Source organism: Streptomyces sp. PT12 (assembly GCF_003311645.1).
GTDB lineage: Bacteria > Actinomycetota > Actinomycetes > Streptomycetales > Streptomycetaceae > Streptomyces.
The window spans coordinates 1-55,935 of sequence record NZ_QEST01000129.1; the positions used below are offsets into that span (position 1 = coordinate 1).

Genomic DNA, 55,935 nt, shown 5'->3' on the forward strand with positions numbered 1-55,935 from the left:
ACTGCGCCATCTCTACCCAACCACACAGCAAAATTAAGCTGCAACAATCTACTAGTCGAAGACCACCGTGCGGTGGCCGTTGATGAGGACACGGTGTTCGCTGTGCCACTTGACCGCGCGGGCCAGCGCCTGGCACTCCACGTCCCTGCCGACCGCGATCAGCTGGCGCGGGGTGAGGCCGTGGCCGACGCGCTCCACCTCCTGCTCGATGATCGGACCCTCGTCCAACTCGGCCGTCACATAGTGCGCCGTCGCGCCGATCACCTTCACGCCCCGCGCGTGCGCCTGGTGGTAGGGGCGCGCGCCCTTGAAGCTCGGCAGGAAGGAGTGGTGGATGTTGATGATGCGGCCCGGCAGCCGCTTGCACAGGTCGTCGGAGATGACCTGCATGTAGCGCGCGAGGACGACGAGCTCGACGTTCTCGTCCTCCACGATCGCCAGCAGCCGCGCCTCCGCCTCTGGCTTGGTGTCGGCGGTCACCGGGATGTGGTGGAACGGGATCCCGTAGGACGCGGACAGCTCGGCGAAGTCGGTGTGGTTGGAGACGACGGCGGCGATGTCGACGGGCAGCGCGCCGGTGCGGGCCCGGAACAGCAGGTCGTTGAGGCAGTGGCCGAACTTGCTGACCATCAGCAGCACGCGCATCTTCTCGCCCGCCGGAGTGAGCTGCCAGTCCATCTGGAACGTGTCGCCGACGGCCGCGAAGCTGGCGCGCAGCTTCTCCGCGGTGACCGGCTCGACGGGCGAGAAGTGCACCCGCATGAAGAACAGCCCGGTGTCCCGGTCCCCGAACTGCTGGCTGTCCTCGATGTTGCAGCCGGTCATGAACAGGTAGCTGGACACGGCATGGACGATGCCGGGTCTGTCCGGGCAGGACAGTGTCAGTACATACTCGTCTCGTTGCTCGGCGGTCATGGTGCGTAGCCTGGCACAGCCCTCAGACGGAGTGCATCGCGGCGGCCAGTTCGTCGAGGGAAGTAGGGGTCGTGTCGGGGTCGTCGCCGTCCCCTGCGGCCAGTCGCACATGCGCCTCGCGCGCCGCGCGGACGGCCTCGGGCCAGCCGTGGTGCTGGAGGTAGGCGGCGACGGGGGCGTCGGCCCCGACCTGGTGCATGATCCGCAGCACGCGCAGCACGGCAACGTCGACCAGGGCGGCCTCCTGGCTGTCGCGGAAGACGGTGCCGACGTACTTCTCGGCTGACCAGTTGTCCAGCCACGTGTCCTCGACCAGCCGGTAGACGGCGTCGGTGACATCGCCGTAGCCGGGGACGCCCGGCAGCCAGTAGTTCTGGTGGAACGCGGGGTCGGAGAGCATATGCAGCGCCGAGCGCACATGGGCGCGCCAGCGCCACCAGGGCATGTCGTTGAGCGGCATGCCTGCCATGGTGGGGGAACGGCGGGCGTGTCGGGAAGACCTTTCGGAAGCTTGTGCGGTCACAGCTGGGTCGCCGCCCTCTCCGGCAGGCCGTGCTGGCCCGCCACCGGATTCCACAACGCGGCCGCCCGCTCCTTCGCCTCGGTCGCGCGCCCGCTCGCGGCGTCGCCCTGGCTCGCGCTCTCGGTGTGCGCCGCCGAGCCGCCCCGGCAGACGGTCCCGCGGTCGGTCCTCGCCTCGTCGGCCCAGGCCGCGTACCGCTCGTCGGCCTCGGCCGACGCCTGCCATGCCTCGGTCAGCGCCGTCGCGAGCGCCTCGCCCTCGGGCAGCGCGTCGACGGACAGCTCGTCGAGGCGGGTGACAAGGCCGTTGCGCTGCTCGGCGGCGGCGCGCAGGTCGTCCGCGGCCTGCTTGAGGCGGTCGCAGCTCCTGATGTCCTCGACGGCGCGGATGACCGCGTCGCGGCTGTCGTTGCTGTCGCCGAGCAGCGCGGAAAGGGCCTCGGCCTGGGCGGCGGCCTCCGCGTCGTCGGCCTGGGCCTCCGCGTCGGGGGCGTCCCCCGCCCCGGCGTTCTCCTCGCCCTCGCCCTCGGCCTCGGCCTCGTCGTCGGGCGCGGGGGCGCTGGCGCTGTTCTCGGGGGCCGGGTCGCCTCCGTCGTCCCCGCCTCCGCCGCCCAGCAGGGCTCCGGCGCCGAGGCCGACGACGGCGCAGCCCGCGACGACGGCGATGAGCAACGCGGGCGAACGCCGAGCTCCCCCACCCCCGGCCCTGCGGGAGGGGGCCCCCGGCGGGGGCGGCTCCTGGGGCGTCCTGGCGGCGGCGGACCTGAACAGCCCGGCGAAGTCCTGGTGAACGTTCTGCGGACCGCCCTGGGGAACGTTCTGCGGAACGGAGACCGCGGGCATCGCGCGGGTCTCCTGGATGTCGTCGGGGCCCCGGCCCCCGCGGTGCGCCGCGGGGGCGGCGTCGATCCGGCGCAGCTGGGTGGTGGACTCGGGGTCCCCTGCCACGACGGGCGGGATCAGCTGGGTCGCGCCCTCGCTGTCCACGGCGGGCACGGGCGGGATGAGCTGGGTGGCGCCCTCGCTGTCCACGGCGGGCACGGCCCGTATCCGGGTGGTGGTCTCGACGGGCGCGATCAGCTGGGTCGCGGCCTCGTCGAGCGGAGTGGGCGGAGCGGGCACGGTGGGCGGGGTGGCCGGTGGCTCGGGCGTGGGGGTCGCGGGCAGGGCGGCGCGGTGGCGTCCCGTGGTGGCGGCGCCGCGCCTGCGCCGCCCCGTGCCGGGCGGGACCACGGGCTCGGCACCGGGCTGGGGCGGGGGCGCGGCCAGCGGCGCCTCGGGGGGCGGGCCCGCGGGGAAGGGCGGCGGCGCGGTCGGGGGCGGCGGCACGGACGAGGACGCCGGTGCGGCCGGAGGGGGCGGGGACGCCGGTGCGGCCGGGGGCGGCGGGGCCGATGGGCCCCATGGCTGCCCCCAGGGCTGGCCCGAGGCGAGCGTCTGATCCTGGGTGGGCTCGGCCCGTGTGGTCGACGGCAGAATCACGCCCTCGCGGGGCTCGTCGTCCTGTCCGTTGTGGCTGGTCACGCGGGGCTCCTCGTCCGTCAACGCCTTCGCCGGGCCACGCTACCGGCTCGGAAGGAGCCTGCGGGCGCCGCCCGTCGGGCGTCAAGTCGGGCAGGTCAGCCGCGAGTCAGACCCCCGCGGCCACGGCGCTCCCCTCCCAGCGCGCGGCGAACTCCCGTACCACGGGCTCGGAACGGTGCGGCTCGAGGCGCGTGGTGAAGTCCTCGAAGTAGTGCGCGCCGCGCGCCGAGCGCAGCCCGTTGAGCAGCGTGCCCGCCTGCTCGGCCGCGTCACAGGCCGCCTCGACGTCGCCCTCCTGGAGATGGCCCGTGGCCATCAGCAGCAGCCCCACCGCGCGGCGCCGCGCCCTGCTCTCCGGGTGCCCCGCAAGCGCCTCGGCCGCGCGCTGCGACGCGGCCCTGCCCTGGCCGAGGTCGCGGTGGCAGTGGGCCAGCTCGTCGGCGAGGTAGGCGGCGTCGAAGTGCGCGATCCACGCCGGGTCCTCGCCCGACTCCGCGCCCGCGCTCTCCATGGCCGCGAGCGCGGCCGACGCGGCCCTGCGGCAGCCCTCCCGGTCGCCGAGCTGCGCATGGCCGCGGGCCTCCGCGGCGAGGAACAGCGCCTCCGCGCGCGGGGTCGCGCGCCCGCGCGAGCCCTCCTGGGCGGCGCGCGCGAGCTGGATCACCTCGCGTGGGTTGCCCAACTCGGCCGCGAGATGGCTCATTCCGGCCGCCAGGACATAGCCGCCGAAGCCGCGGTCGCCCGCCGCCTGGGCCAGCCTGAGCGCCTGGATGTAGTAACGCTGGGCGAACCCGGGCAGGCCGCTGTCCACCGCCATGTACCCGGCGAGCTCGGTCAGCCTGGCCGCGGCGCCGAACAGCTCGCGGCCCACCGTCTCCCGGTAGGAGCCGCCGAGCAGCCCGGCGACCACGCTGTTGAGGTAGTGGGCGACGACCGGGCGCACATGGCCCGCGCCCCAGCGCCGGTCGAGGTCGACAAGCGCGGCCGTGGTCGCCAGCACCGCCTCCACGTCGGCGCTGCCCACGCGCGGGCCCGTCGACCTGGCCACCTCGGCGTCGGCCGGGGTGATCAGCCAGTCGCGGCTGGGCTCGACGAGCGCGGCGGGGGCGACGTGCGAGCCGCCCGCGGCGTAGGGGCCGATGCCCTCGCCGCTCTCGCGGCGCGCCACGTCGGAGTGCCACAGCTCGGTGGCCTGCTCAACGCACTCGCTCAGCCCCGAGGCGAAGTGCAGCCCCACCGATGACGTGAGCTGGCGCGCGGTGCCCATGCCGATCTCGTCCACGGTCACCGGGCGGCCCAGCTTGCGGCCCAGCGCCTCGGCGATCACGTCGGGCGCGCGGCCCCGCGGCTGCTGGCCGCGGATCCAGCGGGCCACGGACGTCTTGTCGTACCGGAAGTCGAAGCCGCGCTCGGCGGCGCACAAGTTGACGCGGCGGGCCAGCCCGGCGTTGGAACAGCCCGCCTCCCGGATGAGGGACAGCAGGCGCTCGTTCGGCTGGCGGGCGATCAGTGGTCTCGCGGTCATCAAGCGGCTCCCTCGCTGACGGCTCCCTTGCTCACGGGCCGGGGAGTTCCCGGCCTGATCACTGCCCGCGGGCCGCCCGGTCCATCCCGTATGCCCCTAGGCGTGCACCGATGCGCCCCGCATGCGGGTGACGCGACCCACAGCCCGTCACGCCGGGGCCGTAACCCGTACGGAGCAGCGAAGTTGTCATCGGCGTGGAAGACACCATCGGAACCACCTCAGGGGCATTCCTTCCGGCGCGCGGCGGGCGGCACGGCGGCAACCTGCTCGAATACGCCGTCCACTACGTCAGGGACCGGCACTGGGAGGTGCTGCCGGGGGCGTGGATCGAACGCGAGGGGCGGGCGGCCTCGTGTTCGTGCCGGGCATGGGAGTGCGGTGCGCCCGGCGCACACCCCGTGCGCCGGGACTGGGAGGCGCACGCCACGGGGAGCGTGACGGTCGCCCGGCGCATGTGGTCCGAGCGGCCGCGGGCGTCGATCCTGCTGCCGACCGGGCGGACGTTCGACGTGATCGAGGTGCCCGAGGCGGCGGGCTGTCTCGCGCTGGCCCGGATGGAACGCCTCGGGGTCGCCCTCGGTCCGGTGGCCGGAACGCCGTACGGGCGCATGCAGTTCTATGTGCTGCCCGGCGGCGCCGCGAAGGTGGCGGGCCTGGTGCGGCGGCTCGGCTGGTCGCCCGCGGCGCTCGACCTGACCGCCCGGGGCGAGGGCGACATCGTGGCGGCGCCGCCGACGTCGCTGGGCCCGCGGGGGCGCGTGCTGTGGGTGCGCGCGGCGGGCGCGGGCAACGGGCCGCTGCCCGGCGTCGAGGATGTGCTGCCCTCGCTCGCGTACGCGTGTGGCCAGGAGGGCGGCCCCCTGGCCTGACCGGCGCGTGCGTCGCGCGTCTATCGTGGGGGGACATGGACGACATGGACACCGCGGGGGGCGCGTCAGCGGCGGTGCCCGCCACGCCGCCAGGGGCCGCCGCCGTCCGGGTGCGGGGGCTGTGGAAGCGGTTCGGCGAGCAGGTCGCCGTGCACGGCGTCGACCTGGACCTGCCCGCGGGGCGCTTCATCGGCCTGGTGGGGCCCAACGGCGCCGGAAAGACGACGACGTTGTCGATGATCACCGGGCTGCTGCGCCCCGACGAGGGCACGGTCGAGGTGGTCGGGCGCGACGTGTGGCGCGACCCGGCCGACGTGAAGTCGCGGATCGGCGTGCTGCCCGAGGGGCTGAGGCTCTTCGAGCGGCTGTCGGGGCGGGAGTTGCTGACGTTCATGGGCAGGCTGCGCGGGCTCCCGGTGGCCGAGGTGGAGCGCCGCGCCGACGAGCTGCTCGACGTGCTCGACCTGTCGGCCGCGCAGCACAGGCTGGTGATCGACTACTCGACCGGCATGCGGAAGAAGACCGGCCTGGCCACGGCGCTGCTGCACAACCCCGACGTGCTGTTCCTCGACGAGCCGTTCGAGGGCGTGGACCCGGTGTCGGCGCAGACCATCAGGGGCGTGCTCGAGCGGTACACCGCGTCGGGGGCGACCGTGGTGTTCTCGAGCCATGTGATGGAGGTGGTGGAGTCGCTGTGCGACTGGGTCGCGGTGATGGCGGCGGGGCGCGTCCGCGCGCACGGCCCGCTCGCGGAGGTGCGCGGCGGCGCGGAGTCGTTGCGGGAGGCGTTCCTGCGCCTGGTCGGCGCCCAGGGCAACCCCGCGGGTCCGCGCCTTGAGTGGCTCGGCGGCACGGCGTGATCGAAGAGCGCGCGCTGGTCGTCACGTTCGTCCGGCTGAAGCTGGCGCTCGTGCGCAACGGCGTGCGGCAGTCGACCGGGCGCTCGGCCGCGTTCGTGGGGACGATGGCCGTGGTCGCGCTGTTCGGGGTGCTCGGGCTGCTTGGCCTCGTGGCGCTGCGCTGCCTGAGATGGTGAGGGCCCTCAGCAAGTAGCCTGCGGCGCCTACCCGCGGCGCTCCGCGCCGAACACGCAGCCCGCGGCTGCGGGCCCTTGGCGCCCCACGCCGGTGCCGACAACCCGCGGCAGCGGGCGGCGCCCCGCGCCCAGGAACCAGCCCGCACCTGCGGGAGGACGGCGCTCCCGCGCCTGCCCGGGCAACCCTCGGCAGCGAAGCCGCCCGTCAAAACTGCCCCGCGGCCGCGGGGAGTTGGTGCTCCGCGCCGAAACCGGGCCCGGGGGGCGGACCCCCCAACACCCCCCGCGCACGCGGTGAGCAGGGCGCACCGGGCCGGTTCCGGCCACCTGCCGGGGGCACGGCGCTCCGCGCCGAGACCTGGGCCCGGCCCGGAGGCCGGGCCTCGGTGCGCCTCGCGTACGCGACCGACGAGGCGCACCGCGTCAGCGGCCACGCGCCAGGCCACACGCCGGCAAAGGGCCATCACCGGGCCCCCGGTGGCACCCCACCGGTCACCGCCGCCGAACCGGTGGCCGCGGCACCCACGCCACCACCGTGCGGGCAGCCCTCCGGCGCTGGGCCGCCCGCCCAGGGCCCCTTATGTCGTGATGTCGCCCGCGCGGAAGTCCTCGATGTTCAGGATGAGGTCGGCCGGGGGCTCGTCGAAGGAGACCGGGACGTTGTAGTCCGAGAGCTCGAGCTCTGTTGTGCCGCCGCCCTCGTTGGTCGTCATCAGCAGCGGGTACGGCTCGCCCTCGGTGGCGATCAGCATCGTCATCTCGGCGCCCGTGTCGTCCGTGTCGTGGACCTCGATCGCGGGCGTGCCGTTGTGCGTGGTCTCCTCGCCGACCGTCGCCGTGTCGGTGGCGCCCGAGCCCGACCCGGCGAACAGGTCGCCCAGCGCGCACGCGCTCGCCGTCGACGCCAGCTCGGGGTCGTCGGTGGTGCCGTAGAGCCAGTTCCCGTCGACCAGGCTGACCAGCGCCGGGTCCGAGGTGCCCATCGTGGTCCAGAACATCTCGTCCGGCTTCATCCAGACCTGGTCGGCGCGCATCAGGATCTCGACCGAGCCCTGGCCCTCCATGCTGACCCAGCCCTCGCAGCTGCCCTCCTTGTCGAGGTGCAGGTCCATGCCGACGCCGTCGGTGCCGGGGCCGCCCTCGGTGGACATGCGCAGCGACTCCGCCGCGAGCAGGGCCTCCTGGGCCCGCTCCATGATCTGGTCGGCGGGCAGGTCGGCGATCGAGCCGCCGTCGCCCTCTTCGCCCTCACCGCCGGTCTCGCCGCCTGTCTCGCCCGAGCCGCCGCTCTCCTCGCCGCCCTGCGCGCCGCTCTCGAACGGCGAATCCCCGTCGCCGCCACCACACGCGCTGAGCGCCAGCAGCCCGGCCATCGCCGCGCCGATCCATGCACCACGGCGTGCGTTGGTCATCCGTGTCATTGTGAACCCCCTTGAGCCCCCGTCGCTGTCGCTCACATCATCACATTCTTCTGATGTGCGCCCGTAAACGAGTGCGTCCCATGTCTGTCACACCGTGACCGTCTCCCGCAGGAACGTCCCGACGATCTCCCGCCACTCATCGGGGCGTTCGAGGTGGACGAGGTGGCCCGCGTCGGGGATGTCGGCGTAGCGGCCCCTGGGCAGGACGCGCACCATCTCCTGGGCCTCGGCGCGGCCCAACTCCCCTCCCAGGCCGCGGATCACCAGCGCCGGGCACTCGACGAGCGCCAGCTCGTCCCAGTGCGCGTCGCGGACCCAGCCCTCGCGGGCGGCGAGCATCTGGCGGCGCGAGAAGCCGGGGCGCCAGCCGTCGGCGTGCTCGGTCATCACCTCGGCGAAAAAGTCGCCGCGCGCCGGGCGCGGCCGGTCGAGCGTGGGGTCCTCCTCGCCGAACCAGCGGCGCGCGTCGGCCAGCGTCGCGAACGGCAGCGGCCACGAGTCGAACCACGCCTGCCACTCGCGTTGCGACCTGGTGCCGAGCGCCGTAGCCCGCATGTCGCAGATCACCACGGAGCTCACCAGGTCGGGGCGGCGCGCGGCCAGCTGCCACGCGGTCAGCGCGCCCATGGCATGGCCGATCAACGCGACGGGGCCGAGGCCGAGTTGGACGACGGCCGCCTCGGCGTCCGCGACAAAGGACTCCCGGTCGAACGGGCCGCCCACCGGCTTGTCGCTGCGCCCGTGCCCGCGCTGGTCGAGCGCGATCGCGCGGTGGTCGGCCGAGAGCCAGCGGGCCGTGTCGGCCCAGTGCGAGGCCCGGCCGAGCAGCCCGTGCAGCATCAGCACGGCGGGCCGCGCCGACCGCTCCCCCTTGGGCGGCTCGCCGAACTCCCAAGCCGCGAGCCGCACTCCGCCCTGCCCGACCACGTCGAGGCGCCGCACCATCCGTGCCTTCCCCCTTCCCTCGGCCTCGTCACCGACGTCCCGCACGATTCACCGAGGCCCACGATATCGAAAGTGCATTCGAACACCGAGCGCTGAGCCGCACCGATCCCCGCGTGGATGAGGATCGCCCCGCGCGCACCCGGGCTGCGGCGCGCGGGCACGACCGGCCACGGCCGCGGCGCCCCCGGGTCGCCGCCGCCTCCCCCTTCACGTCCCCCGCGCGCTCAGCCCTTCGCCACGAACACGTGCATCGCGACCGACTGCGCCAGCTCCGCCGCCTCCCCGCCGCTACCGACCTGCACGCCGCCCCCGGCCCCCGCGGTCACGCTCACCGAGGCGCCCGGCTGCACTCCCGCGCGCCGCAGCGTGTGCATGACCGCCGCGTCCATCTGGATCGGCTCGCCGATGCGGCGGACGATGACCGTCTTGCCGTCCTCGGCGTCCAGGTCGGAAAGCGCCACCATGCCCTCGCCGAGGAACGGGTCGGGGTCGGCGCCCTCCTCGCCGAGCTCCGCGAGGCCGGGGATGGGGTTGCCGTAGGGCGACTCGGTCGGGTGGTTCAGCAGCTGGAGCACGCGGCGCTCGACCGCGTCGCTCATCACGTGCTCCCAGCGGCACGCCTCCGCGTGCACCTGCTCCCACTCCAGGCCGATCACGTCGACCAGCAGGCACTCGGCGAGGCGGTGCTTGCGCATCACCCGCTGGGCCAGCCGCCGCCCCTCGTCGGTCAGCTCCAGATGCCGGTCCCCCGCGATGGTCAGCAGCCCGTCGCGCTCCATCCTCGCGACGGTCTGGCTCACCGTGGGCCCGCTCTGCTCCAGCCGCTCGGCGATGCGGGCGCGCATCGGGACCACACCCTCCTCCTCCAATTCGAGGATGGTGCGCAGATACATCTCGGTCGTGTCGATCAGTCCGGACATAGATGCCCCTCGATGTCTCGTGCGGTGGCCCCACACCAATTCTGGCGCATGGCAGTGACAACCGTCCCCGCCACGGGTAACCGAACGCATGCGTATTGACACAGCAGTGGTCCAGACCTTTACGGTGGGGCCTGCCCGAACGCCACCACACCGCCATCGTCACCGTCACCGTCACCGCCACCGTCACGGCCGCCGCTACGGCCCAGGCCACCAAGGGGACCCGCCACTCATGAGCGACAGCACGCTCGCCGACCAGTTCTTCGCCGCCGCAGCGGGGCTGCTGCGCCGCGCGGGGGAGACCCAGGCCCCGCACATCGCCAAGGCCGCTGGCCTCGTCGCCGACACCGTCACCGGGGGCGGCACCCTCTTCGCCTACGGCGCGGGCCACTCCGCGCTCCCGGCCCAGGACCTCGTCTACCGGGCGGGCGGCCTGGCGCTGGTCAACCTGCTGACCGTGCCGGGCACCACCGGCGTCGACGTCTTCCCCGCGACCCTCGGCAGCGCCCTCGAGCACGTCGGCGGCCTGGCCACCGCGGCCCTCGACTCCAGCCCGGCGCGCGCCGGGGACCTGCTGATCGTGATCTCCCTGTCGGGGCGCAACGTCCTGCCGGTGGAGATGGCCCAGCACGCGAGGGAGCGCGGCCTCACGGTCATCGGCGTGACCTCGGTCGCCTACACGACCGAGACCGTCTCCAGGCACCCATCGGGCACGTTCCTCAAGGACCACTGCGACCTCGTGCTCGACAGCGGCGTCCCGGTCGGCGACGCGACGCTGACCAGCGACGGCATCAGCGCGCCCTTCGCCCCCGCCTCGACGGTGGTGACCTGCGCGCTGCTCCAGGCCGTCGTCGCCGAGGCCGCGGGGCGCCTGGCGGGCACGGGCTCCGAGCCGCCGCTGCTGCGCTCCGCCAACGTGGACGGCGGGCGCGAGTGGAACGAGCGGGTACTCGCCGAGCACGCCGACAGGATCCTCTGGCGCCGCTGACCCGGTCCGCCCCTCAGCGGTCACCCGCCACCCCGCCGAGGTCGAGCGCGGCTGCCATCCGCAGCGCGACGTCCTCGCCGTAGGCGGCGTCCGCCCTGTCGAACGCCCGGCGCCCCGCGCCGCGCAGGAACGTGACCACGCCGAGGCTCCGGCCCCTGCTGCGCAGCACGACGCACAGCGCGTGCTCCGCCTCGTCGGGCCAGCGGTACTCGGTGGCCCAGCCCGAACGGGTGGCGCCGCCCGTGGCGCGCACGGTCACGCCGCGTTCGAGCGCCTGGAGCGCGGGGTGGCCCTGGGCGTAGCGCACGGTCACCCCGTGCGCGGGCGTGGAGACCTCGTGGAACGCGCCGGGGCTCTCGGCGAGCCGGATGAGCGCCGCCGCGTCGCCGACGACGTCGAGCAGCGCGTGCTCGGAGAACCCCGCGAGCGCGTAGTGGAGGTGGAGCTGGGCCGCCTCGATCGGGTCGTCGCACTCGGCGGCGGCCCGCGTGGCCCTGCTGAGCTGGCTGTCGCGGAACGCGCGCCGCGCGCTCTCCTGCGCCGCGCGTCTCGAGCGGGTGACGTCCTGGAAGACCCAGGCGACGCCGAGCGGCGCGGCGCCGTGCGCGGTGGGCGAGCCAAGCCTGAGGAAGCCGCTGAGCAGGCAGCGGCGCTGGGCGCCCGGCGGGGAGACGGAGGCGCCGAACCTGTCCTCGCCGAGCCCTTCGTCGAGCGGGGTCACCCACAGCTCGATGGGCTCCTCGGGCGGCTGGCCCGCGAGCGTGCGCTCCAGGGCGCACTCGAGCTCGTCGAGGCCGTCGCCGCAGAACTCCGCGAGCGGCTCGCCCAGCATGTCCACGGGCGTGAGGCCCATCGCGCGGGCGGCCCGCTCGTTCGCGGCGACGGTGCGCAGATCGGCGTCGGCGACCAGCACCGCCCACGTCGAGTCGCCGAGCAGGGCCTCGCTCAGCGCGATGCCGCGCTCGATGGCGAGCTGCGCGTGCACCTCGCCAAACGCGACATACACCCCCGATGGCCTGCCGTCCGCGGCGCGGATCGCGGTGGTCAGCGCGCGGACCAGCAGCCGGCCGCCGTCCCGGCGCAGCAGCGGGAACTCGTGCGCGGTGCGAGGCGTGACGCCCGGCGGCCCCGGCGGCGCGGTCAGCGCGGCGAGCAGCCTGGTCCCGACGTCGGCCGCGTCGGCGTCCCGCACGGCCCAGCCCCCCAGGCCCGTGCGGCCGACGGCCTGCTCACGGGTCCAGCCGAGGAGGCGCTCGGCGTTGCGGTTCCAGTGGGTCACCCTGCCCTCGGTGTCCATGGCGAACAGGGCGGCGTCCGAGCCGTCGAGCAGTGCGGTGAGCAGCCGCTCGTCGGAGACGCCGAGCGAGAGATCCGCGGCGGGGACGAGATGCGCGGGCTGAGCCTCGGAAGGAATGGTCACCTGATACCCCCTGCACAGGAGAGTGAGCGCCGGTCGCAGGCGCGCCAAACCATTCAACTGCATAGTGACCTCGGTCACATAGGGTTTCGTCGAATTCCGTTGCCGCACCGAAATCCTGTTGTGAGGCCCCGAGGGCTTCGCCTACCGTGCGAGGTACACGAGAAGGGAGGTGGTTCGGCAGATGCATGACAACCGGACGCGTGAGGTGACTGCGGCCTAGCGGTCGCTGTCCCACGACACGTGGCGCCGGCACCGCCGGCCAATCCCGAGCAGTCACCCGATCCGCGAGCCGTCGGCGACGTCCGGCCGGCTCCCCGCCCGGCGCACCGCGCCGCACGGGGACCAAGGCTCGCGGGTCGCTGCTTTCCCGGGGCTTGTCAGACCGGGGGCTTGTCAGACCGGGGGCTTGTCAGACCGGGGGCTTGTCGGCGGCTTCTTCAGGGGCAGAGCCGTTCAACGGTCCACGCGCCGCCCTCGCGCACATACCGCAGCCGGTCGTGCAGCCGGTTCTCCCGTCCCTGCCAGAACTCCACGGACTCGGGCGCCACCCGGTACCCGCCCCACTGCGGCGGCGCGGGCACATCCTCGCCCTCGGGGTAGCGCCGGGCCAACTCCTCGTAGACGCCGTCGAGTTCGGCCCGCGAGGCGATCTTCGACGACTGCTCGCTCGCCCACGCGCCCAGCTGCGAGCCATGCGGCCTCGTCCTGAAGTACGCCGCCGTCTCCGCGCGCCCCGTGCGCCGCGCGGTGCCCATGACGATCACCTGCCGCGCGATGGGGTGCCAAGGGAACAGCAGCGAGACCTGGGGGTTGCCCTCGATCTCGCGGCCCTTGCGGGAGCCGTGGTGGGTGAAGAAGACGAATCCCTCGCGGTCGAAGCCCTTCAGCAGCACCGTGCGCGCGCTCGGCCGCCCGCCGGGCCCGACCGTGCCGAGCACCATGGCGTTCGGCTCGTGCAGTCCGCTCTCCCTGGCCAGCGCGAACCAGTGCTCGAACTGCTCGAACGGGTCGGCCGCCAGGTCCTTCTCGTCGAGCCCGGCGTCGCGGTACGCGGCGCGCATCGCGGCGAGGTCGAACGACGACGTGGCGGGGGTCGGCTCCTGGCGGTCTGCGCGGCGGGCGCTCTCGGCGTGGGACACGGCCCATATCTTGCAACATACGGCCGACCGAGAAGCACCGAGCGGAGTTTTGCCCCTCGTTCCCCGGCTCCCGGACACCCAGCGTTAAGGTGACCGCCAGACTTACCACGCTGATCGCGCGCACCTCGGCGCATGTGTGAACACATGCCCCGGAGACGGAGGGAGCGGCCCATGTCGGATGTCGTACCGGGGCTCGAGGGAGTCGTCGCCTTCGAAACGGAGATCGCCGAGCCGGACCGCGAGGGCGGCGCGCTGCGCTATCGCGGCGTGGACATCGAGGAGCTCGTCGGGCACGTGTCGTTCGGGCAGGTGTGGGGGCTTCTGGTGGACGGGGCGTTCACGCCGGGGCTGCCGCCGGCCGAGCCGTTCCCGATCCCGGTGCACTCGGGCGATGTGCGCGTGGACGTCCAGTCGGCGCTCGCGCTGCTCTCCCCGGTGTGGGGCCTTCGCCCGCTCCTCGACATCGACGCCGCGCAGGCGCGCGACGACCTCGCGCGCGCCGCCGTGATGGCGCTGAGCTTTGTCGCGCAGTCCGCGCGCGGCCCCGGGCAGCCGATGGTGCCGCAGCGGGAGATCGACAAGGCGGACACCATCACCGAGCGGTTCATGCGCCGCTGGCGCGGCGAGCCCGACCCGCGGCATGTCGCGGCGCTCGACGCGTACTGGACGTCGGCGGCCGAACACGGCATGAACTCCTCGACGTTCACCGCGCGCGTGATCGCCTCCACGGGCGCCGATGTCGCCGCCGCGCTCTCGGGGGCGGTCGGCGCGATGTCGGGGCCGCTGCACGGGGGCGCGCCCTCGCGCGTGCTCGGCATGATCGAGGAGATCGAGCGGGAGGGCGACGCCGAGGGGTATGTGCGGCGCAAGCTGGACGCGGGCGAGCGGCTGATGGGCTTCGGGCACCGCGTCTACCGCGCCGAGGACCCGCGCGCGCGGGTGCTGCGGCGCACGGCGCGCGAGCTGGGCGCGCCGCGCTTCGAGGTGGCGCAGGCGCTGGAACGCGCGGCGCTCGCCGAGCTGGGCGCGCGCCGCCCCGACCGGGTGCTGGCGACCAACGTGGAGTTCTGGGCGGCGATCGTGCTGGACTTCGCCGAGGTTCCGGCGGACATGTTCACGGCGATGTTCACGTGTGCGAGGACGGCGGGCTGGTCGGCGCACATCCTGGAGCAGAAGCGGACGGGCCGCCTGATCCGCCCCTCGGCCCGCTATGTGGGCCCCGGCCCCCGCCCCCCGCACGCGATCGAGGGCCACGGCGCCTGAGGGCCGCGCCCGAGGTGCCTCGGGGCGGCCGACCCGTAGCCCCGGCGGGGGGCACGGGTCGGCCCGTGGGGGGACGGAGGGGGAACGAGGGGAGCGGGGCTCAGGCGGTGACGCGGTCGTCGGGATCGGGGTCGGGGTCAGGGGCGGTGCCGGGCTCGGGGTCGGCGTTCAACGAGTCGATCAGCGCGTCGCGTTCGCCCGTGTTCTCGGGCCGCACCAGGCCGATCCCGATGTAGAGGACGAGCGAGGTCAGCAGCGGCAGGCCCACGATGGCGGCCTGGGTGGCGTCCTCCACGATGTAGCGCACGACGTACCACACCGCCAGGCCGCCCGCCCATGACGTGATGGCGGCGGTTGGCCCGTTCCTGCGGAACCAGGGCAGCAGCCCCAGCATCAGCGGGATCGAGATCGGGCCCATCGTCGCCGCGACCAGCTCGACCACCGTTTCGAGGACGAAGCCCTCGCCCCCGGTGGCGATCGCGATCGTCATGCTGAGGCTGACGAACAGGACGGTCGTCACACGGGCGAACGTCAGCTGCGCGCGCTCGGTCAGCCGCCTGACCCTGGGGGCGAGCACCGGCGCGATGTCGCGCGTGATGACGGCGGTGATGACGTTGGAGTCGGAGGCCACCATCGCCATCGTGTGGGAGAAGAAGCCCGCGAGCATCAGGCCGATGAGCCCGGCGGGCAGCAGCTCCTTGGACAGCTCGATATAGGACTCCTCGCCGTTGGACAGCCCCGGCACGATGAGCGGCGCGGCGATCATGGGCAGGAAGAGGATCAGCGGCCACACCAGCCACAGCGCGCTGGAGAGCAGCGCCGAGCGGCGCGCGTCGGAGCCTGACGGCGCGGCCATGTAGCGCTGCGCCAGGTTCCACATGCCGCCGTTGTACTCGAAGGTCTTGACGAAGAGGAACGCGATGATCAGCCACGTGGTCACGGACCCGGCCACGGGGTCGCCGCGCCCGTCGGGCAGGTCGCCCCACATGGTGAAGGGGAAGTCCGCGCCCAGCTCGGCCATGACGGCGATGAGCATCGCGATCCCGGCCACCGCCTGGATGACGAACTGGCCCATGTCGGTGAGGACATCGGCCCACAGGCCGCCCACCGTCATATAGGCCATCGTGGCGATGCCGGTGAAGATGATGCCCCACTCCAGGGGGATGTCGGCGAAGCCCTGCAACAGGACCGATATCGCGACCCACTTGGCGGCGATGTCCACGACCTTGAGCGCGGCGCCGCTGTAGGCGAGGACCTGCTGGGTGGGCAGGTTGTAGCGGCGGGCCAGGTATTCGAGCGGGGACTTGACGTCGTGCTTGGCGCGCAGCCTGTTCCAGCGGGCGGCCCACAGGAACGCGCCCACGCCGACGCCGAGCCCGATGGTCAGCGGCCACCAGAAGTAGACGGTGATGCCGTCGTTGTAGGCCACCGCGGCGAAGGCGACGAACATCACCGCGCTGTAGCCGGACATGTGGTGCGAGATCCCCGAAAGCCACCAGGGGATCTTCCCGCGCGCGACAAAGAAGTCGGCGATGGTGTGCACTCGGTTCTTCGACCACCAGCCGATGGCTACCACCACGAGGAAGTAGCCAGCGACCACGGTCCAGTCCAACGCGGACATCGCGGCTCCTAAGGGGATGCGGGGGGTAACGGGGTCCGGACGGGGCTGTGCCGAACAGGGCTGTGCCGAACAGGGCTGTGCCGAACGGGGATCACCAGTGCGCGCGCTTGGGGACGAAGTCCGGCTCGAACCGCCTGATGTAGGCCGTGTCGTCCCGCCGGGTCAGGCCGCACGCCAGATAGCTCTCGTGCATCGCCGCCAGGGCGTCCCGGTCGAGCTCGATGCCGAGCCCCGGGCCTTCGGGCAGGGGGACGGCGCCTTCGGTGAAGCGGAGCGCGCCGGGGGCGATCACGTCCTGCCCGTCCTGCCAGGGGGTGTGGGTGTCGCACGCGTGGCGCAGCCCCGGGGTGGCCGCGGCGAGGTGGGTCATCGCGGCGAGGCTGATGCCCAGGTGGGAGTTGGAGTGCATGGACAGGGCGAGCCCGAACGTCTCGCACAGCGCCGCCACCTGGCTCGAGCGCACCAGGCCGCCCCAGTAGTGGTGGTCGATCAGCAGCACGCCGATCGCGCCATGGGCGATGGCGGGGGGCAGGTGGTCATGGGTGACGACGCACATGTTGGTGGCCAGCGGCATGGAGACCTGGGCGGCGACCTCGGCCATGCCCGCGATCTCGGGCGCGGGGTCCTCCAGATACTCAAGGACCCCTTCGAGTGCCTTGCCGATCCGCACCGAAGTGGCGGGCGTCCAGGCGGCGTTCGGGTCGATGCGCAGCGGCAGCCCGGGGAACGCGTCGCGCAGCGCGTGGACCGCGTCGGCCTCCTGGTCGGGCGGCAGGACGCCGCCCTTGAGCTTGATGGAGCCGAAGCCGTACTCCTCGATGAGCAGGCGGGCCTGGGCGACGACGCCATCGGGGTCGAGCGCGGCGCCGAAGCGGTCGGGCTCGCCCTCGGGGTGGGCGCCCCACTTGTAGAAGAGGTAGGCGCTGTAGGGGACGGCCTCGCGCACCGGGCCGCCGAGCAGGTCGGCGACGCGGACCCCGGCGGCCTTGCCCTGGATGTCGAGGCAGGCCACCTCGAACGCGGCGAACACGGCGTCCACCGTCTTCTGCTGGGAACCCGCGCCGGTGAGGCCGTGCTGATCGGTGACCACATGGCCGCCGACGGACGCGGCGACGCGGGCGTGGATCTCATGGAGCGCGTGCGGGCGCAGGCCGATCAACTCGGGGGCGGCGGCCCGCAGTCGGTCGAGGTGGGAGAGGTCCCCATAGGTCTCCCCCAGCCCGTAAAGGCCCTCGTCGGTGACGACCTCGACCACCGTGCGCAGCGCCCATGGCTCGTGCACCCCCATGGCGTTGAGCAGCGGCGGGTCGCGAAAGGCCACGGGGGTCACATGGATCTCACTGATGCGCATAGCCCACCATTCACGTATCTGAATTGGGGACAGCCTCATGAACAGACGTCGCAACGATAGGAGTGCCCCCCGGGCGCGTCAAGGGTCAGGACGCGCCCTCCGCGACGCCCCCGCGACGCCCTCGCGACCCCCTCGCGACGCGCCCGTCACGCAACGAATCGCCCCGCCACGGGCGTTCAGCGGCCCCCGCGCACCGCATCGGCCAGCACCTCGGCGAGGTGCCGCGCCCGGTGGCCGCCGAGCTGTTCGAGCTGGGTGCGGCACGAGTAGCCGTCGGCCAGCAGCACCGCGTCGGGGGCCGCGCCGCGCACGGCGGGCAGCAGCTGGTCCTCGGCGCAGGCCACGGAGATGTCGAAGTGGCCGCGCTCGAAGCCGAAGTTCCCGGCGAGGCCGCAGCAGCCCGCGGTCAACTCCCCGGTGAGTCCGGCGCGCCCGCGCAGTCGGCGGTCGGCGGCCGTGCCGAGGACCGCGCTCTGGTGGCAGTGGGTCTGCCCGGCCACGGTGCGGTTGATGGGCGGGGGCGCCCAGCCGGGGGCGCACTGTTCCAGGGTCTCGGCGAACGTCCGCACGCGCGCGGCCAGTCGGGCGGCGCGGGGGTCGCCGGGCAGCAGCTCGGGCAGGTCGGTGCGCAACGCCGCGGCGCAGGGCGGCTCGAGCACCGTCACGGGCGCGTCGCCCCCGGGCACCCGGTCGAGGGTGCGGCGCAGCACCGAACGCGCCTGGTCGAGCTGCCCTGTGGAGACATAGGTGAGCCCGCAGCACACCGCGCGCCCCGGCACCTCGGCCCGCAGCCCGGCCGCCGCCAGCACCTCGACCGCGGCGGAACCCGCCTCGGGCGCCAGGTGGTTGGTGAAGGTGTCGGGGAACAGCACCACATCGGCCCCGGCGTCCCCTCGCCCGAAGCGCCGCGCGCCCTCCGCCCGCCACCAGCGCGCGAACGAGCGGCGGGCCAGCGGCGGGATGGGGCGCTCGGGCGCGATGCCGCCCACCCGCTTGGCCAGCGCGGCCAGCGGGCCCACCCGCGCCGCGGCGTTGGCCGGGGAGGCGAGCCGCAGCGCGGCCGTCAGGGCGAGCCAGCGCGGCAGCCACCCCATCGAGTAGTGCGCCGCGGGCCGCGGCCTGCCCCGGTACGCCTGGTACAGCACCTCGGACTTGTAGGTGGCCATGTCCACATGGACCGGGCAGTCGCCGCGGCAGCCCTTGCACGACAGGCACAGGTCCAGGGCCTCGTGCACCTCGGGCGCGCGCCAGCCGCCCGTGATGACCTCGCCGGTCAGCATCTCGTGCAGCAGCCTGGCCCGCCCTCGCGTGGAGTGCTTCTCCTCCCCCGTCGCCCGGTAGGAAGGACACATCACCTGCCCCGGACCCGCGGACGTCTCCCGGCACTTGGCGACGCCGACGCAGCGGCGCACGGCCGCGGAGAAGTCGCCTCCGTCGTCCGCGTAGGCGAACGCCACGGGCCCCGGGCGCTCGGGGAGCCCGGCGAAGCGCAGCTGGGCGTCGAGCGGCGCCGGCCGCACCAGCACCCCGGGGTTGAGGCCGCCGTCCGGGTCCCACAGCTCCTTGAAGTGGCCGAAGAGGCCGACGAGTTGGTCCCCGTACATGCGCGGAAGCAGCTCCGACCTGGCCAGGCCGTCGCCGTGCTCGCCCGAGAGCGAACCGCCGTGCGCCACCACGAGATCGGCCAGCTCCCCTGAGAACTCCCTGAAGCGCGCCACCCCTTGGGGTGAGAGCAGGTCGAAGTCGACGCGGATGTGGATGCAGCCGTCCCCGAAGTGCCCATAGGGCATGCCGCGCAGCCCGTGGTCGCGCAGCAGCCCCCTGAACTCCCGCAAGTACGCGCCGAGTCGGGCCGGGGGCACCGCGCAGTCCTCCCAACCCGGCCATGCCTCGCCGCCGTCGGGCAGCCGAGTCGCGGTGCCCGAGGCGTCCTCCCGCACCCGCCACAGCGCGCGCTGGTCGAGCGGGTCGGCGACCACCAGGTGCGCCGTCGTCCCGCCGCCCGCCGCGGCCCGGCACAGCGCGGCGGCGTTGGCCTCGGCCTCGGCGGTGTGGGCGCCGCCCGTCTCCACGAAGAGCCAGGCCCGGCCGCGCGGCAGGGCGGCGAGCGCCGCCTCGCCCACCAGGTCGGCCGCCATGCCCTCCACGGTCAGCGGGCCAAGCGGCAGCAGCCCCGCCGCCGCCTCGGCCGCCGCGGACTCGTCGGGGTAGCCGAGCACGGCGAGCGCCCTGGCGGCCGGGGCCCGCACCAGCCGCACGGTCGCCTCGGTCAGCAGCCCGAGCGTTCCCTCGCTCCCGGTGAACGCCCGCGCCCAGCCCCGCCCCTTCTCCGGCAGCAGCTCGTCCAGGGCATAGCCCGAGATGCGGCGCGGCAGCTCGGGGAACCCGGTGCGCAGCGCCGCGAGATGGGACCCGACCAGCTCGTCCGCCCCCGCGCCCAGGCGCTCGGGGCCCGTGAACCCGCCCGCGCCCCTGCCGAGAAGCACGCGCTCGCCCCGGTAGGTGAGGACGTCGAGCGCGTGCACGTTGTCCGCCGTGGTGCCCCAGGCGACGGAGTGGGAGCCGCACGAGTTGTTGCCGATCATGCCGCCGACCGTGCAGCGGCTGTGCGTCGAGGGATCGGGCCCGAACGTCAGCCCGTGCGGCGCCGCGGCCTCGCGCAGCGCGTCGCACACGACGCCCGGCTGCACGGTGGCGGTGCCCGCGTCGGGGTCGAGCGCCAGGATCCCGCTCATGTGCCGTGTGAAGTCGAACACCACGCCCGTGCCCGTCGCCTGGCCCGCGATGCTCGTGCCGCCGCCGCGCGCCACCACGGGAACGCCGCGCTCCGCGCACACCGCGAGGGCCGCGGCCACGTCGTCGGCGTCGCGCGGGGCGACAACCCCGATCGGCACCCTGCGGTAGTTCGAGGCATCCATCGTGGTCAGCGCCCTGCTGGCCGCGTCGAACGCCACCTCGCCACGCACCGCGCCGCGCAGCGCGGCGGCCAGCTCGCTCCCGTTGACTGTGTCCATGGCGGACAGCCTGCCCCCTGCGCACCGGCCGAGACGTGGTGCCGCACCGGCCCGCTGACGACCGCCAATGTTCGCTTGTGAGCATGAGCAATCACCAACCCGGTCACATTCTTTAGCTGCGCAAGCCACAAGAGACCGCTAGTGTTTCCGAGTTGACAGGTGCCGCCCAACTCCCGACCGTCCCACTCCCGACCAGAGGTTCCCCGGCTCATGACGGAGCGTCCCCCACTGCGCCACGCCCTGCTCGCTTTGCTCATCTCGGTGGTCATCACCGGAGCCGGCTGGCTCGGGGCGGTGTACGCGGCCCCTGAGTCCTCCCGAAGAGCACTCGCCTGGGGCGCGGGCGCCGCCGCGCTCGCCCTGATCGCCGCCGTCGTCACCGCCGTCAGGGGCGTCGGCACGGCCCGCGTGCTGCGCACCAGGCTGGCCGAGCGCGAGGCCGAGCACGCCGGGGTCCTGGCGGGACGCGAGGCGGAGACCGCCGCGTTCGCCGATCAGACCCTACCCGCGGTCCTCGCCGAGCTGCGCGGCGGCCTCTCCGCCGACAGCGCGCTCGCCGCCGTGCCGCAGCCGCGCCACGACGCGCACCGCCGCGTGCTGCACGCGGTCGCCCACGAGATCGGCCGCGCCGAGGCGGGCAAGTCGGCCGCGATGGCCGCGGGCGCCAACGCCGCTGGCCGTGTCCAGGCCCTGGCCACCAGCATGCTGGCCGACCTGCGCGAGATGGAGCACCGGCACACCGACGAGACGGTGCTCGGCGACCTGCTGCACCTGGACCACCGCACCGCACAGGTCGGCCGACTCGCCGACAGCATCGCGGTGCTGACGGGCGCGCGCTCCGGGCGCCGCTGGGGCAAGCCGATCGTGATGGAGTCCATCCTGCGGGGCGCCATGGGCCGCATCGGCGCCTACCAGCGCGTCAGGCTGCACTCGGCCGTCGGCGTCTCGATCGCCGGGCACGCCGCCGAGGGCGTCATGCACGCCCTGGCCGAACTCCTTGACAACGCCGCCAACTTCTCGCCGCCCACCGCCGAAGTCCACGTCTACGCCGAGGAAGTGCCCGCCGGTGTCATCCTCACCGTCGAGGACAGCGGCCTCGTGATGAGCGAGGTCGCGCTGCGCCGCGCCGAACGCGCCGTCTCCGGCGAGCCGTTGGACCTCGCCACGCTCTCCGGCACCCGGCTCGGGCTCGCGGTCGTCGGCCAGCTCGCCCGCAAGCACGGCCTCACCGTGTCGTTCCGCCCCTCGGCGCGCGGCGGCACAGGGGCCCTGCTGATGATCCCCCAGGAGCTCATCAGCCGCCCCAGGGCCACGGCGACCCCGGCCCCGACCCCCGTGCGCGCCACGCCCGTTGGGGACGAGGCCGCCCTCGCCCCCGCCGAAGGGGCCACCCCGGCGCCCGAGCGCGACCCCGCGCCGCGCCCCACCGACGACCACGCGCCCGCGGCCACCGGCGAGGGCGACGTCGAGTACGGCACGAGCGGCCTGCCCAAGCGCCGCAGGGGACGCACCCTGGCGAACGCCCACCAGAACGGCACCACCACCAGCACGGCACGGCAGTCGCGGCCGACGACGTCCGCGGCTCACTCCCCGGCGGCGTCAGCCGCCCGCTTCGGCGCGTTCCGCCGCGCCACGCGGGGCGAGGGCGACACCACGCCCCCGGCGTCCGCCACTTCCCCATCTCCTGCGGAGGACGACACCCCATGACCGCGGCACCCACCGGAGGTTCGCTCAGCTGGCTGCTGGAGAGACTTCTGGCCCGAACTCCGGGAGCACGCCACGCCGTTGTGCTCTCCCGCGACGGGCTCAAGCTCTCCTGGACCCCCGAGCTCTCCGAGGACTCGGCCGACCAGCTCGCCGCGATCTCGTCCGGGATCCAGGCCCTCTCTCAGGGAGCCTCCATCGAGTTCGGCGACGGCAGCGGCGGCGTGCGCCAGTCCATGACCGAGTTCTACGGGGGCATCCTCTTCATCGTCGAGGCGGGTGAGGGCGCCCACCTGGCGACCGTCGCCGAGGACACGGCCGACGTCGGCCTCATCGGGCACAACATGATCGAGCTGGTCGAGCAGCTGGGCGACTACCTCAGCACTCCGCCGCGGAAGCCCGAGGAAGGAACCGAAGGCGGCGAACGCGGATGAGCCGCCCAGGCCGGGACGAGGACCCCGACCGGCTCTACATCGTCACCGGAGGCCGCAGCAGGGCCGACACGGACGCGTTCGACCTCGTCACGCTCGTGGTGGCCGAGTGCGAGCCCGCGCTCGGCATGCAGTCGGAGCACGTCAAGATCCTGCGCATGGCCGAACGCCCCACGGCCGTCGTCGAGATCGCCGCCGAGCTCCGCCTGCCGGTCTCCATCGTACGCATCCTGCTGGGCGACCTGCTCGCGCTCGGCCGGATCACCGCACGCCACCCGCGCACCGGCGCCGCCCGCGCGGGCGGCTCGTCCCTGCCCGCCACCGACATCCTTGAGCAGGTACTCGTTGGACTCCGCAACCTCTGACCGCCGCCCCGCCGAGCGGACGCCGCTGAGCAGATCGGCCGACAACGGCCTCAAGATCGTGATAGTCGGCGGCTTCGGCGTCGGCAAGACCACCATGGTCCGCTCGGTCAGCGACATACGCCCCCTGAACACCGAGGAGGTCATGACCCAGGCGGGAGAGGGCATCGACGACCCGTCCGCCGTGCGCGGCAAGACCTCCACGACCGTGGCGTTCGACTTCGGGCGCATCGGCCTCGACGAGCGAACGGTGCTCTACCTCTTCGGCGCCCCCGGGCAGGAACGCTTCTGGTTCCTGTGGGACCGGCTCTTCGCCGGGACGCTCGGCGCCGTCGTCCTCGTCGACACCCGGCGCCTGGCCGACTCCTGGTACGCCATCGACCGGCTCGAACACCATGGGACCCCGTTCATCGTGGCCCGCAACGACTTCGGCGGCCCCGCCCACACGGGCGAGCAGGTCCGCGACGCGCTCGACCTGCCCGCGCACATCCCGCTGATCGACTGCGACGCCAGGTCGCGGGAGTCGAGCAAGGCCGTCCTGATCACGCTCGTCGAACACCTCCACGCCCTCTCCTCCGCCCAGGAGACCCACCCGTGACCACCCCGCCGAGGCCCACCGCCGACCCCTCCGCCATCCCGCTGCCCGCGGCGGACGCGGTCCCGCTCAGCGGCCCCCGCTTCCACACCGACCCCGCCGACCTGTACCGGGAGATGCGGAAGCGGCACGGCTCCGTCGTGCCCGTCGTGCTGCCGGGCGACATCCCGGCCTGGCTCGTCATCGGCTACCGCGAGCTGCACCATGTCACGGGCGACACCAGCCTGTTCACGCGCGATATGGGCCTGTGGAACCAGTGGCCCAGGATCCCCGACGACTGGCCGCTGCTGCCCATGGTCAACCGCCGCCAGCCGTCGATCTACTACACGGTCGGCGAGGAGCACCAGCGCCATGTCGCCATGGTGGGACCGGCGTTGGAGGGCGTCGACGCGTTCGAGCTGCGCCGCCACGCCGAGGGGATCGCGGACGACCTGATCGACCGCTTCTGCGGCCATGGCGAGGCCGAACTCATCGACGACTACGCCAAGTTGCTGCCGATCCTGGTGCTTGGCCGCATCCTCGGCTTCCCCGACGACGAGGGCCCCGAGCTGGCCCGCGCGATCAACGCCCTCGCCGACGGCGGCGAGGACGCGATCACCAGCCACCAGTACCTCACCGCCGCGATGACGCGCCTGGTGGCCACCAAGCGCGAACGCCCAGGCGCCGACGTCACCTCCCGCATGCTGGCGCACCCGGTCGCGTTCACCGACGAGGAGTATGTCCTCGACCTCCAGGCCATCACCGCCGCCGGTCACCTCCCCACCTCGGACTGGATCGGCAACTCGCTGCGGCTGATGCTCACCGACGACCGGTTCGCCGCCTCGCTCTCCGGCGGCCGCAACAGCGTCGGCGAGGCCATGAACGAGGTCCTGTGGGAGGACACCCCCACCCAGATCCTCGCCGGGCGCTGGGCCGCCCGCGACACCCACATCGGCGGCCAGCACATCCAGGCGGGCGACATGCTGCTGCTCGGCCTCCAGGGCGCCCATGGCGACCCGCAGGTCAGCCAGAGCCCTCACGGCGGCCACACGGGCGGCCACACGGGCGGGTACGCGGGCGGGTACGCGGGAGGAAACAACGCGCACTTCTCGTTCAGCCACGGCGAGTTCAGGTGCCCGTTCCCCGCGCAGGAGATCGCCGAGGTCATCGCGAGGACCGGGATCGAGGTGCTGCTCGACCGGCTCCCCGACACGGATCTCGCCGTCCCCGCGGAGTCGCTGGTCCGCCGCCCCTCGCCGTTCCTGCGCGGCATGACCGAGCTGCCCGTCCGCTTCTCCCCCACGCCCACCGTGGGGAAGGCCGCGGGAAAGACCGCGGCACACACCACAGGAAGATCCCCCGCTGGAGGCCCGAGATGAGCAGATGCCCCGTCCTCGCCCTCGACCCGCTGGTACGCGACAGGATCGGCGAGACCCGCCGGCTGGTCGCGGGCCCCGCCCTGGCCCGCATCGAGCTGCCGGGCGCCGTCCCCGTCTGGACCGTCACCAAGCACGCCGAGGCCAGGCGCCTGCTGACCGACCCCCGCCTGGTCAAGGACATCAACCAGTGGGACCTGTGGCAGCGCGGGGTCGTCACCCGGCAGTGGCCGCTGATCGGGATGGTGGACGCCGGGCGTTCGATGTTCACCGTGGACGGCGCCGAGCACCGCAGGCTGCGCACCAAGACGGCGCAGGCGATCACCGCGCGGCGCGTGGAGTCGATGCGCCCGGTGATCGAGTCGATCACCCACCGGCTGCTCGACGCGCTCGCGGCCGAGGGCAAGGACGGCTCGCCCGTCGACCTCAAGGCCGTCTTCGCGCTGCCGCTGCCCATGGCCGTGGTGAGCGAGCTGATGGGCGTCGACCAGGCCGAACACCCCAGGCTGCACCAGCTGTACAAGGCGTTCTTCTCGATGCTCACCCCACAGGACGAGCGCCTTGCCGTCATCGCCGAGCTCGACGAGATCTTCGTGGCGATGGTCGCCGCCAAGAAGGCCGCCCCTGGCGACGACCTCACCAGCGCCCTCATCCTGGCCGACGAGGGCGGCGAGCCGCTGACCGACGAGGAGGTCGTCGGCAACCTCAAGGCCATGGTCGCCGCGGGGCACGAGACGACCATCAGCCTGATCTGCCACGCGGTGCGCGGCCTGCTCAACGCCCCCGACCAGCTCGCGCGCGTGCGGGCGGGCGAGATCGGGTGGGAGACGGTGATCGAGGAGACGCTGCGCTGGTCATCGCCGTCGACGCACCTGCTGCTGCGCTTCGCCACCGAGGACATCGACGTCGACGGCACGGTCATCGCCAAGGGCGAGGGCCTGGCCATCTCCTACTCGGCGATCGGCTGGGACCCCGCGCAGCACGGCGAGAACGCCGACCGCTTCGACGTGACGCGGCCGACCCCGATCCGGCACATCAGCTTCGGGCACGGCCCGCACATCTGCCCCGGCGCCTCGCTCTCGCGCCTTGAGGCCCGGATCGCGCTGCCCGCCCTCTTCGCGCGCTTCCCGCGCCTGAGGCTCGCCGTGGACGACTCCGAGCTGCGCAATCTGCCCATCGTCACCCAGAACGACCTGGCCGAACTCCCCGTCCGCCTGGCCTGACGCCGCACGCCGTCCGCGCCACGGGCCGGATGTGCGGTACCCCCGCCCGAGGGGCTACGCTCCGGCTCGTGGCCGATATCCAGATTCCCGCTGACATCAAGCCCGCCGACGGCCGGTTCGGCTCTGGCCCGTCCAAGGTCCGCACCGAGGCGCTCGACGCCCTGGTCGCGACCGGCAGCTCCCTGCTCGGCACGTCCCATCGCCAGGCCCCCGTGCGCGACCTGGTCGGCCGGGTCCGCGAGGGCGTCTCCGCGCTGCTTTCCCTCCCCGACGGATACGAGGTCGTCCTGGGGAACGGCGGTTCCACGGCGTTCTGGGACGTCGCGACGCACGGGCTGATCGAGGCCAAGTCGCAGCACCTGTCGTTCGGCGAGTTCTCGTCGAAGTTCACCAAGGCGGCCAGCAAGGCGCCCTGGCTCGACGAGCCCACGGTCGTCACCGCGAACCCCGGTTCCCACCCCGTCCCGCGCGCGGAGCGCGGCGCCGACACCTACGCCCTGACGCACAACGAGACCTCCACGGGCGTCGCCGCGCCGATCCACCGGGTCGCGGGCGCGGACGAGGGCGCGCTCGTCCTGGTGGACGCCACGTCGGGCGCGGGCGGCCTGCCGGTGGACATCGCCGAGACGGACGTCTACTACTTCGCCCCGCAGAAGTCGTTCGCGTCGGACGGCGGCCTGTGGGTGGCGGCCTTCTCCCCCGCCGCCGTCGAACGCGCCGAGCGGATCGCCGCGTCGGGGCGGCACATCCCCGAGTTCTTCTCGCTGCCGACCGCCATCGAGAACTCACGGAAGAACCAGACGTACAACACTCCCGCCGTCTCGACGCTGTTCCTGCTGGCCGAGCAGCTGGACTGGCTCAACGGCCAGGGCGGCCTGCCGTGGGCCGTCGAGCGCACCGCCGACTCGGCGGCGCGGCTGTACGGCTGGGCGGAGAAGGCGGAGTACGCGACGCCGTTCGTGACCGACCCCGCGCAGCGGTCGCAGGTCGTCGGCACGATCGACTTCACCGAGGGCGAGGGCGGCGTGGACGCGGCGGCCGTGGCGAAGGCCCTGCGCGCCAACGGCGTGGTGGACACCGAGCCCTACCGCAAGCTCGGCCGCAACCAGCTGCGCGTCGCGATGTACCCCGCGGTGGCCCCCGACGACGTCGAGGCGCTGACGCGCTGCGTGGACTACGTCATCGAACGCCTCTGATTCCCACCCGGAACGGACGAGGGCCCCGCGCACCCGTACTTGGGCTTGGGTTCAAGGGGCCCTCGCGCGTTCCTGGCACCTACCCCCGAACGCCGCCGTACAGCGGCCACCTCGCCCCGGCCGCGAAGGCCGCGGCGATCAGCGGCACGGTCACCGCGAGCAGCGCCACATCGCGCCCGCCGACGCGCAGGTGCGCCAGCCGGATCCGCCGCCCGTCCTGACCCCGACCCTGATACCCCGCGCCTCAACGGCACCCCCGCCCGGCTGACGCGGCCCCCGCGCGCGTTGAGCCCTCTCGTTCAACGGGCCCCGCGCCGGTGGTAGGGGGTCCAGCGGGCGGCCCCGAGTTCACTGGAGTGCCCTGAACCGTTCTTCCAGGTCCGTGACGCGCTCGGCTCGGCGGCCCATGAGGTACACCGTGGTGTGGGTGCGCCGCACTTGGTGCAGGAGAGCGAAGCCTTGGGTCTCGTTGTATCTCACCAGCCCGGGGAAGTGGCAGCCACGGCGCACCCATGCGCGCCCCTGTTGTGCCGCCCGGTCCAGCGCCCACAGCGCCATCGTGGTTCCCGGCTTCCTGGCGCGGTGGGCGGGGTGGGTCACGGTCGAGTAGAGGTAGTGGGCCGGTTCGTTCAGCTCGTCTTCGGTCCAGCCCCACGGGGGCGTGTGTTCCTGAACGGTGGTGCACCCGATGACGGGCCCGCCGTCCTCGGCGAGGAGCCATACGTCGCCCTCGGGGTTCTCCGCCTGCCGCGCGAGGTCGGCGGCGTTCCCCCGCCAGCTCGGGAGTCGGCGTTCCTCCAGCCAGGTGGAGCGGGCGAGGATCATGGCCTCGACGGCGGGGATGTCTTCGGCTGTGGCCGGGCGCATGGCGAACACGGCGTCTCCTGAGGGCGGTGGAAGGGGACTGTGGAAGGGGACTACAGAAAGGATCGAGCGGCGAGGTGGAGGTCCAGGACTTCGAGTAGCTGCGCGTCTCCGTCCTCGCGGTACGGCCCTTCGGCCAGCCTGCCGACGGCGCTCCGAAGGCCGTCGGGGTCCACCAGCTTGGCGTCGAAGAGAGGCGAGCCATCGTGGAGCATCTCAGCGAACAGCGGGCCCGCGATGGTGGTGAGCGTGTGCTCGACGACTTCGGCGAACGACTCCCGCACTCGCGATTCGGTGACGTCCGTGCTCAGCCCGAGGGCGGCAAGCCTGCGGCGTTGGAGCTGTTTGAGTTCACGCCAGTGCAGGGGCAGCCATGCGCCGAGTTGGACCATGCCGGGGTCGGCGAAAGGGTGCACGGGCCAGATGCCCGCGCGCATGAGCACGGGTGCCGTGGTCTCAAGCGACAACAGAGTCATCGAGTTGACGGCGGCGGGCGGAGCGATGCCGTCGTCGGCGAACTCCAGCGCGGCACGGGCCCGGTCCCCGATCCAGGGCAGGCCGTCGCCGATCTCGCCCATGGACCTGTGTGGATACTCGGCCTGCGACAGGGCCACCATCTCGTCTCCGCCGAGCCCGGTCACCACCACGCGGGCACCATGGCGCGCCAAGTCCTCGGTCAGCTTGGTGAACGGCCGATGAAGAGGTTCCTCGTACGGACTGATCCTCTCGCCCCTGACCCGGGCGCACTCGTGCAACAACGGCGCGTGCTCCAGGGCGTCGATCAGGTGATCCGGCCCCGCGAACGGCAGCGTGCCCAGGATCTCCGCGCGTCGCCGGATCTGGTGAGCGCGCCCGGGACCGGCGATCAGGAGGGCGGCGGCCCCGCCAGGCATGGGCCGGGCGGGGCGATCGCCCGTCCAGGGGGCCCTAGCGGGCCAGTCGCTGGTAGCGGTGGACCGCGAGGGGGAGGAAGACCAACGTGAGGGCGAGCGGCCAGGCGAACGCGAGCAGCATGGCGTTCTCCTCCACCCAACTGCCGCCCGTGGGCAGGGGGTTGCCAAAGAGCTCGCGGATGGCGTTGGCCGTGGACGAGACGGGGTTCCACATGGCGATCGCGCCGAGCCAGTCCGGCATGAGCGACGGCGGCGTGAAGACGGAGCTGACCATGCCGAAGGGGAAGGCGACCGCGAAGAGGTTCGCCGCGGCCTCCTGGCTGGGCGTGACAAGACCGATCCAGACGCCGATCCAGATGAGCGCGAACCGCAGCCACAGCAGCAGCGCGAACGCCGTCAGCGTCTCGGGCAGCGAGCCGTCGGACCGCCAGCCGATGACGAGCGCGATGGACGCCATGACCGCCAGGTCGACGCCCGCCTGGAGCACGTCGGAGACCCCGCGCCCCGCCACCACGGCGGATGGCGCCATGGGCATCGAGCGGAACCGGTCGATGACGCCGCGCTCCTTCTCGATGACCACGCCCATCGCGGTGTTCATGAAGCCGAAGGCCATCGTCATGGCGAACATGCCCGGCATCGCGAAATCCTTGTAGTCAAGGCCCTCGCCGACGTCCATGGCGCTGCCGAAGACATAGACGAACAGCAGCACGGAGACGATCGGGAAGCCGAGCTGCCACGCGATGAGCGAGGGCTGCTTGACCAGGTGCGTCAGGTCGCGCCTGACGATCGTCCCGCAGTCGACCAGCGCCCAGTACGCGCGGCGTTCGGGCCCCTCGGTGTCGACGGCGACGGGCGCGGCGTTCACGCGCTCTCCTTTCCGGTCATCCGCAGGAAGACCTCGTCCAACGTGGGCCTGCGCAGCCCTATGTCGTCCACGCTCGCGCCCGCCTCCTGGAGGGCGCGCGCCACATCCGTCAGCGCCGTGACCCCGTCGGTGACGGGCCCGTGCACGCTGAGCCTTTCCTCGTCGGTCTCGGGCCCGACCCCGCGCGTCACGCGGGCCACCGCCTTGACGGCGAGCGGCAGATCGGCCGGGTCGGAGAGCACGACCTCGAGGCGGTCCCCGCCGACGGCCCGCTTGAGCGCGGCCGGGGTGTCCTCGGTGATCCCGCGCCCGTGGTCGATCAGCACGATCCGGTCGGAGAGCTTGTCCGCCTCGTCCAGGTAGTGCGTGGTCAGCAGCACGGTGGTGCCCACCGCGGCAAGGCCCCTGACGGCCTCCCACACCTCGGCCCGCCCGCGCGGGTCGAGCCCGGTGGTGGGCTCGTCGAGGAACAGCACCTCGGGCGCCAGGATCATGCTGGCCGCGAGGTCGAGCCGCCGTCGCATGCCGCCGCTGAACGTCTTGACCTGCGCGTCCGCGGCCTCCCTCAGGCTGAAGCTCTCCAGCAGCTCATCGGCCCGCCGCCGCGCGGTCGCGTGGTCGAGGTGGAAGAGCCTGCCGAACATCCTGAGGTTCTGCCGGGCGGACAGGATCTCGTCGACGGCCGCCGCCTGCCCGGTCATCCCGATGCGCCGCCGCACCCCGCGCGGATCGCGCCGCACGTCGAACCCCGCCACCTCGGCCCGGCCGCCGTCCGCGCGCAGCAGCGTGGCCAGGATCCGCACGGATGTCGTCTTGCCCGCGCCGTTGGGCCCGAGCAGCCCGCACACCGTGCCGCGCCTGACGGCCAGGTCGAGCCCGTCGAGCGCCTTCTTGCCGCCGAACGACTTGGTGAGTCCCTCGGCCACGACCGAGAACGCCGATCGCGATGTCATGCGCCCCTCCCTGTCTTCCCGCAACCTGTTCTTCCCGCGACCCGTCTTCCCACAACTGGGTACGCTGTACCGAGTACACCGTACCCGACACCGCGTACGCCGTACACAGTCGTTCGCGACTCTAGGATGGGCGCACCATGAGCTCGGCACACAGTGGCGGTGACATCAGCCGCAGCCTCGAATTGATGTGGCAGGGGCGGGAGCGCGCGACCCGGGGGCCCAAGCCCGCGCTCACGCTCGAGCGCATCGTCGGTGCCGCCGTCGCCCTCGCCGACCGCGAGGGCCTCACCGCCCTCTCGATGCGCCGGGTCGCCGCCGAGCTGGGCGTGGGCACGATGTCGCTCTACCGTTACGTCCCCGGCAAGGGCGAGCTGATCGACCTCATGCTCGACCACCTGGCCGCGCCCGACGAGGAGGAGGAACGGGCGCTGCGCGAGGCGGAGTGGCGGCCCGCGCTCGAGGCGGTCGCGTGGTCCACCTACCGCCACTACCACGACCACCCCTGGCTGCTCCAGGTCAACCAGGCCCGTCCGCTGCTCGGCCCCAACGCGCTGCGCGCCTTCGACGCCTCGCTCGCCGTGCTCGACGGCCTCGGGCTCAGCTCCCCCGACAAGATCAGCATCATCTCGGCCATCGACGCCTACATCACCGGGCTCGCGCGCCACTATGTGCTGCTGCGCCAGGCCAACGAGGAGTCGGGCATCACCGACGAGGAGTTCTGGGCGGCCCAGGGGCCCATCATGGCGACGGCGATGAACACCGGCGACTACCCCCATGTCTTCGCCCTCGACGAGACGGCGTTCGCCAGGAGCACCGAGGACTCCATCCGCTTCGGCCTCGACCGCCTGCTCGACGGCATCGAGGCGTATGTGGCGGCCAAGCGCGACGACCCGGCCTATCCGCCGCCTGGCGGCTCCTGCGCATAGCCCCGTCCTGGTCGCGCTCCGCGGCCTCCGGCAGCTCCAGGCCGGCCTCGTCGTCCCGCTCCAGCGCCCGACGGACGGGGAGCCGGCACGACCAGCCGTGACGCACCAGGGGCTTGCGCACGCCAGGCTCCCGCTCCAGCCGGGCGAACTGCTCGCCACTCAGCCCCGGCAGCGACCGGGGCCGCCGGAGTGCAGGACCTGCGAGCCACCGAGCCCCGGCCTGAGATGTCGGCTCGGCTATATTCCATCCGTGGACGACGATCACGGACAACTGCTTGCCGGCAGGTACCAGTTGACCAGTCTGCTCGGCCAGGGCGGGATGGGTGCGGTCTGGCGTGCGTTCGACCAGCAGCTGGGGCGGGACGTGGCCGTGAAGGAGTTGCGTCTCCCCGAACATCTGAACGCCGAGGAGCGGGCCAACTGGATTGACCGGCTGGATCGCGAGGCGCGGGCGGCCGCTCGGCTGAAGCACCCGGGCATCGTGACCGTCTACGACCGGATCGTCGGTGCGGACGGGCGGCCGTGGATCGTCATGGAGTTGGTGGCCGGGGGGTCACTGGACGACCTGTTGCGCCAGCAGGGTGCCCTGTCCCCGCAGCACGTCGCCGACATCGGGCGACAGGTGGCCGACGCGCTGAGTGCCGCGCACCGAAAGGGAATCACCCATCGGGACATCAAGCCTGCCAACATCCTCATCGAGGACGGGCGGGCGGTCCTGACCGACTTCGGGATCGCGGCCCTGGAAGGCGACGTCACCCTCACGGCCACCGGCATGATCATGGGTACGCCTGCCTTCATGGCGCCGGAGCAGGTGCGGGGCCTCACGGCCACCGCCGCGTCCGACCTCTGGTCGCTGGGGGCCACGCTCTACACCGCCGTGGAAGGGCGCCCGCCCTTCGCGGGGTCGGCCCCGAGCGCCGTGCTGGTCGCCGTCGTGACGGAGGCCCCTGCCCCCGCCGTGCGGGCCGGGCCCCTCACCCCCACCCTTAAGGGCCTGCTCCACAAGGAACCGGCCGGGCGCCTGACCATGGAGCGGCTGCGGGCCCAGCTGGACCAGGTGGCCGACGCACCGCCGGCTCCCAAGGCGCTGCCCGCAGACCCGGCCTACTGGCCCACCGCCCCCGCGCAGGCGCCCGCCACACCGCCCGCCACACCGCCCGCAGGTCCGGCGCGTCGGCCTGCGGCCGCGGGAACGCCCGCCGTGGCCCGCCGCCGCATACCCCGCCGGGTCGCGTGGATCGGCGTGGCGGGGCTGGCCCTTGTGGCGTCCTCGATCCTGGCCACCTCCGAGGGGGACGCGGCGTACCAGGACAATCGCCAGGCAGCCGAGGCCATGGGCAGTCCGCAGGACTTCACCGTGGAATCCACAGCACGTGCCGACGGCGACCGGGCGCGAGTCGTCTACCTGGGGGGACCCATGGCCGACGCGCCGAGCCCCGCCCAGTGGGGCAGGATGGAGGAGTGGCTGAATAACGCGCCAGGCGTCGAAGAGGCATGGATGGAAGAGACATGGATGGCCGACAGCGCGGTCCCCGCGTGCCTGACCGAGGCGCTCGGCTGCGGCTGGGCCATGACCAGCGAAGACGGCTACACCGAGCCCACCATCCTCTACGCCCACACCCGGAGGCGGGACGGCGAGTTGGTCCTCGAGGTCGACGTCGGTCCTCGGCCTGAGTAATCGGGAGCGTCGCGTCCCGGCCGGTTCCGTCTCCCGCGGGGTGGGATGCCCCTGCGGCCTGGTAGTGGGCCCCGGATGCGGTGGGCGGGGAGTCCGGTGCCGTAGACGGCGGCGGCGATGGCGCTGTCGCAGCAGGAGAGGGCCGCTCAGCGGCGGATCGTCGGCACCGTGCGGGCCGGTGGAGTGCTGGGCCGGGACGGGCTGGCGCCGCGGCGGCGCCCGTCGTCACCGAGGAAGACGCGGCACCTCACTATGCAGCCCCACCAGCCCCGAGGGCCAGTCTGGCCGCCTGCATGGCCGTCAGCCGACGGATGCAGAGCGCGGTGACGACCGTCGCTTGCACCACCAGCGCCACGCCCAAGAAGATCTGGGCGCCCATGAGGACGTACGCGGGGCCCTCGATGTCGCGGACTCTCGAATCGTCCTCGTCGCCGACGTATGTGCCCACTCCCTCGCCACCGGCAAGGTAAAGCCCGAGGGCAGCGGTGAGCATTGACACCAGAGCGAAGAGAGCCAGGAGCCAGTAGAGGATCCCGCGGGATGCACCACCCCACGACCAGCCGCTCGCACCGCGGCGTTCGTCGATCAACCGGCGCTGCGGCCTCTCGGACCGTCCGGCCCCGTCGGGCTCGGCGGTCCACTGGTACGGCGGACCGCCAGCGGAGGGCGTGGTGAGCGGGGCGGTGGGTGGGCGCGCTGGTGCGGTCAGGGCGGCGGCCCTCGCCGCCGCGGCCGGCTCCGCGTCGGCTGTGGCGCCCGTTGCGGGCCCCAGCCGGGTGTACGGGTCCTCGTGGCCGAGAAGCTGCACCGCGTCCTGCCCCAGCCGGGCCAGGAGCTCCGGCGGCAGCCACGGGATCAGCGAGCGGTACTGCGTCTCCTCCCGTTCCCGCAGCTCAGCCAGGGACGGGCGGTCGGCCGGGTCCTTGGCCAGGCAGTTCCTGATCAGTTCCAGCGGCGACTCCGGTACACCGGTGAGGTCCGGCGGATCGTTGACGACCCGGAACATCAGGGCGTGTGGCTGGCCCTCGGGCGCAGCGAACGGCAGCCGCCCGGTGGCGGCGAAGGCCAGCACAGTGCCCAGCGAGAAGACGTCGCTCGCCTCCATCAGTCGCTCGCCCCGGATCTGCTCCGGCGACATGAAGCCGGGCGAGCCGACCACCATCCCGGTGGAGGTCAGGCCCCCGGTCGTGGAGACATCCAGGGCACGGACGATCCCGAAGTCGATCACTCTCGGGCCCTCGATGGTCACCATGACGTTCGACGGCTTCAGGTCGCGGTGGACGAGCCCAGCGGCGTGGATGTCACCCAGCGCCGCGCACAACCCGGCAGCCAGACCGCGTACCGAGTGCTCCGGCAGCGGGCCGTGCTGCTCGGCCACCACCTGACGCAGCGTTGGTCCGGCGATGTAGGCCGTGGCCACCCAGGGCAGTTCCGCGTCCGGGTCGGCGGCCAGCACGGCGGCCGTCCACTGCCCACCGACCTGCTGGGCCACCTCCGTCTCCCTGGCGAACCGGCGCCGGAAGTCCGGGGCCGCCGCCAGTTCGGCGCGGATGGTCTTGACCGCCACCATCCGGCCACGCGGCGACCGGGCCAGGTACACCACGCCATGCCGCCCTCACCCAGCCTGCCGATGAGCCGATAGTCGGCTATCCGGTGTGGGTCCTGTTCTCGTAGCGGCTGCACCGCTGACTCCTCCCCCTGACGGACTGTGTGGCGGACCAAGGCTCGATGTCCGGGCTTCCACGACGACCACTGCCCAACTGGTCACCGAAGCCGGCGACACCGGGAGCAGCCATACGCCTCAGGAGGCCACACACGGTGACACGTCACCCACCGGATCCAGCGGATACACGACACCGCACCATGCGGCCCTACCCGTCTCAGCCCCCGATCTCGCGCGACCCGACGCGGAGCCTGATCCGGTCGTCGAGGACCAACTGCCCCACGCCGACGCCGTTCAGCGCGGTGATGTGCCAGCCGCTCCCGGTGCGCGCCCGGCCGTAGGGCACGGCGCGTTCAGTCGCCCCTCGCGCCGCGCAGCAGGCGGCGGACGCCCAGGACGAGCAGGGCGCCGACGACGAGGGTGGTCGCGAGGCCCGCCGAGATGGTCAGGTCGCCGTCCTCCCCGTCCCCGGCGTTCCCTTCGGCGTCGCCCCCGTCGCCCCCGTCGCCCCCGTCCGCGCCGGAGGGGTCGCGTGCGGCGTCCGGGGCCTCGCCGTTGTCCTCCTCGCCGTTGTCCTCCTCCCCGTTGTCCCCCCCGCCGGACGCGGCGCTCTCCGGCAGCAGCTCGCCGCGCAGTTCCACGGGGTCGACCGAGCTCGACTCGCCCTCGGCGCCGAACATGAGCCACGCCCCATCCGGGGTGAACGTAACTGCCTCCCCCTGGAGTTGGCCGCCCGGCGGGATCACGCGCCTGGCCAGTGGCTCGGGCAGCCCCGCCTCGGCGTCCCAGCGGTACATGCGCGCCGAGAGGTAGCCGCGCAGCAGCAGCCGCGTCCCGTCGGGCGAGAACGCCCCGTCGGTGACCCACTGGTCGATGTCGGCGGCGCGCTCGAAGACGTTCGCCCCGGCGTCGGTGAGGGCCGCGGGGCCCGCGTAGAGGGCGGCGCCGCCGTCCCGCTTCTTGGAGACGATGTACACGCGACCCGTCTCGGGATGCACCATCAACGCCTCGGCGTCGCGCGGCCCGTCGTCGTAGCGGACGGGGTAGACGGTCGGCGTCACGGTGGCGTCGGCCAGCTCGGCGGGCTCGGGCAGCCGGTAGATCCAGACCTCGTCCCAGCCGCCGTCGTAGTTGTCGCCGATGTCGCCCACATAGAGGTCGCCCTCGGGGCCCGGTGAGATGGCCTCGATGTCGCGGCCCGTGACCCCGGCCAGGGTGATCGTGGCCAGCGTCGCGCCGCTCGCGCCGTCGATGGCGTAGAGGTTGGGGGCGGTGTCCTGGTCGTTGTGCGTCCAGTACACGCCGGGGTGCTGACGGCTGGCCGCCAGGCCGCTCGACTCCGTGATGCGCGGGTCGCCGATGGTGAACGAGGGCGGCTCCTCGGCGACGGCCACCCCCGCGGGCGCGAGGGCGAGCAGCGCGGCCGCGCCAGCCACCGCGGCACGGCACGGCGTCATCCGGGTCGGCGCGATCCGGGTCGGCGCCATCCGGGTCGGCGTCCGGGTCGGCGCGATCCGGGTCGGTGTCCGGGTCGGCGCGATCCGGGTCGGCGTCCAGGTCGGCATGGCCCCAAGACTGCCACCCCGGCCCTCCCGCCCGGGCGCGCAAGTGAGAGATCCGCCTCCCGATGAGAATGCTTCGGGGAGGTTCACGCGGGCGAAGCGAAGAAAAATGGGCTCATGTTGTCCATAGCGGGCAGCGGCGTTGCCGTCGGAATCGTTGATTCCTACCTTCCTCGCCATGAGTACAAACCATCTCTCAAACCCGGCTGTGGTGCCCGCGGGGGGCTCCACAGCCGATTCTCCCGTCAAGGCGCCTCTCATGGCCGCCACCGCCGGTGCCGCGCTCGCCGTCATCGGCTCGTTCCTCCCCTGGGCCGAGGCCACCCTCGGCGAGATGACCGAGTCCTCGGGCGGCATGCAGGGCGACGGCATCATCACCCTGGTGTTCGGCGGCCTCGCGGCCGTGTTCATGGTCGTCGGCCTGGTGGCCAGGAAGGGCTGGGCACCGCTCGTTGGCGCTGTCATGGCCCTGCCGACCCTGGTGGTCGTCGCGATCAACATCGACCCGGAGCGCCAGGTCCGCGCGGACCTGGAGGGCCAGGGTCTCGCCAGCGGCCCCGACCTCGACGCCGCGATCGCGTCCCTGGAGATGTCGACCGGCATCGGCGTCTGGATCGTCCTGGTCGGCGCCCTGGTGGCGGCGGGCGCGGGGGCGTTCGCCTTCGTCAAGGGGCGCAAGGCCGCCTGAGGGGCGGTGACCATCCGAGGGGGGGCGCCGTTCCGGCGGGCGGCGCATCCCCCCTTGACATGGAGTGCACTCCACGTCGTTGGCTAGGACCATGGAGTACGCACAGCTGGGACGCACGGGACTCAAGGTCAGCCGGATCGTTCTCGGGACCATGAACTTCGGCATGCACACCGACGAAGCCGACAGCCACGCGATCATGGACGCGGCGCTGGCCGACGGCGTCAACTTCTTCGACACCGCGAACGTATACGGGGGCGACGCGGGCAGGGGCAGGACCGAGGAGATCGTCGGCAGCTGGTTCGCCCGCGGCGGGGGCCGCAGGGACAAGGTGGTGCTGGCCACCAAGGTCTACGGCAGCATGGAGGCGGGCGGCGCCCCGGCCTGGCCGAACCACGACCGCCTCTCCGCGGCCAGCGTCCGGCGCGCGGTCGAGGGCAGCCTCAGGCGGCTCGGCACCGACCACATCGACCTGTACCAGTTCCACCACATCGACCGGAACACCCCGTTCGACGAGATCTGGCAGGCCATCGACGTGCTGGTGCAGCAGGGCAAGATCCTGTACGCCGGTTCCTCCAACTTCGGCGGCTGGCACATCGCCAAGGCCAACGAGACGGCGGCGCGCCGCGGTTCGCTCGGCCTGGTGAGCGAGCAGTGCCTCTACAACCTGATCGAGCGCCGCGCCGAGGCGGAGGTGATCCCCGCGTCGCGGGACTACGGCCTCGGCGTCATCCCGTGGTCGCCGCTGGCCAGCGGCCTGCTGGGCGGCGTTCTGCGCAAGGAGGCCGAGGGCGGCGACGTGAAGCGCTCGGCCCGCGCCCTGGCCGACAGCGCGCTGCGCGAACGGATCCAGGCGTACGAGGACCTGGTGGCCAAGCACGACCTGGACCCCGGCGAGGTGGCCCTCGCCTGGCTCCTGACCCGCCCCGGCATCACGGGCCCGATCATCGGCCCCCGCATCCAGGCCCAACTCGACGCGGCGGTACGGGCGACGCGCCTGACCCTGAGCGAGGACCTGCTGTCGTCGTTGGACGACATCTTCCCCCCGGTGGGCCCCTCCCCCGAGTCCTTCGCCTGGTGACACCCGGTCCGCGCCCCTCGCCCCCGCGGGCGGGGGGCGGCCTTACGCGACAAGGCGAATATCCCCGATGCCGCATGGACGCCACCCCACGCCCTCTCGTACGGTCCTGGTCGACGGCCGAAAGGGCTGTCGGGACAAGGGGGGCGACCGGGACGCCACGCGCCTGACCGCCCGCGTGAACGCCGCCGTGGAACGGCTGACACGGGGCGGTGACGTGTCGCTCGGCCGCTACGTCAAGGGCACCGTCTTCCACTCCGTCGCCCTGGTGACCCGCTCCCCCCACCACACCCACCCCGCCCTGGCCTGTCCCGCCCGGTCGACCACGCACGCCCCGCGTTCCACGTTCCACGTTCCACGCACAGCAGCGCCTTGACCCGTTCCGGGGCATAGCGTGAAGGGGAGCGCGCTGCGTACGATGGGTAGCCGTGGGTGAGTGCTCTCCGAGGGGACGGACATGACGCGAGCCCGGGAGGCCGAGCCGTCCGCGGCGTTCGTGCGGCGGCTGGGGAAGCCACCGGCGGAGCTGGGCGTTTCCGAGGACAACGAGGACTGTCCCGACATCTGGCAGCTCGACAACGGCGATGTCGCGGTCATCGGTCGCGACCTCACGACGGCCTACCGGACGCGCCTTCCCGAAGGCGTCACCCTGGCCGGGGACGAGCGGTTGGTCGTCATCCCGGGGACGACGCTGAGCGCCGCGAAGAAGGACATCCCCGATGCGTGACCTCACCGTCCCCCGGCTCGATCCCGCGGAAGTCATCCCGTTCACGGACCGCCACTTCGCGCACCTCTCGTCGGCACGGCGGACCGGGGGGTAGGCCGTCGGCGGGCGGGGGGCGGGGGAAGAGGACCGCGGCGGCACGCACTCCGAGGTGTCGGGGTCATCCCGCGATGTGGTGCAGGCCGGGAACATCAGCGGGGGCGTGCACTTCCACCGGCGAGACGAGTCATCGCCCCCGGTCCCCCGCCAACCGCCCGCCAGCTTCCCGGGCTTCGTCGACCGCACCGACGACCTCGACCGCCTGAGCGCCGAGGAATCCGGGGTCCACATCATCACGGGGACCGCGGGGGCGGGAAAGACCTCCCTCGCCCTGCGCTGGGCCCACCGCGTCAAGGACCGTTTCCCGGACGGCCAGTTGCACATCAACCTGCGGGGCTACGACCCTGGCGAGCCGGTAGCCGCACACGAGGCGCTGCGCCGCTTCCTGACCGCCTTGGGCGTTCCTCCCCGCGCCGTTCCGGCCGACACGGATCCCGCCGCCGGGCCGTACCGCTCCCTGCTCGCCGACCGCCGGGTGCTGGTCGTCCTGGACAACGCGGCCAGCCCATCCCAGGTCAGGCCGCTGCTTCCCGGCAGCACCGGCTGCCTCACCATCGTCACCAGCCGCAGCCGCCTCTCGGGGCTGTCCATAAGGGAAGGCGCGCACCGCCCCACCCTGGGCACCCTGCCGGCGCCTGAGGCGGTGGCGCTCCTCCGAGCGGCCACCGTGGGACACCGCGAGGGGGACGACGACGCCCACCTCGCCGAGTTGGCCCGGCTCTGCGCCCATCTGCCGTTGGCCCTGCGTATAGCCGGCGAAAAGGCCGCGAGCCATCCCCACCGTCCCCTGGGCGACCTGATCGCCGACTTACGCGACGAGTCCGCGCTGTGGGACGCGCTCAGTGCCGGGGAGGGCGACCGCGCGGCCGAGGCCCAGCTGCTGACCAATCTGGGCATGGCCTATGTCGAGAGCAACCGCTGGGCGGAGAGCCGGAGTTGCCACGAAGAGGCCCTGGTCGTCCGGCGCGGGCTCAGGGACAGGAGAGGGGAGGGTGACACGCTCGACCTGCTCGGTCTTGTGGCCCTGCACCAACGCCTCCTTCCCGAGGCACTGAGGCGATTCGAGCAGGCCCACGCCATCTTCCGTGAGATCGGTGCGGCCCGCCCCGAAGCGACCGCGCTGGCCAATCTGGCCGCCGCTTACCACCGTTCGGGCCATCCCGCCGAGGCGACCACCTTCGCCCTGCGGGCCCTCACCGCCCACCGCGCGCTCGGGAACCGCAACGGCGAGGGCAACGCGCTGCGCATCCTGAGCGATCTCCAGCGCGAGAGCGGTGACGCAGACGCCGCGCTGCGCACCGCGAGGCAGGCCGTGGAGATCGCGCTCGACCCGCGCAATCACGCGCTCGAGGCGGTGTGGCTCCTCACCCTCGCCGCCGCCCAGCGGATGAACCGGACCGAGGCGCTGCGGGCGCGGCTGCGGAACGCGGCGCCCGGGGACTGACCCGCGCGCTGCGGCCTGCGGTCGGCCAGCCGGCTGGCCGGCCGGGCTCAGCCCAGGGCCGCGCCCAGGGCGACCGCGGCCAGGAGCAGGACGAACGCAGCCGTCACGATGCGGGTCCTCGTCTTCGCGTTCACCCTCTCACCGTACGCCCAGCTTCCACGCGCCATGCTCGGTGTACCGCCCGTTCTCGCTGCGCATCAGCACGATCCGCTCCACCGGCCACCGCGCGCCAGAGAAGCCGGAGAGCGGCGCGGCGAACGGCGCGAGCGGGACCGGGGGGCGCGGCGCGCGGGCCAGGGTCAGGTGCGGGCGGTACTCGTCGTGCTCCTCCACGCCGGGGCCCACGGCCGCGGCCAGGCGCGCCAGGGCCACCGTCTGGCCGCCGAGCCCCACCCACAGCGTGCTGTCGCCGAACGTGCCGCCGCCCGCGAGCCGCAGGCCAAACGGCTCGCTCTCCCGCGCCACTTCCGCGAGCCGCCCCGTCAGCGCCAGCACCTGGTCCGCCGCCAGGTCGCCGTAGAACGCCAGCGTGACGTGCCATCCCGCGCGGTCGCGCCACCGCAGCCGCTGGGCGCCCGGCACCGCGAGCAGCGCGTCGGCCGCGCGCGCGACCTCGGCCATCGCCGCGCGGGACGGCAGCACCGCGGCGAACAGTCTCTGTCCCATACGCTCCCCAGGGTGAAGATCGGACAAGGGACCGACGACGCGCCCCGCCCCACACCCTAGAGGTCGGGGCGTCGACAAGCCCGAGGCCGTGACGCCGCGAACGCCTCACGCCGTGGCCGTCAGCTCCTCGGGGTCCCGCGGCACGAGCGCGACGCCGCGCTGCCCTGGCCGCAGGCTGATCCGCAGCCGCAGGCCGCCGATCCTGGCCAGGACGAGCGCCACCCCGAGCGCGGCCAGGGCGCACACGGCCCCGCCGAACAGCAGCCCGACCCTGGCGCCGAACTCGTCGCACAGCCAGCCCATGAGCGGCCCGCCGATGGGCGTTCCGCCGACGAAGACCATCATCATCAGGCTGAGCACGCGGCCGCGCATCGTCGGGTCGCTGTTGATCTGGAGCCCGGTGTTGGCGGTCACCTGGAACGTCATCCCGGCCAGCCCGACGACCGGCATCAGCGCCGCGAACAGCAGGAACGTCGGCGCCACCGCGGAGAGCAGCAGCAGCGAGGCGAACACCCCGGCCGCGGCCACCGTGAACCGCATCCTGCGGCTGCCGCGGCGGGCGGCGAGCAGCGCGCCGACGACGGAGCCGATGGCCATGAGGGAGTTCAGCAGGCCGTAGGTGCCCGCGTCGGCGTGGAAGACGCCGTCGGTGAAGGCGACGAGCCAGATAGGGAAGTTGTAGCCGAACGTGCCGATGAACCCCATGAGCACGATGGGCCACAGCAGCTCGGGGCGGCTGCCGACGTAGCGCAGGCCCTCGCGCAGCTGTCCCTTGTGCCGGGGGGCCCGCTCGGTCGGCGTCAGCTCGGAGGTGCGCATCATCAGCAGCCCGGTGATGGGCGCGATGAACGAGAGCCCGTTGTAGAGGAACGCCCAGCCGCTGCCGACGCTTGTGATCACGACACCGGCAACGGCGGGGCCGATCAGGCGGGCGGACTGGAAGTTGGCGGAGTTCAGCGAGACGGCGTTGCGCAGCAGGGCCGGGCCGACGATCTCGGAGACCATCGCCTGCCGCGCGGGGTTGTCGACGACCGTCGCCAGGCCGACGACGAGCGAGAGGGCGTACACGTGGTAGACGTTCACCACGTCGCTGAACGTGAGGAAGGCCAGGGTGAGCCCGGCGAGGCCGATGACGGCCTGCGTGCCGAGCAGCAGCTTCCGCTTGTCGAGGCGGTCGGCGAGCACGCCGCCGTAGAGGCCGAACAGCAGCATCGGCAGGAACTGCAACGCCGTGGTGATGCCGACGGCGGCGGCCGAGCCGGTCAGCTCGTGGACCAGCCAGTCCTGGGCTATTCGCTGCATCCATGTGCCGATGTTCGACACGGACGAGCCGAAGAAGTGCAACCGGTAGTTGCGAACCCTGAAGGAGCTGAAGGTGGATATGGCGTCGGTCGTGGTCAGGGATGCGGGTGCGGAGTCAGCTCCGGGTCCCGGACTCAAGGGTGACTCTCCTTTGCGCGGTCTTGTCCTGTCTTTCGCGTGGGTCCCCGTGGGGACGGCTCGAGGGGGTGTACGGGAAGGAAGCTAGAGGTGGGCGAGCTTGTGCAGCACGGGAGCGGCGGCGCGCAGCGCGGCCCACTCCTCCTCGTCGAGCTGGCCGACGAGCTGCGCCAGCCACTCGTTGCGCTGGGCCCTGCTCGCCTGGAGAACGGCCTCGGCCTGGTCCGTGGCGCCGACGACCTTCTGCCGCCGGTCGCCGGGGTGGGCCTCAAGGCCCACCAGGCCCCGCTCCTGGAGCAGCGCGATGATGCGGGTCATCGACGGCGGCTGGACATGCTCCTTGCGGGCCAGCTCGCCCGGGGTCATCGGACCGCACCGGGCGAGGGTGCCGAGCGCCGACAGCTCGGCGAGGCTCAGCGCGCGGTCCCCGCTGATGTGCCGCATGCGACGTGAGAGCCTGAGCACGCCGATGCGCAGCGTGTTGACCGCGTCGACGTCGTCGGCGCCGTCGACCTCGGCGCCGTCGACCTCGGCGCCGTCGACCTCGGCGACATCGTCATCGTGGGACATCGGGGACCGCCATCACTCGTTAGCTTTCCTAACGAAATATAGCCGAAGATGCGACGATGTACATTCCCGTGTGCGCGTGGGAGTGAACCGGAACGGCCAACGGCCGCCGCCTGGAGCGCCGGTAGGCTGCGGGAATGCGCTGGGGTGACTTGACAGGTGGCAAGCGGGAGGCCCCCGAGCCTCTCGAGGGCGACGTCCCGACCACGATCCTGGTGGGGACGGTCGTGTGGGCGGTGCTGTTCGTCGTCCAGATCCCGTTCTACGGCTGGTTCGCGGACCACGGGCACACCTGGTGGCTGTGGACGTGCCTCGCGGGGGCCGGGCTCGGGCTCGTCGGCCTGGTGTATGTGCGCCGCCGCGAGGCGGCCATCGCGGCGGCGCGCGGAGAGGCGTCGGACTGACCCCTGGGGGATGTCCCTGGGGGATGCCACCGGGGTCAGAGGCGCTCGCGCTCCCCGTTCCTTCGAGCGCTCTGCTGGTAGACCGCGCCGACCATGGCGGCCAGCGTCTCGGCGCGCTCGGTCATGCGCAGCAGCTCGCCGACCGCGTCGAGCAGCCGCCGCACCTCGACGGTGCCGAGCCCGTCGGGGTCGCCACCGGCCGCGAGCCGGGCCGAGTCCGCGGCGACCCGCTCGGCGAACCTGCGGACGTCGGTGGCGGCGTCGGCCGCGTTGCTCTCCAGCAGGTGCCTGGGTTCGAGCAGGCGCCGGGTGAGCTCCCCACGCGTCGGCGCGACGGCGGGCGCGCCCGCCGCCTCGCGCGCCGGGGGCTGCTGCCGCACGGGCAACAGCGCGGTCACCCGGTTCATGCACCAGATGGTCACCGCGACGATGAGCACCGAGACAAAGGTGCCGAAGATGAGGATGTGCCACAGGACGGAGTTGAGGGCCACGTAGGTACTACCTCCCACCTCGCAATCACACGTACGTCAGGTGCCTGTCCCGTTTTTCCCCGCTCAGGCGGGCGCACCGAGGGCGACCGGCAGCGCCCGTCGGGCGCGTTCACTACCCCCAGCGCCCCGCGCGACCTCACCCAGCGGAACGGCCACGAAGCCACGGCACGACCGCCGCTGCCCTGGCGCCCGTCTCGTTCACACGCGCGTCACGACCGCGGGCGCCCCGACGTCCGACCGGGGCACCGCGTTCAGTCGAACCAGCGCGCCGTTTCCAGCTCCTGCGCGCGGGACGGGTCCTCCAGGAGCGCGGCCAGCTCGAAGCGGCGGGGCCACTGGCCCGTCGCCCAGGCCAGGCCAGCGGCCAGGCCCTCGAACGTCGCCGCGTGCAGCACGCCGTTCGGCGGCAGGCGCCAGTCCAGCTCGACGCCGTCGATGACCAGCTCGTCGTGCTCGACATAACGCGCGGGCGTGCCGGGCCCGAGCAGCTGACGCGCCGCGTCGGGAACGTCACGCTCGGTCCCGTCGCCGGGCGGCTCGGCCACGAGCGCCGCGCCCAGCGGGCGCACGTCGAGCACCGTGGCGAGCGCGGCGGCCAGCGCGGGCGGCACGGGCAGCAGCGCGCGCCCCGCCGCGAGCGGCAGCAGGTCGGGCGCGTCCGCGACCAGCGCCTCCGACGCCTCCACCACGCGCGGCTCGCCGTCCACCACCGCCCGCACCTGGTCGGGCAGCGTGACCTCATCGGGGTCGAGCTCGGCCAACAACGCGTAAAGACCGTGGAGTTGGGCCGGGGTCACCGGCAGCTCGGGGTCGGCGAGGCGGCCCAGCAGATCGGCGGCGCCCCCCGGCTCGGCGAGCAGCGCGCGCGCCGTGGTGCGCACGCCGAGCGCGTGCAGCACCTCGTCGTCCACCTCGGCGGTGTCCGCCTCCTCGTAGAGCCCGGCGAGCAGCGGGTCGCCCGAGGCCGAACGCAGCCCCGCGGGGCGGCGCCCGTCGAGCACGGGCGCGCTCCGCAGCCACCACGCGGTGTAAGGGCGGGCGCGCTCCACCGTGCCGTCGGGCATCCGCACCCGCACGGGCGCGGTCAGCGCCTCGCGCAGCGCGGGCCGCGACAGCAGGGCCAGCACGCGCGGCCACTGGTCGTCGTCCACCAGCTCGAGATCGCGCACGGCCACCACCTCGGCGGCCACGGGCGGCAGCGGCGCTTCGGGCAGGGCGTCGAGGGTGTCCTCGCACCACGCGTCCACGCCGTAGAGCAGCCCCACGTCGTCTGGCTCGGCCCAGTCGGTGTCGCGCGGCTCCAGCTCGTCGGGGTCGAGCACCACATCGGCGGCGGTTATCAGCGCGAAGTCGGCCTGCACGCCCACGGCGGCCAGCGGCCCCTCGCCCCAGCGGGCGGCGAACTCCGGGTCGCACACGGCCAGTTCGCCCTGGCGGATGACCTCTTCGAAGACGCTGCCGGGGAAGACCAGCTCGCCCGCTGGCACCAGGTCGCCGTCCTCGTCGGGCAGCACGAGCGCGGCGAGCCACGGCTCGTCGCCGGGCTCCAACCCCGCGTCGCGGACCAGCGCAAGAACGGTCTCCGCCAGCTCGGCGGCCGGAAGCGCGTCCTCGTCCCACACCTCCACGTCGTCCGAGGCGGCCACGGCGGAACGCACCTGCGGCGTCGCGAGCACCGCGCGCGGCGTCGCGGGCCGCGCGCCCAGCTTCTCCAGCAGCGGATGGGCGGCGTCCTGGTGCGCCACCTTCAGGCCGAGGCGGCCAAGGCCCTCGGGCTCGGTGCCGGGCGCGGGCAGCAGCACCCGGCGCGGGCCGATCGTCGTGCGCCCGTCGGCCAGCGGCACGGGCAGGCCCGTCAGCAGCTCGGGGTCGACCCCGGACAGCGACTCGTAAAGGCGCCACCACCACGCGGCGGGCCGCTCGACCCCGGCGAGCCGGTCGATGATCTCGCCGAGCGAGACCCTGGACACCTCGAGAACGCGCAGCTCCGCCCGGCGTTCGAGCCCCGCGGGCAGCAGCACGGGGAACAGCTCGGCCAGCACGTCCACGGTCTCGGCCCCGGCCCGTTCCACCAGCTCCGCCTCCGTGGGGCGCAGCGCGGCGGGGATCTCGCTCTCCGGCTCGTCGGGCCCGGGCGCGGCGGCGGCGCTCGGCAGGAACGCGGTGCCGGGCAGCAGGTCGAGCAGCAGGGCGCGCAGCGCCCCGTCGAGCTCGCCGCGGCCCAGCGGCCCCGGCACCAGGTCGAGGATGTCGCTGGTCACCGGGCGCCACTCGGCGAGCAGCGCGGCATAGGTCTCGGCGGCGCGGGCCAGCAGGAAGTCGGTGAGCGGCCCCGGCGCGACATGGCGGCGCGTGGGTTCGAGGGGGAAGCTGGCGATGAGCAGCGCGGGCAGGCCGAGCGCGTCGTCGGTCGGGGTGGGGGCGTGCACCACGGGCGGGCTCGCGGGAGCGGCGGGCGCGCCCTCGGCGTCGACGGGGACGGCCCAGGTGACCGACCAGTGGCGGCGCTCCCGTTCCTCGATGGGCCGGTCGGCCAGCAGCGCGGGCTCCGCCTCGCCCTCGGCCGTGGCCACCCGCCAGCGCGTGGAGCGCACGGCGAGCCCCGCGGGCCCTGGCTCCTCGGTGATCTGCGTGTACGAGCCGAACTGCCGCCGCGCGAGCGAGCGCGTCCCGCCCGCCGTGGAGACCGTGACCTCGGTCAGCCCCGGCAGCGTCAGCAGCAGCGTGTCGTCCACCGCGTCGAGCAGCCGCGTCGCCAGGTCCTCGGCGGCCTCGTCGCGCAACGGCAGGACGACCGCCGTGTCATAGCCTTCGGGCACGCTGGCGTCCGCGAGCGGCAGGGGCAGCCGCAGCAGCGGAACGGCGTGCCTGTGCCCCGCCCTGCGCTCCAACTCGCCCAGCAGCCCGGCGTTCTCCGCGCCCGCGGCCCTGGCGAGCGCGGTGGCCTCGGCGAGCGACCAGCGCACGCCCCCCGAGGCCCCGACGATCGCGGGCTCGTCGCTGACGGCCAGCACGGCCGCGAAGCCGACGCCGAACCGCCCGACGGTGGCCTCCCCTTCGCGCTTGGCCGAGGCGCGCAGCGTGGACAGCGACTCGACGCCCGCGGCGTCGAGCGGCTCGCCCGTGTTGGCCACGGTCAGCACGCCGTCCCGCAGGGCGAGCAGCAGCCGCCCCTGGCGGTCGGCGCGGGCCGCGGCGTCGGCGGCGTTCTGCGCCAACTCGACGACGAGGCGGTCACGGTAGCCGCCGCGCGCGAGGTCCTCCTCGGCGTTGGCGTCCTCCCTGAACCGGGCGGGGGACGCGGTCCACGCGGTCAGCACGGCGCGCCGCAGCCGCCCGGTCCCGAAGAGGTCGCCCGTGTCGCCCGCGTCGCCTGAGTCCTGGATGGTCACGGGTGCGACAGTACCGGGTGCCGCGGGGGCCGCCCGCCGTCGGATGCGGAGGAACCGTTACAGCGGATCGGCTACAGCGGATCGGCGCCCAGGTGGTCGATCACCGGAGGGGCCGGGACCTGGGGCTCGGGCATGACCGCCGCCTCCGAGTGACCGCCGCAGCCGTAGGCGAGGGACACCACGTGCCCGTCGGCGGGCGAGAACTCGTTGGCGCACACGCCGAACGCCTGCCGCAGCGCCCCCGCCATCGGCAGCAGGAACCCGCAGCTCACACAGGAAGCCGGGGCGGCCTGCGCCATCGGCGTGCGCGGCCCGTACTGCTCCTCCCAGCGGTCCGCCGCGTCCTGGAGCCCGACCCACGCCAGCACCCTGGGCCGCCCCAGGCCCAGCTCCGACGCGACCTCGGCGGGCTCGGTCTCGGGAGCGTCCGACACGAATCCCGCCTCCAGGCGCGGGTCGTCGCTCTCGGTGGGCAGCAGGTCGCCAGGGCCCATGTCGCCGGGCCGCAGCCGCTCGCTCCACGGCACCCAGTCGGGAGCGAGCAACGCGTCGGGCCCCGGGGTCAGCGCGACCTCGTCGACCGTGACATAGCGCGCCCGCGCCGCGCGCGTGACCGTGACCCCCCAGCGCCACCCCGGGTAACCGGGCTCGCGGCTCTCGAAGAGGTGGGTGACCAGCCGGTCCCCCTCGGTGACCAGGCCCAGATACGCGCCGAGCGGGTGCGGGTGCGCGGCCTGCTCGGCGGCCTCCCGCGCCAGCTCGACGGCCTCGGCACACAGCCGGTCGGGCGCCGCCCGCCCCCGCGACGGCTGCTCGGCCCCCGTCTGTTCCTGCGGCCCGGCTGCCGCGCGACCGTCGCTCACAAACCCTCACTCCTACGCCGTTTAGTCCGGTGCGGGCGCCTGGAGGCGAACGGAGCCGACGGAGCGGACACGGGACCGCTGCGAACGTCGCGCTGAACGAGGCAAGGCGCACCGTTCGCCCACGCTACCGCAACCGGAGCGGCGCCCGCCGCGTGGCCCGCACCCGCGGGGAAGCGCCGACGAACTCCGGTGGCGGGGCCCGCGTCCGACGGCGCGGACTTGTCCTCGGAGATCGCCCTGACAGGGCCTAGGCTTGCGCCGTGGCTGCTGGCAGCTCGTCGGACGCGAAGAAAGGATCCGGCTCCGGGGTCATGCTCCGGACAGTCCGGGCGGCCGGTCGTGCCCTGCCCGCCATCCCGCGGGCCGTCGGGCGCAGGATCCGCAGGGCCACCCACGCGCACGGCGCCGGGGAGTCGGGGCTGGCCAAGCTGATCGAGCTGCACGCCGTGCACTCGATGGGCGACGCGCTCATCACGCTGGCGCTCGCCTCCACCATCTTCTTCTCCGTCCCCACCGACGAGGCCCGCGGCCGGGTCGCGCTCTACCTGGCCGTGACGATGGCGCCCTTCATCCTGCTCGCGCCCGTCATCGGCCCCCTGCTCGACCGGCTCCCGCACGGTCGCCGCGCCGCGATGGCCGGGGCGCTGCTGGCGCGCGGCGGGCTCGCGCTCGTCATCGCGGGCGCCGTGACCACCGACAGCATCGGGCTCTACCCGGCCGCGCTTGGCGTCATGGTGTGCTCCAAGGCGTACAACATCGTCAGGTCCGCCGTCGTCCCCCGCCTCCAGCCGCAGCGGGTCTCGCTCGTGAAGGCCAACGCCCGCATCACGCTCACCGGGCTCATCTCCGCGGGCGCCGCCGCGCCCATCGGCCTCGGCCTCAACGCCATCGGCGAGCGCTGGCCGCTCTACGGGGCCTGTGTGATCACGGTGATCGGCGCGTTCATGTCGTTCCGGCTGCCGGGGCGGGTCGACCTGGCGCGCGGCGAGCGGCGCGTGCACCTCGCGGAGCTCGCCGAGGCGCGGGCCGCGGCGGCGAGCACCAAGGAGGACGGCGGGCGCGGCGGGGTGCTGAGGGCGGTGGACTCGCCGGTGTTCAAGGCGCTGCTCGCCAACGCCTCGCTCCGCGGCCTCTCCGGCTTCCTGCTGTTCTTCCTCGCCTTCCTCCTGCGCAACGAGCCGCTGGGCGCGCTCACCGCCGCGTTCTCCCTCGGCCTGGTCGGCGTCGCCGCGGGCACGGGCAACGCCCTGGGCAACCTCATGGGGAACTGGATCCGCGACCGCGCGCCCGAGCTGATCCTGCTGATGGTGCTGCTGATCGCGCTGGGGCTCACGACCACGGCGGCGACCAGCTATCTGACCGTCACGGTCGTGGCGGTGTGCGCGGCTGCGGGGTTCTGCCAGGCGCTGGGGAAGCTGTCGCTCGACGCGATGATCCAGCGGGACGTGCCCGAGGTGGTGCGCACGTCGGCGTTCGCCCGCTCCGAGACCTCGCTCCAGATGGCGTGGGTCGCGGGCGGTGCCATAGGGATCTCGCTGCCGCTCAACGGCACGCTCGGGATGTCGGCCGCCGCGTGCGTCGTGGCCCTCGGCACGGTGCTGTCGCTGCGCGGCCTGATCTCCGCCGCGCGGCGCGGTTCGCCGACCCCGCGCGTCAGGTGACCCCCCGGAGGCGAAACGGCCCGCACACCCGGGTTAACCTGCCGCTATGACCGCGTTCGTCACGCCAAGGGGCCGCCGCAGGGCCATCCGCGCCGCCGTCGCCCTCGGCGCCTTCCCGCTGGGCCTCGCGGTCCTGGCGGGCTGCCAGAAGCCCAGCCCTCTCGCCCACTTCACGCTCGGCTCGCACACCGCCTCCACCGAGGCCCCCGACGACTGCTGGGAGCACGGCGGCGACACCCTGACCCCCGAGCGCGGCAGGGAGTGCAGGGCGGACGCCGATGGCGCGCCGACGTTCACGGTCGACCCGGGCGACACGTTCCGCGTCGGGGTCGACAGGGAGGTCGCGGACAGCGGCTGGCTCCTGCTGGTCAACGGGGTCCTGCACGAGGTGACCCCCTACACCTCGACGTACCAGACGTTCGACGTGGACGACCTCGCGGGGACGCCGATGCGGGCCGAGACCGCGGTGAGCCCCGCGGCGGCGCCCGAGCCGCTGCTGATCTCGGTCGCGCAGGTCAGCGACGAGTTCGACGCCGAGCGGCTGTTCGCGTCGACCACGCAAGCCGAGCTGGACGAGCGGCTGTTCGGGACGTTCAGGGGCGTGTGGAACGCCGAGCTGACGCCCGGTTCGGCCGGGGACTGACGGGGCCGCCGCCATGCCGAAGCGCGTCCTCGTGATCACCGCGGTCCCGGCCGAGCGCGACGCAGTCGCGGCGGGGGCTGACGCGCGGCCCGTGCCGCTGCGCGGCGAGCTGGCCCCGCGGCGCTTCGCCCCCGCGGGGACGGGCCTCACCGTGGACGCGCTGGCCACCGGCGTCGGCCCCTCGCTCGCCGCCGCGGGGACCGCGACGGCCATCGCGCTCGCCCTCGACCCCTACGACCTGGTGGTCTCCGCGGGCATCGCGGGCGGCTTCGCGCCCGCCGCGCCCGTCGGGTCCACCGTGGTGGCCTCCTCCATGGTGGCCGCCGACCTGGGCGGCGAGACCGGCGAGGGCTTCGCCGACGCGGCGACCCTGGGCTTCGGCCTGGTGGTCCGTCAGCCGCCCGAGGCGCTGGCGCGCGCCGTCGCCGCCGCCACGGGGTCGGCGCACGGGCCCGTGCTCTCGGTCTCCACCGTGACCGGCACCGCCGACCGCGCCGCCGAGCTGGCCGGGCGTCATGTGGGCGCCGTGGCCGAGGCGATGGAGGGGTTCGGGGTGGCGAGCGCCGCCGCGCTGCACGGCGTTCCCGCCCTCGAGGTGCGGGCCGTCTCCAACGCGGTCGGCCCGCGCGACCGCTCCGCGTGGCGCGTTCCCGAGGCCCTTACGGCGCTGACGGAGGCGTGCGCCGCGCTCTGGCCCGTTGTCGACTCCTGGGAGGAACGCCGTGGCTGACCCGCTCGGCATCGCCTACTCGCCCTGCCCCAACGACACGTTCGTCTTCCACGCCTTGGCCCACGGCCTGGTGCCCGGCGCGCCGCCCGTGGAGGTGACGTTCGCCGACATCGACATCACCAACGGCCTCGCCGAGCGCGGCGAAGGCGACCTGCTCAAGGTGTCCTACGCCGTGCTGCCGTATGTCCTGGACGCCTATGCGCTGCTGCCGTGCGGCGGCGCGCTCGGCCGGGGCTGCGGGCCGCTCGTGCTCACCGCGGGCGAGGTCGGGGCCGCCGGTCTTGCGGGGAAGACCGTGGCCGTGCCCGCCGAGCGGTCCACGGCCTATCTGCTGTTCAGGCTCTGGGTGGCCGACCATGTCCCCGGCGGGGTGGGCGAGGTGCGGGTGATGCCGTTCCACGAGATCATGCCCGCCGTGCGGGACGGGCGCGTGGACGCGGGACTCGTCATCCACGAGGCGCGTTTCACGTTCCAGCGCTATGGGCTGACGCGCCTGGCCGACCTCGGGGAGTTCTGGGAGGGGACCACGGGGCACCCCATCCCGCTGGGCGCGATCGTCGCCAGGCGGTCGCTGGGCGAGCGGCGGATCGCCGAGGTCACCGACGCCATCCGCGCCTCGGTGCGGCACGCGTGGGCGGACCCGTCGGCCAGCGGCGACTATGTGCTGGCCCACGCCCAGGAGATGGAGCCGACCGTGGCCCAGGCCCACATCGACCTGTATGTCAACGAGTTCACCGAGGACCTGGGCGCGGCGGGCCACGCGGCGGTCAGGGAGCTGCTGACGAGGGCGGCCGATGTGGGCCTGGTGCCACGGGTCACGCTGTGAGGCGGCGGGAGGCGCGTCCTTGGCTGGAGGGCGGCGGGGCGGGTCCTGGCGGGCGGTCAGACGTCCAGCTGGTCGGCGACGGCCCTGAGCATCCCGGCGATCTTGCGGCCGCTGGCCTTCTCGGGGTAACGGCCGCGCTCGAGCTGCTGGGAGACGCCGTCGAGCAGGGTGGTGAGGTCCTGGACGATCGACGCCAGCTCGTCCGGCTTGCGCCGCTGGGCCGCGGCGACCGAGGGCACGGGGTCGAGCAACGTCACCGAGAGCGCCTGGTCGCCGCGCTGGCCCGCCACCACGCCGAACTCGACGCGCTGGCCCGGCCGCAGCGCCTCGACTCCGCTGGGCAGGGCCGATGAGTGCACGAAGACATCGCCGCCGTCGTCACGGGAAAGGAAGCCGAAGCCCTTCTCGCTGTTGAACCACTTGACCTTGCCGGTAGGCACGTGTCCTCGTCCTCGCACTCGTTTCCATAACAATGAGGCGGACCTGGGAATCTTTCGAAGAACCAGCCCCGCCGCCTCCCAGGCTAATCGCCCCGGGCCCGGTGACAAGATGCCGCCGGGCCGTTTCGGAGGATCACTGCCCCCCGGTCAGCGCGAGTATGCGCGCCTGCGACCCTGGAGGAGTGAGCGAGAGCGACGTGTCGGATCAGGGGGACGCGCTGGTGCGCGTCGGCGGTGTGGTGTTCGCCGTGGGGGCGGTGGCGACGGCGGCGACGGTGGTGCCGCTGCTCATCGGCGCCGAGCCGCTGCCCACCGCGGCCTATGTGGTGTCGATGCTGATGGGCGTCGGCTTCGCGATCGCGGGGGCTGGCCTTGCCCGTTCCGTGGTCCACCAGCGGCGCCGCGACCGGGCGGCGATGCGGGAGCGGGCCCGCACTCAGGCGGCCAGGTAGGCGTCGAGCCAGGCGGGGAAGCCCTTGAGGTCGGGCATCACCGCGTCGGCGCCCGCCTCGCGCAGCTCGTCGGCCGGGCAGGGCCCGGTGGCCACCGCGACCGAGACCGCGCCCGCGGCCCGAGCGCCGCGCACGTCCCCGACGTGGTCGCCGACATAGACCGCGGCGTCGTGCGCGCGCAGCGCCTCGCCCTTGGCCTCGGCCCACAGGGAGCCGATGACCGCGTCGGGGGCCAGCCCGAGGTGGTCCATGTGCAGCTTGGCGTTGGGCTGGTGCTTGGCGGTGACGACTATCGCCCGGCCGCCCGCCGCGTGCACCGCGGCGATCGCCTCGCGCGCGCCCGGCAGCGCGGGGGTCGCGGCGATGGCGTGCGTCACATACATGGCGCGGTAGCGGTCGCCCGCCTCCGCGATGCGCTCCGCGGGGAACCAGTGCGCCAACTCCTGCTCCAGGGGCGGCCCGAGGCGGGTCACCGCGAGGTCGGCGTCGATGGGGACGCCCGTCTCTGCGGAGAGGGCGAGATAGGTCGCCCTGATGCCGGGGCGCGAGTCGATGAGCGTCATGTCGAGGTCGAATCCGACGGTCAGGGCCTGGCGGTGCGGGGTATGGCGCATAACGGCCATGGTGCCAGGCCCTGTCCGCGCGGCCTCGGGGACCTGCTCGGGGGCCTGCTCGGGGGCCTGCTCGGGGGCCTGCTCGGGAGGGCTCTCAGGAAAGGTTGACACGTGCGATCTCCCTGATCACGCGCTCCTTCAGGTCGCGGCCCATGGGCGCGTAGCCGAGCTCGGCGGCGAAACGGTCCGCCTGGGTGTCCTCAAGGGCCCAGGTCCAGAAGTCCCGCAGCAGCGCGGCCGTTTCGTCGTCGTAGCCGCACTCGTAGGCGAAGATCCAGTTGGCGCCCGTGATGGGGTAGCCATCGCCGCCGATGTCGTCGATGTTGAACTGGAAGTCGTCGGGGATCTCGGCCTCTTCTGAGGCCGCCGTGGTGGCGGCCAGGGTGGGCTCGACCGGCACGCCGTCCTCGTTGACCACGCGGGCCGTGGCGAGACCGGCGCTGAGGGCATAGGACTGGTTGACATAGCCGAGACCCCCGGGGTTCTCCGTGACGCCGCGCACCACGCCCTCGTTGCCCTCGCCGCCCAGGGTGTCGGCGTGCCAGTCGATGTCCGTGCCCTCGGCGTACTCCTCGGCCCAGAAGCCGACCTCGGTGGTCAGATAGCGCGTGAAGACATACGTCGTGCCCGAGCCGTCCGAGCGGTGCACGGGGACGATCTCCTCGTGCGGAAGCTCCATGCCGGGGTTGAGCGCGGCGATCGCCGGGTCGTCGTAGTGCGTGATCTGCCGGTCGTAGACCCGGGCGATCACCTCGGAGGTGAGGATCAGGCCGTCGAGCGCGTCGTCGTTGAGCGCGATGACCACAGCGCCGAAGACGACGGGGAACTGCACGGCCGCGCAGCCGCGCACGTCGTTCGCCACCGTCAGCTCGCTCTCCTGGAGGTAGCGCTCCGACGAGCCGAAATCCACGGTGTCGGAGAGGAACTGCTCGATGCCGCCGCCCGAGCCGACGGCGTGGTAGTCGATGGAGACCCGGGTCTCGATCGACTCGCTGTAGTAGGACATCCACTCCTGGAAGAGCGGGTCGGGGAACGTGGCCCCCGAGCCCGTGAGTTCGCCGGTGAGCGTGCCCCGGGTGACGGTGGCGTCACCGTCACCGCCCCCGGTGCACCCCGCGCTCGCGGCGAGCAGGACGGCAGCCGCCGCGGCGGGCGCGGCGGCGCGGACGAGCCGGTTGTGCATGGCAGGTGCTCAGCCGAAGCGGCCCGAGACATAGTCCTCGGTGGCCTGGTTGGCCGGGTTGGTGAAGATCTTGGTGGTGCTGTCGATCTCCACGAGCCCGCCCGGCTCGCCGATGGCCTTGAGGTTGAAGAAGCCGGTGACGTCGCTGACCCGCTGCGCCTGCTGCATGTTGTGGGTCACGATGACGATCGTGTACTGCTCCTTCAGCTCCGTGATCAGGTCCTCGATCGCCTGCGTGGAGATGGGGTCGAGCGCGGAGCACGGCTCGTCCATCAGCAGCACGTCGGGCGCCACCGCGATCGCGCGGGCGATGCACAGGCGCTGCTGCTGGCCGCCCGAGAGGCCCGAACCCGGCTTGGCCAGGCGGTCCTTGACCTCCTCCCACAGGTTGGCCGAGCGCAGCGAGCGCTCCACGAGGGCGTCGAGGTCGGTCTTCTTCATGCGCTTGTTGTTGAGCTTGAGCCCGGCCGCGACGTTGTCGTAGATCGACATGGTCGGGAACGGGTTGGGCCGCTGGAACACCATGCCGATGTGGCGGCGGACGCCGACGGGGTCGACGTTCGCGCCGTACAGGTCCTGCTCGTCCATGAGGACCTTGCCCTCGACGCGCGCCTTGGGCACCAGCTCGTGCATGCGGTTGAGGGTGCGCAGGAACGTCGACTTGCCGCAGCCCGAGGGGCCGATGAGGGCCGTGACCGAGCGCGGCTCGATCGTCATCGTGACGCCCTGCACGGCGAGGAACGTGTCGTAGTAGATGTCGAGGCCCTTGACCTCGATGCGCTTGGCCACTGTG

The 55,935-nt window shown here is 73.4% G+C and carries 54 protein-coding genes; 25 read left to right on the top strand and 29 right to left on the bottom strand.

What is annotated here, in order from left to right; translation table 11 throughout:
- Positions 1-51: 51 nt before the first annotated feature.
- The 4 genes from purU to DEH69_RS13690 form a co-directional block, all read right to left on the bottom strand.
- A complete protein-coding gene (gene purU, locus DEH69_RS13675; RefSeq protein ID WP_113687222.1) occupies positions 52-915 on the bottom strand; it encodes a formyltetrahydrofolate deformylase in 864 nt (287 codons plus the stop codon).
- A gap of 22 nt (positions 916-937) precedes the next feature.
- Positions 938-1,384, bottom strand: coding sequence for a hypothetical protein (locus DEH69_RS13680; RefSeq protein WP_258534653.1), 447 nt, complete (start codon positions 1,382-1,384; stop codon positions 938-940).
- Between the two features lie 50 nt (positions 1,385-1,434).
- Entirely contained in the window at positions 1,435-2,961 is a 1,527-nt protein-coding gene (locus tag DEH69_RS13685) for a hypothetical protein (protein ID WP_113687224.1), read from the bottom strand.
- 106 nt (positions 2,962-3,067) lie between these two features.
- Positions 3,068-4,486 carry a transcriptional regulator gene (locus DEH69_RS13690; RefSeq protein WP_113687225.1) on the bottom strand — a complete coding sequence of 473 codons (1,419 nt, stop codon included), beginning with the start codon at positions 4,484-4,486 and terminating at the stop codon, positions 3,068-3,070.
- A 194-nt stretch (positions 4,487-4,680) separates the two neighbouring features.
- Between DEH69_RS13690 and DEH69_RS13695 the strand changes: the two genes are divergently transcribed.
- From DEH69_RS13695 to DEH69_RS13705, 3 genes are read left to right on the top strand one after another with little or no spacing between them, the layout of a single operon-like run.
- A complete protein-coding gene (locus DEH69_RS13695; protein WP_113687226.1) occupies positions 4,681-5,355 on the top strand; it encodes a bifunctional DNA primase/polymerase in 675 nt (224 codons plus the stop codon).
- A gap of 44 nt (positions 5,356-5,399) precedes the next feature.
- Positions 5,400-6,215, top strand: a complete 816-nt coding sequence (locus DEH69_RS13700) for an ABC transporter ATP-binding protein (protein ID WP_113687392.1) — start codon at positions 5,400-5,402, stop codon at positions 6,213-6,215.
- Complete coding sequence (locus DEH69_RS13705; protein ID WP_113687227.1) at positions 6,212-6,391, top strand: hypothetical protein; 180 nt, start codon at positions 6,212-6,214, stop codon at positions 6,389-6,391. Before DEH69_RS13700 ends, DEH69_RS13705 begins: the two co-directional genes overlap by 4 nt.
- Before the next feature lie 578 nt (positions 6,392-6,969).
- Here the strand turns inward: DEH69_RS13705 and DEH69_RS13710 are convergent.
- The 3 genes from DEH69_RS13710 to DEH69_RS13720 form a co-directional block, all read right to left on the bottom strand.
- On the bottom strand, positions 6,970-7,803 hold the full coding sequence (locus DEH69_RS13710; RefSeq protein ID WP_147255573.1) for a hypothetical protein: 834 nt from the start codon (positions 7,801-7,803) through the stop codon (positions 6,970-6,972).
- Between the two features lie 96 nt (positions 7,804-7,899).
- The gene (locus DEH69_RS13715; RefSeq protein ID WP_113687229.1) at positions 7,900-8,757 is read right to left on the bottom strand and encodes an alpha/beta fold hydrolase; all 858 of its coding nucleotides are present in this window, start codon (positions 8,755-8,757) and stop codon (positions 7,900-7,902) included.
- 224 nt (positions 8,758-8,981) lie between these two features.
- The gene (locus tag DEH69_RS13720) at positions 8,982-9,677 is read right to left on the bottom strand and encodes a metal-dependent transcriptional regulator (protein ID WP_113687230.1); all 696 of its coding nucleotides are present in this window, start codon (positions 9,675-9,677) and stop codon (positions 8,982-8,984) included.
- 229 nt (positions 9,678-9,906) lie between these two features.
- Here DEH69_RS13720 and DEH69_RS13725 point away from each other — a divergent pair, with 229 nt between their 5' ends.
- Positions 9,907-10,662 carry an SIS domain-containing protein gene (locus DEH69_RS13725; RefSeq protein ID WP_113687231.1) on the top strand — a complete coding sequence of 252 codons (756 nt, stop codon included), beginning with the start codon at positions 9,907-9,909 and terminating at the stop codon, positions 10,660-10,662.
- Between the two features lie 13 nt (positions 10,663-10,675).
- Here the strand turns inward: DEH69_RS13725 and DEH69_RS13730 are convergent, their stop codons facing one another.
- Positions 10,676-12,082: a PAS domain-containing protein gene (locus tag DEH69_RS13730; protein WP_181727428.1), complete on the bottom strand. Its 1,407-nt coding sequence runs from the start codon at positions 12,080-12,082 to the stop codon at positions 10,676-10,678.
- A 437-nt stretch (positions 12,083-12,519) separates the two neighbouring features.
- A complete protein-coding gene (gene pdxH / locus DEH69_RS13735; protein ID WP_113687393.1) occupies positions 12,520-13,143 on the bottom strand; it encodes a pyridoxamine 5'-phosphate oxidase in 624 nt (207 codons plus the stop codon).
- 249 nt (positions 13,144-13,392) lie between these two features.
- Between pdxH and DEH69_RS13740 the strand changes: the two genes are divergently transcribed.
- Complete coding sequence (locus DEH69_RS13740; RefSeq protein WP_113687233.1) at positions 13,393-14,484, top strand: citrate synthase 2; 1,092 nt, start codon at positions 13,393-13,395, stop codon at positions 14,482-14,484.
- Positions 14,485-14,584: 100 nt separating this feature from the next.
- On the opposite strand, the gene DEH69_RS13745 is transcribed toward DEH69_RS13740, so the two are convergent.
- The 3 genes from DEH69_RS13745 to DEH69_RS13755 all read right to left on the bottom strand — a co-directional run bounded on the left by DEH69_RS13745 (position 14,585) and on the right by DEH69_RS13755 (position 20,470).
- Positions 14,585-16,105 carry a sodium:solute symporter family protein gene (locus tag DEH69_RS13745; protein ID WP_113687234.1) on the bottom strand — a complete coding sequence of 507 codons (1,521 nt, stop codon included), beginning with the start codon at positions 16,103-16,105 and terminating at the stop codon, positions 14,585-14,587.
- Positions 16,106-16,196: 91 nt separating this feature from the next.
- Positions 16,197-17,456 carry a glucarate dehydratase family protein gene (locus DEH69_RS13750; RefSeq protein WP_113687235.1) on the bottom strand — a complete coding sequence of 420 codons (1,260 nt, stop codon included), beginning with the start codon at positions 17,454-17,456 and terminating at the stop codon, positions 16,197-16,199.
- 176 nt (positions 17,457-17,632) lie between these two features.
- Complete coding sequence (locus DEH69_RS13755) at positions 17,633-20,470, bottom strand: FAD-binding and (Fe-S)-binding domain-containing protein (protein ID WP_113687236.1); 2,838 nt, start codon at positions 20,468-20,470, stop codon at positions 17,633-17,635.
- 210 nt (positions 20,471-20,680) lie between these two features.
- Between DEH69_RS13755 and DEH69_RS13760 the strand changes: the two genes are divergently transcribed.
- The 7 genes from DEH69_RS13760 to serC all read left to right on the top strand — a co-directional run bounded on the left by DEH69_RS13760 (position 20,681) and on the right by serC (position 27,336).
- Positions 20,681-22,177, top strand: coding sequence for an ATP-binding protein (locus DEH69_RS13760; protein WP_113687237.1), 1,497 nt, complete (start codon positions 20,681-20,683; stop codon positions 22,175-22,177).
- Entirely contained in the window at positions 22,174-22,608 is a 435-nt protein-coding gene (locus tag DEH69_RS13765; protein WP_113687238.1) for a roadblock/LC7 domain-containing protein, read from the top strand. Before DEH69_RS13760 ends, DEH69_RS13765 begins: the two co-directional genes overlap by 4 nt.
- Positions 22,605-22,970 (top strand): DUF742 domain-containing protein, encoded by a 366-nt coding sequence (locus DEH69_RS13770; protein ID WP_113687239.1) that lies wholly within the window; start codon positions 22,605-22,607, stop codon positions 22,968-22,970. The genes DEH69_RS13765 and DEH69_RS13770 overlap by 4 nt, the downstream gene beginning before the upstream one ends.
- The gene (locus DEH69_RS13775) at positions 22,951-23,565 is read left to right on the top strand and encodes an ATP/GTP-binding protein (protein ID WP_113687240.1); all 615 of its coding nucleotides are present in this window, start codon (positions 22,951-22,953) and stop codon (positions 23,563-23,565) included. Before DEH69_RS13770 ends, DEH69_RS13775 begins: the two co-directional genes overlap by 20 nt.
- Positions 23,562-24,920 (top strand): cytochrome P450, encoded by a 1,359-nt coding sequence (locus tag DEH69_RS13780; RefSeq protein WP_258534654.1) that lies wholly within the window; start codon positions 23,562-23,564, stop codon positions 24,918-24,920. The genes DEH69_RS13775 and DEH69_RS13780 overlap by 4 nt, the downstream gene beginning before the upstream one ends.
- A complete protein-coding gene (locus tag DEH69_RS13785; RefSeq protein WP_113687241.1) occupies positions 24,917-26,140 on the top strand; it encodes a cytochrome P450 in 1,224 nt (407 codons plus the stop codon). The genes DEH69_RS13780 and DEH69_RS13785 overlap by 4 nt, the downstream gene beginning before the upstream one ends.
- Positions 26,141-26,208: 68 nt before the next feature.
- A complete protein-coding gene (gene serC / locus DEH69_RS13790) occupies positions 26,209-27,336 on the top strand; it encodes a phosphoserine transaminase (protein ID WP_113687242.1) in 1,128 nt (375 codons plus the stop codon).
- A 348-nt stretch (positions 27,337-27,684) separates the two neighbouring features.
- On the opposite strand, the gene DEH69_RS13795 is transcribed toward serC, so the two are convergent.
- The 4 genes from DEH69_RS13795 to DEH69_RS13810 are packed head-to-tail and all read right to left on the bottom strand — an operon-like array spanning position 27,685 to position 30,911.
- Complete coding sequence (locus DEH69_RS13795; protein ID WP_220131261.1) at positions 27,685-28,203, bottom strand: GNAT family N-acetyltransferase; 519 nt, start codon at positions 28,201-28,203, stop codon at positions 27,685-27,687.
- Between the two features lie 50 nt (positions 28,204-28,253).
- A complete protein-coding gene (locus tag DEH69_RS13800) occupies positions 28,254-29,093 on the bottom strand; it encodes a hypothetical protein (RefSeq protein ID WP_258534655.1) in 840 nt (279 codons plus the stop codon).
- Between the two features lie 34 nt (positions 29,094-29,127).
- Positions 29,128-29,958, bottom strand: coding sequence for an ABC transporter permease (locus DEH69_RS13805; protein WP_113687244.1), 831 nt, complete (start codon positions 29,956-29,958; stop codon positions 29,128-29,130).
- Complete coding sequence (locus tag DEH69_RS13810; protein ID WP_113687245.1) at positions 29,955-30,911, bottom strand: ATP-binding cassette domain-containing protein; 957 nt, start codon at positions 30,909-30,911, stop codon at positions 29,955-29,957. Before DEH69_RS13810 ends, DEH69_RS13805 begins: the two co-directional genes overlap by 4 nt.
- A 137-nt stretch (positions 30,912-31,048) precedes the next feature.
- Here DEH69_RS13810 and DEH69_RS13815 point away from each other — a divergent pair, with 137 nt between their 5' ends.
- Both DEH69_RS13815 and DEH69_RS13820 read left to right on the top strand, forming a co-directional pair.
- Positions 31,049-31,837 (top strand): TetR/AcrR family transcriptional regulator, encoded by a 789-nt coding sequence (locus DEH69_RS13815; RefSeq protein WP_113687246.1) that lies wholly within the window; start codon positions 31,049-31,051, stop codon positions 31,835-31,837.
- Positions 31,838-32,087: 250 nt separating this feature from the next.
- Positions 32,088-33,515: a serine/threonine-protein kinase gene (locus DEH69_RS13820; protein ID WP_258534656.1), complete on the top strand. Its 1,428-nt coding sequence runs from the start codon at positions 32,088-32,090 to the stop codon at positions 33,513-33,515.
- 250 nt (positions 33,516-33,765) lie between these two features.
- Here the strand turns inward: DEH69_RS13820 and DEH69_RS33450 are convergent, their stop codons facing one another.
- From DEH69_RS33450 to DEH69_RS31510, 3 genes are all read right to left on the bottom strand, one after another.
- Positions 33,766-35,085 (bottom strand): serine/threonine-protein kinase, encoded by a 1,320-nt coding sequence (locus DEH69_RS33450; RefSeq protein ID WP_309302795.1) that lies wholly within the window; start codon positions 35,083-35,085, stop codon positions 33,766-33,768.
- A 310-nt stretch (positions 35,086-35,395) separates the two neighbouring features.
- Positions 35,396-35,524 carry a hypothetical protein gene (locus DEH69_RS32710; protein ID WP_258534657.1) on the bottom strand — a complete coding sequence of 43 codons (129 nt, stop codon included), beginning with the start codon at positions 35,522-35,524 and terminating at the stop codon, positions 35,396-35,398.
- 7 nt (positions 35,525-35,531) lie between these two features.
- Complete coding sequence (locus DEH69_RS31510) at positions 35,532-36,614, bottom strand: hypothetical protein (protein WP_181727429.1); 1,083 nt, start codon at positions 36,612-36,614, stop codon at positions 35,532-35,534.
- A 385-nt stretch (positions 36,615-36,999) separates the two neighbouring features.
- Between DEH69_RS31510 and DEH69_RS13840 the strand changes: the two genes are divergently transcribed.
- From DEH69_RS13840 to DEH69_RS13855, 5 genes are all read left to right on the top strand, one after another.
- The gene (locus tag DEH69_RS13840; RefSeq protein WP_113687247.1) at positions 37,000-37,428 is read left to right on the top strand and encodes a hypothetical protein; all 429 of its coding nucleotides are present in this window, start codon (positions 37,000-37,002) and stop codon (positions 37,426-37,428) included.
- A gap of 91 nt (positions 37,429-37,519) precedes the next feature.
- Positions 37,520-38,506 carry an aldo/keto reductase gene (locus tag DEH69_RS13845; RefSeq protein WP_113687248.1) on the top strand — a complete coding sequence of 329 codons (987 nt, stop codon included), beginning with the start codon at positions 37,520-37,522 and terminating at the stop codon, positions 38,504-38,506.
- A 67-nt stretch (positions 38,507-38,573) separates the two neighbouring features.
- Positions 38,574-38,879, top strand: coding sequence for a hypothetical protein (locus DEH69_RS30985; RefSeq protein WP_147255577.1), 306 nt, complete (start codon positions 38,574-38,576; stop codon positions 38,877-38,879).
- An 81-nt stretch (positions 38,880-38,960) separates the two neighbouring features.
- The gene (locus DEH69_RS13850; protein WP_113687395.1) at positions 38,961-39,230 is read left to right on the top strand and encodes a hypothetical protein; all 270 of its coding nucleotides are present in this window, start codon (positions 38,961-38,963) and stop codon (positions 39,228-39,230) included.
- Positions 39,231-39,378: 148 nt separating this feature from the next.
- Positions 39,379-40,770 carry a tetratricopeptide repeat protein gene (locus DEH69_RS13855; RefSeq protein WP_113687249.1) on the top strand — a complete coding sequence of 464 codons (1,392 nt, stop codon included), beginning with the start codon at positions 39,379-39,381 and terminating at the stop codon, positions 40,768-40,770.
- Between the two features lie 138 nt (positions 40,771-40,908).
- Here DEH69_RS13855 and thpR read toward each other — a convergent pair whose 3' ends face one another.
- From thpR to DEH69_RS13870, 3 genes are all read right to left on the bottom strand, one after another.
- Positions 40,909-41,436 (bottom strand): RNA 2',3'-cyclic phosphodiesterase, encoded by a 528-nt coding sequence (gene thpR, locus DEH69_RS13860; protein ID WP_113687250.1) that lies wholly within the window; start codon positions 41,434-41,436, stop codon positions 40,909-40,911.
- A 105-nt stretch (positions 41,437-41,541) separates the two neighbouring features.
- Positions 41,542-42,876 carry an MFS transporter gene (locus DEH69_RS13865; protein ID WP_113687251.1) on the bottom strand — a complete coding sequence of 445 codons (1,335 nt, stop codon included), beginning with the start codon at positions 42,874-42,876 and terminating at the stop codon, positions 41,542-41,544.
- Between the two features lie 84 nt (positions 42,877-42,960).
- Complete coding sequence (locus DEH69_RS13870) at positions 42,961-43,446, bottom strand: MarR family winged helix-turn-helix transcriptional regulator (protein WP_113687252.1); 486 nt, start codon at positions 43,444-43,446, stop codon at positions 42,961-42,963.
- 134 nt (positions 43,447-43,580) lie between these two features.
- Between DEH69_RS13870 and DEH69_RS13875 the strand changes: the two genes are divergently transcribed.
- Positions 43,581-43,847 (top strand): DUF2530 domain-containing protein, encoded by a 267-nt coding sequence (locus tag DEH69_RS13875; protein ID WP_113687253.1) that lies wholly within the window; start codon positions 43,581-43,583, stop codon positions 43,845-43,847.
- Between the two features lie 35 nt (positions 43,848-43,882).
- Here the strand turns inward: DEH69_RS13875 and DEH69_RS13880 are convergent, their stop codons facing one another.
- The 3 genes from DEH69_RS13880 to DEH69_RS13890 all read right to left on the bottom strand — a co-directional run bounded on the left by DEH69_RS13880 (position 43,883) and on the right by DEH69_RS13890 (position 48,509).
- Entirely contained in the window at positions 43,883-44,356 is a 474-nt protein-coding gene (locus DEH69_RS13880) for a hypothetical protein (RefSeq protein WP_147255579.1), read from the bottom strand.
- 233 nt (positions 44,357-44,589) lie between these two features.
- On the bottom strand, positions 44,590-47,730 hold the full coding sequence (locus DEH69_RS13885; RefSeq protein WP_258534658.1) for a sacsin N-terminal ATP-binding-like domain-containing protein: 3,141 nt from the start codon (positions 47,728-47,730) through the stop codon (positions 44,590-44,592).
- A gap of 71 nt (positions 47,731-47,801) precedes the next feature.
- Positions 47,802-48,509: a DUF3027 domain-containing protein gene (locus DEH69_RS13890; protein WP_258534671.1), complete on the bottom strand. Its 708-nt coding sequence runs from the start codon at positions 48,507-48,509 to the stop codon at positions 47,802-47,804.
- Positions 48,510-48,904: 395 nt separating this feature from the next.
- Here DEH69_RS13890 and DEH69_RS13895 point away from each other — a divergent pair, with 395 nt between their 5' ends.
- The 4 genes from DEH69_RS13895 to DEH69_RS13910 are packed head-to-tail and all read left to right on the top strand — an operon-like array spanning position 48,905 to position 52,453.
- Positions 48,905-50,254 carry an MFS transporter gene (locus DEH69_RS13895; protein ID WP_113687256.1) on the top strand — a complete coding sequence of 450 codons (1,350 nt, stop codon included), beginning with the start codon at positions 48,905-48,907 and terminating at the stop codon, positions 50,252-50,254.
- 46 nt (positions 50,255-50,300) lie between these two features.
- A complete protein-coding gene (locus DEH69_RS13900; RefSeq protein ID WP_113687257.1) occupies positions 50,301-50,897 on the top strand; it encodes a hypothetical protein in 597 nt (198 codons plus the stop codon).
- A 13-nt stretch (positions 50,898-50,910) separates the two neighbouring features.
- The gene (locus tag DEH69_RS13905; protein ID WP_113687258.1) at positions 50,911-51,627 is read left to right on the top strand and encodes a futalosine hydrolase; all 717 of its coding nucleotides are present in this window, start codon (positions 50,911-50,913) and stop codon (positions 51,625-51,627) included.
- Complete coding sequence (locus DEH69_RS13910; RefSeq protein WP_113687259.1) at positions 51,620-52,453, top strand: 1,4-dihydroxy-6-naphthoate synthase; 834 nt, start codon at positions 51,620-51,622, stop codon at positions 52,451-52,453. Before DEH69_RS13905 ends, DEH69_RS13910 begins: the two co-directional genes overlap by 8 nt.
- 56 nt (positions 52,454-52,509) lie before the next feature.
- Here the strand turns inward: DEH69_RS13910 and DEH69_RS33455 are convergent, their stop codons facing one another.
- Positions 52,510-52,893, bottom strand: a complete 384-nt coding sequence (locus DEH69_RS33455; RefSeq protein ID WP_113687260.1) for a cold-shock protein — start codon at positions 52,891-52,893, stop codon at positions 52,510-52,512.
- Between the two features lie 182 nt (positions 52,894-53,075).
- On the opposite strand from DEH69_RS33455, the gene DEH69_RS13920 reads away from it, so the two are divergent.
- On the top strand, positions 53,076-53,345 hold the full coding sequence (locus DEH69_RS13920; RefSeq protein WP_258534659.1) for a hypothetical protein: 270 nt from the start codon (positions 53,076-53,078) through the stop codon (positions 53,343-53,345).
- Here DEH69_RS13920 and DEH69_RS13925 read toward each other — a convergent pair.
- The 3 genes from DEH69_RS13925 to pstB form a co-directional block, all read right to left on the bottom strand.
- Positions 53,330-53,959 carry an HAD family hydrolase gene (locus tag DEH69_RS13925; protein WP_113687262.1) on the bottom strand — a complete coding sequence of 210 codons (630 nt, stop codon included), beginning with the start codon at positions 53,957-53,959 and terminating at the stop codon, positions 53,330-53,332. The two genes, DEH69_RS13920 and DEH69_RS13925, sit on opposite strands and share 16 nt — an antisense overlap.
- Positions 53,960-54,053: 94 nt before the next feature.
- Positions 54,054-55,142 carry a phosphate ABC transporter substrate-binding protein PstS gene (gene pstS / locus DEH69_RS13930; RefSeq protein ID WP_113687263.1) on the bottom strand — a complete coding sequence of 363 codons (1,089 nt, stop codon included), beginning with the start codon at positions 55,140-55,142 and terminating at the stop codon, positions 54,054-54,056.
- Positions 55,143-55,151: 9 nt separating this feature from the next.
- Positions 55,152-55,931: a phosphate ABC transporter ATP-binding protein PstB gene (gene pstB / locus DEH69_RS13935; protein WP_113687264.1), complete on the bottom strand. Its 780-nt coding sequence runs from the start codon at positions 55,929-55,931 to the stop codon at positions 55,152-55,154.
- Between the last annotated feature and the right edge of the window lie 4 nt (positions 55,932-55,935).

Excerpts from the sequence above, each read along its gene's own strand:
- DEH69_RS13760 (WP_113687237.1), top strand. The coding sequence starts at position 20,681 with ATGACGGAGCGTCCCCCACTGCGCCACGCCCTGCTCGCTTTGCTCATC.
- DEH69_RS13785 (WP_113687241.1), top strand. The coding sequence starts at position 24,917 with ATGAGCAGATGCCCCGTCCTCGCCCTCGACCCGCTGGTACGCGACAGG.
- DEH69_RS13895 (WP_113687256.1), top strand. The coding sequence starts at position 48,905 with ATGCTCCGGACAGTCCGGGCGGCCGGTCGTGCCCTGCCCGCCATCCCG.
- DEH69_RS13725 (WP_113687231.1), top strand. The coding sequence starts at position 9,907 with ATGAGCGACAGCACGCTCGCCGACCAGTTCTTCGCCGCCGCAGCGGGG.
- DEH69_RS13840 (WP_113687247.1), top strand. The coding sequence starts at position 37,000 with ATGGCCGCCACCGCCGGTGCCGCGCTCGCCGTCATCGGCTCGTTCCTC.
- DEH69_RS13700 (WP_113687392.1), top strand. The coding sequence starts at position 5,400 with ATGGACACCGCGGGGGGCGCGTCAGCGGCGGTGCCCGCCACGCCGCCA.
- pstS (WP_113687263.1), bottom strand. The coding sequence starts at position 55,142 with ATGCACAACCGGCTCGTCCGCGCCGCCGCGCCCGCCGCGGCGGCTGCC.
- DEH69_RS13690 (WP_113687225.1), bottom strand. The coding sequence starts at position 4,486 with ATGACCGCGAGACCACTGATCGCCCGCCAGCCGAACGAGCGCCTGCTG.
- DEH69_RS13845 (WP_113687248.1), top strand. The coding sequence starts at position 37,520 with ATGGAGTACGCACAGCTGGGACGCACGGGACTCAAGGTCAGCCGGATC.
- DEH69_RS13750 (WP_113687235.1), bottom strand. The coding sequence starts at position 17,456 with ATGCGCATCAGTGAGATCCATGTGACCCCCGTGGCCTTTCGCGACCCG.
- thpR (WP_113687250.1), bottom strand. The coding sequence starts at position 41,436 with ATGGGACAGAGACTGTTCGCCGCGGTGCTGCCGTCCCGCGCGGCGATG.
- DEH69_RS13770 (WP_113687239.1), top strand. The coding sequence starts at position 22,605 with ATGAGCCGCCCAGGCCGGGACGAGGACCCCGACCGGCTCTACATCGTC.
- DEH69_RS13745 (WP_113687234.1), bottom strand. The coding sequence starts at position 16,105 with ATGTCCGCGTTGGACTGGACCGTGGTCGCTGGCTACTTCCTCGTGGTG.
- DEH69_RS13900 (WP_113687257.1), top strand. The coding sequence starts at position 50,301 with ATGACCGCGTTCGTCACGCCAAGGGGCCGCCGCAGGGCCATCCGCGCC.
- DEH69_RS13810 (WP_113687245.1), bottom strand. The coding sequence starts at position 30,911 with ATGACATCGCGATCGGCGTTCTCGGTCGTGGCCGAGGGACTCACCAAG.
- DEH69_RS13710 (WP_147255573.1), bottom strand. The coding sequence starts at position 7,803 with ATGACCAACGCACGCCGTGGTGCATGGATCGGCGCGGCGATGGCCGGG.
- DEH69_RS13815 (WP_113687246.1), top strand. The coding sequence starts at position 31,049 with ATGAGCTCGGCACACAGTGGCGGTGACATCAGCCGCAGCCTCGAATTG.
- DEH69_RS13870 (WP_113687252.1), bottom strand. The coding sequence starts at position 43,446 with ATGTCCCACGATGACGATGTCGCCGAGGTCGACGGCGCCGAGGTCGAC.
- DEH69_RS13720 (WP_113687230.1), bottom strand. The coding sequence starts at position 9,677 with ATGTCCGGACTGATCGACACGACCGAGATGTATCTGCGCACCATCCTC.
- DEH69_RS33450 (WP_309302795.1), bottom strand. The coding sequence starts at position 35,085 with ATGGTGGCGGTCAAGACCATCCGCGCCGAACTGGCGGCGGCCCCGGAC.
- DEH69_RS13800 (WP_258534655.1), bottom strand. The coding sequence starts at position 29,093 with ATGCCTGGCGGGGCCGCCGCCCTCCTGATCGCCGGTCCCGGGCGCGCT.
- DEH69_RS13680 (WP_258534653.1), bottom strand. The coding sequence starts at position 1,384 with ATGGCAGGCATGCCGCTCAACGACATGCCCTGGTGGCGCTGGCGCGCC.
- DEH69_RS13875 (WP_113687253.1), top strand. The coding sequence starts at position 43,581 with ATGCGCTGGGGTGACTTGACAGGTGGCAAGCGGGAGGCCCCCGAGCCT.
- DEH69_RS13755 (WP_113687236.1), bottom strand. The coding sequence starts at position 20,470 with ATGGACACAGTCAACGGGAGCGAGCTGGCCGCCGCGCTGCGCGGCGCG.
- pdxH (WP_113687393.1), bottom strand. The coding sequence starts at position 13,143 with ATGCGCGCCGCGTACCGCGACGCCGGGCTCGACGAGAAGGACCTGGCG.
- DEH69_RS13925 (WP_113687262.1), bottom strand. The coding sequence starts at position 53,959 with ATGCGCCATACCCCGCACCGCCAGGCCCTGACCGTCGGATTCGACCTC.
- purU (WP_113687222.1), bottom strand. The coding sequence starts at position 915 with ATGACCGCCGAGCAACGAGACGAGTATGTACTGACACTGTCCTGCCCG.
- DEH69_RS13850 (WP_113687395.1), top strand. The coding sequence starts at position 38,961 with ATGACGCGAGCCCGGGAGGCCGAGCCGTCCGCGGCGTTCGTGCGGCGG.
- DEH69_RS13765 (WP_113687238.1), top strand. The coding sequence starts at position 22,174 with ATGACCGCGGCACCCACCGGAGGTTCGCTCAGCTGGCTGCTGGAGAGA.
- DEH69_RS30985 (WP_147255577.1), top strand. The coding sequence starts at position 38,574 with ATGCCGCATGGACGCCACCCCACGCCCTCTCGTACGGTCCTGGTCGAC.
- DEH69_RS13715 (WP_113687229.1), bottom strand. The coding sequence starts at position 8,757 with ATGGTGCGGCGCCTCGACGTGGTCGGGCAGGGCGGAGTGCGGCTCGCG.
- DEH69_RS13795 (WP_220131261.1), bottom strand. The coding sequence starts at position 28,203 with ATGCGCCCGGCCACAGCCGAAGACATCCCCGCCGTCGAGGCCATGATC.
- DEH69_RS13905 (WP_113687258.1), top strand. The coding sequence starts at position 50,911 with ATGCCGAAGCGCGTCCTCGTGATCACCGCGGTCCCGGCCGAGCGCGAC.
- DEH69_RS13740 (WP_113687233.1), top strand. The coding sequence starts at position 13,393 with ATGTCGGATGTCGTACCGGGGCTCGAGGGAGTCGTCGCCTTCGAAACG.